Origin of the sequence: Pseudomonas sp. LTJR-52 (genome assembly GCF_003691465.1) — a bacterium.
Taxonomy (GTDB): Bacteria; Pseudomonadota; Gammaproteobacteria; order Pseudomonadales; family Pseudomonadaceae; genus Chryseomonas; species Chryseomonas luteola.
In genome coordinates this window covers 454946-512616 of the sequence record NZ_CP033105.1, presented here as the reverse complement: position 1 = coordinate 512616, position 57671 = coordinate 454946, and the positions used below count along the sequence as shown (strand labels likewise).

At 57.1% G+C, this 57671-nt stretch carries 48 protein-coding genes (2 of these 48 running past the window's edge); 27 read left to right on the top strand and 21 right to left on the bottom strand.

Annotation, left to right across the window (positions count from 1 at the left end):
* From EAW52_RS02405 to EAW52_RS02375, 7 genes are all read right to left on the bottom strand, one after another.
* Window positions 1-340, bottom strand: partial view of an aldose 1-epimerase family protein gene (locus EAW52_RS02405; protein ID WP_122041279.1) — the start only. 878 nt of this gene lie to the left of the window's left edge; 340 of the gene's 1218 nt are visible here — the first part of the coding sequence; the start codon lies at window positions 338-340; its stop codon lies beyond the left edge, outside the window.
* Window positions 341-524: 184 nt separating this feature from the next.
* Complete coding sequence (locus EAW52_RS02400) at window positions 525-1853, bottom strand: MFS transporter (protein WP_122041278.1); 1329 nt, start codon at window positions 1851-1853, stop codon at window positions 525-527.
* 81 nt (window positions 1854-1934) lie between these two features.
* A complete protein-coding gene (locus EAW52_RS02395) occupies window positions 1935-3320 on the bottom strand; it encodes a sugar porter family MFS transporter (RefSeq protein ID WP_122041277.1) in 1386 nt (461 codons plus the stop codon).
* A gap of 196 nt (window positions 3321-3516) precedes the next feature.
* Window positions 3517-4665, bottom strand: a complete 1149-nt coding sequence (dgoD, locus tag EAW52_RS02390) for a galactonate dehydratase (RefSeq protein WP_122041276.1) — start codon at window positions 4663-4665, stop codon at window positions 3517-3519.
* Window positions 4666-4720: 55 nt separating this feature from the next.
* Complete coding sequence (locus tag EAW52_RS02385) at window positions 4721-5347, bottom strand: 2-dehydro-3-deoxy-6-phosphogalactonate aldolase (RefSeq protein ID WP_122041275.1); 627 nt, start codon at window positions 5345-5347, stop codon at window positions 4721-4723.
* A complete protein-coding gene (locus EAW52_RS02380) occupies window positions 5340-6314 on the bottom strand; it encodes a 2-dehydro-3-deoxygalactonokinase (protein ID WP_122041274.1) in 975 nt (324 codons plus the stop codon). Before EAW52_RS02380 ends, EAW52_RS02385 begins: the two co-directional genes overlap by 8 nt.
* The gene (locus EAW52_RS02375) at window positions 6307-7110 is read right to left on the bottom strand and encodes an IclR family transcriptional regulator (protein WP_122041273.1); all 804 of its coding nucleotides are present in this window, start codon (window positions 7108-7110) and stop codon (window positions 6307-6309) included. The genes EAW52_RS02380 and EAW52_RS02375 overlap by 8 nt, the downstream gene beginning before the upstream one ends.
* Window positions 7111-7261: 151 nt before the next feature.
* Between EAW52_RS02375 and phoB the strand changes: the two genes are divergently transcribed.
* From phoB to EAW52_RS02360, 3 genes are all read left to right on the top strand, one after another.
* Window positions 7262-7951, top strand: a complete 690-nt coding sequence (gene phoB, locus EAW52_RS02370) for a phosphate regulon transcriptional regulator PhoB (RefSeq protein ID WP_010796254.1) — start codon at window positions 7262-7264, stop codon at window positions 7949-7951.
* Between the two features lie 17 nt (window positions 7952-7968).
* Complete coding sequence (gene phoR / locus EAW52_RS02365) at window positions 7969-9303, top strand: phosphate regulon sensor histidine kinase PhoR (RefSeq protein WP_122041272.1); 1335 nt, start codon at window positions 7969-7971, stop codon at window positions 9301-9303.
* Window positions 9304-9372: 69 nt separating this feature from the next.
* On the top strand, window positions 9373-10740 hold the full coding sequence (locus EAW52_RS02360; protein ID WP_122041271.1) for a hemolysin family protein: 1368 nt from the start codon (window positions 9373-9375) through the stop codon (window positions 10738-10740).
* 57 nt (window positions 10741-10797) lie between these two features.
* On the opposite strand, the gene EAW52_RS02355 is transcribed toward EAW52_RS02360, so the two are convergent.
* The 8 genes from EAW52_RS02355 to EAW52_RS02320 all read right to left on the bottom strand — a co-directional run bounded on the left by EAW52_RS02355 (window position 10798) and on the right by EAW52_RS02320 (window position 21931).
* Window positions 10798-12702 (bottom strand): diguanylate cyclase, encoded by a 1905-nt coding sequence (locus tag EAW52_RS02355; RefSeq protein ID WP_122041270.1) that lies wholly within the window; start codon window positions 12700-12702, stop codon window positions 10798-10800.
* Between the two features lie 208 nt (window positions 12703-12910).
* A complete protein-coding gene (locus EAW52_RS02350; protein WP_122041269.1) occupies window positions 12911-13813 on the bottom strand; it encodes a M23 family metallopeptidase in 903 nt (300 codons plus the stop codon).
* Between the two features lie 111 nt (window positions 13814-13924).
* A complete protein-coding gene (locus tag EAW52_RS02345) occupies window positions 13925-14773 on the bottom strand; it encodes a response regulator (RefSeq protein ID WP_122041268.1) in 849 nt (282 codons plus the stop codon).
* A gap of 127 nt (window positions 14774-14900) precedes the next feature.
* A complete protein-coding gene (gene phoU / locus EAW52_RS02340; protein ID WP_010796260.1) occupies window positions 14901-15626 on the bottom strand; it encodes a phosphate signaling complex protein PhoU in 726 nt (241 codons plus the stop codon).
* A 322-nt stretch (window positions 15627-15948) separates the two neighbouring features.
* Complete coding sequence (gene pstB, locus EAW52_RS02335) at window positions 15949-16770, bottom strand: phosphate ABC transporter ATP-binding protein PstB (protein WP_037030598.1); 822 nt, start codon at window positions 16768-16770, stop codon at window positions 15949-15951.
* Window positions 16771-16844: 74 nt separating this feature from the next.
* Window positions 16845-18515 carry a phosphate ABC transporter permease PstA gene (gene pstA / locus EAW52_RS02330; protein ID WP_256680808.1) on the bottom strand — a complete coding sequence of 557 codons (1671 nt, stop codon included), beginning with the start codon at window positions 18513-18515 and terminating at the stop codon, window positions 16845-16847.
* 60 nt (window positions 18516-18575) lie between these two features.
* Window positions 18576-20831, bottom strand: a complete 2256-nt coding sequence (locus EAW52_RS02325) for an ABC transporter permease subunit (RefSeq protein ID WP_122041267.1) — start codon at window positions 20829-20831, stop codon at window positions 18576-18578.
* 128 nt (window positions 20832-20959) lie between these two features.
* Window positions 20960-21931, bottom strand: coding sequence for a phosphate ABC transporter substrate-binding protein PstS (locus EAW52_RS02320; protein ID WP_122041266.1), 972 nt, complete (start codon window positions 21929-21931; stop codon window positions 20960-20962).
* Window positions 21932-22230: 299 nt separating this feature from the next.
* On the opposite strand from EAW52_RS02320, the gene EAW52_RS02315 reads away from it, so the two are divergent.
* Together EAW52_RS02315 and EAW52_RS02310 are read left to right on the top strand one after the other, a co-directional pair.
* Window positions 22231-23538 carry an MFS transporter gene (locus tag EAW52_RS02315; protein ID WP_122041265.1) on the top strand — a complete coding sequence of 436 codons (1308 nt, stop codon included), beginning with the start codon at window positions 22231-22233 and terminating at the stop codon, window positions 23536-23538.
* Window positions 23539-23568: 30 nt separating this feature from the next.
* Window positions 23569-24747: a M20 aminoacylase family protein gene (locus EAW52_RS02310; RefSeq protein ID WP_122041264.1), complete on the top strand. Its 1179-nt coding sequence runs from the start codon at window positions 23569-23571 to the stop codon at window positions 24745-24747.
* A gap of 24 nt (window positions 24748-24771) precedes the next feature.
* Here the strand turns inward: EAW52_RS02310 and EAW52_RS02305 are convergent, their stop codons facing one another.
* Window positions 24772-26082: an MFS transporter gene (locus EAW52_RS02305; RefSeq protein ID WP_122041263.1), complete on the bottom strand. Its 1311-nt coding sequence runs from the start codon at window positions 26080-26082 to the stop codon at window positions 24772-24774.
* A 539-nt stretch (window positions 26083-26621) separates the two neighbouring features.
* Here EAW52_RS02305 and EAW52_RS02300 point away from each other — a divergent pair.
* The 21 genes from EAW52_RS02300 (at window position 26622) to EAW52_RS02205 (ending at window position 53966) form a co-directional block, all read left to right on the top strand.
* The gene (locus EAW52_RS02300) at window positions 26622-27020 is read left to right on the top strand and encodes an acyl-CoA thioesterase (RefSeq protein WP_037030601.1); all 399 of its coding nucleotides are present in this window, start codon (window positions 26622-26624) and stop codon (window positions 27018-27020) included.
* Between the two features lie 356 nt (window positions 27021-27376).
* The gene (tssA, locus tag EAW52_RS02295) at window positions 27377-28939 is read left to right on the top strand and encodes a type VI secretion system protein TssA (protein WP_122044700.1); all 1563 of its coding nucleotides are present in this window, start codon (window positions 27377-27379) and stop codon (window positions 28937-28939) included.
* A gap of 35 nt (window positions 28940-28974) precedes the next feature.
* Window positions 28975-29481, top strand: coding sequence for a type VI secretion system contractile sheath small subunit (tssB, locus tag EAW52_RS02290; protein WP_122041262.1), 507 nt, complete (start codon window positions 28975-28977; stop codon window positions 29479-29481).
* Window positions 29482-29504: 23 nt separating this feature from the next.
* Window positions 29505-30980, top strand: coding sequence for a type VI secretion system contractile sheath large subunit (gene tssC, locus EAW52_RS02285; protein WP_010796272.1), 1476 nt, complete (start codon window positions 29505-29507; stop codon window positions 30978-30980).
* An 11-nt stretch (window positions 30981-30991) separates the two neighbouring features.
* Window positions 30992-31399 (top strand): type VI secretion system baseplate subunit TssE, encoded by a 408-nt coding sequence (gene tssE, locus EAW52_RS02280; RefSeq protein WP_122041261.1) that lies wholly within the window; start codon window positions 30992-30994, stop codon window positions 31397-31399.
* Between the two features lie 9 nt (window positions 31400-31408).
* Window positions 31409-33226, top strand: coding sequence for a type VI secretion system baseplate subunit TssF (tssF, locus tag EAW52_RS02275; RefSeq protein ID WP_122041260.1), 1818 nt, complete (start codon window positions 31409-31411; stop codon window positions 33224-33226).
* Window positions 33190-34197: a type VI secretion system baseplate subunit TssG gene (gene tssG / locus EAW52_RS02270; protein WP_122041259.1), complete on the top strand. Its 1008-nt coding sequence runs from the start codon at window positions 33190-33192 to the stop codon at window positions 34195-34197. Before tssF ends, tssG begins: the two co-directional genes overlap by 37 nt.
* Window positions 34198-34208: 11 nt before the next feature.
* Window positions 34209-36815, top strand: a complete 2607-nt coding sequence (gene tssH, locus EAW52_RS02265) for a type VI secretion system ATPase TssH (protein ID WP_122041258.1) — start codon at window positions 34209-34211, stop codon at window positions 36813-36815.
* A gap of 10 nt (window positions 36816-36825) precedes the next feature.
* Window positions 36826-38331: a sigma-54-dependent Fis family transcriptional regulator gene (locus EAW52_RS02260; RefSeq protein ID WP_010796277.1), complete on the top strand. Its 1506-nt coding sequence runs from the start codon at window positions 36826-36828 to the stop codon at window positions 38329-38331.
* An 8-nt stretch (window positions 38332-38339) separates the two neighbouring features.
* Complete coding sequence (locus tag EAW52_RS02255) at window positions 38340-38528, top strand: type VI secretion protein (RefSeq protein ID WP_372238880.1); 189 nt, start codon at window positions 38340-38342, stop codon at window positions 38526-38528.
* 18 nt (window positions 38529-38546) lie between these two features.
* Window positions 38547-39764 (top strand): type VI secretion system-associated FHA domain protein TagH, encoded by a 1218-nt coding sequence (gene tagH, locus EAW52_RS02250; protein WP_122041257.1) that lies wholly within the window; start codon window positions 38547-38549, stop codon window positions 39762-39764.
* A 5-nt stretch (window positions 39765-39769) separates the two neighbouring features.
* Complete coding sequence (gene tssJ / locus EAW52_RS02245; protein WP_122041256.1) at window positions 39770-40243, top strand: type VI secretion system lipoprotein TssJ; 474 nt, start codon at window positions 39770-39772, stop codon at window positions 40241-40243.
* Between the two features lie 4 nt (window positions 40244-40247).
* A complete protein-coding gene (tssK, locus tag EAW52_RS02240; RefSeq protein ID WP_122041255.1) occupies window positions 40248-41579 on the top strand; it encodes a type VI secretion system baseplate subunit TssK in 1332 nt (443 codons plus the stop codon).
* A gap of 2 nt (window positions 41580-41581) precedes the next feature.
* Window positions 41582-42457, top strand: coding sequence for a type IVB secretion system protein IcmH/DotU (icmH, locus tag EAW52_RS02235; protein WP_122041254.1), 876 nt, complete (start codon window positions 41582-41584; stop codon window positions 42455-42457).
* A gap of 19 nt (window positions 42458-42476) precedes the next feature.
* The gene (tssM, locus tag EAW52_RS02230; protein ID WP_177411888.1) at window positions 42477-46010 is read left to right on the top strand and encodes a type VI secretion system membrane subunit TssM; all 3534 of its coding nucleotides are present in this window, start codon (window positions 42477-42479) and stop codon (window positions 46008-46010) included.
* Entirely contained in the window at window positions 46011-46739 is a 729-nt protein-coding gene (locus EAW52_RS26170; protein ID WP_177411887.1) for a PP2C family serine/threonine-protein phosphatase, read from the top strand. It begins immediately after the preceding gene.
* An 11-nt stretch (window positions 46740-46750) separates the two neighbouring features.
* Window positions 46751-47737 carry a serine/threonine-protein kinase gene (locus tag EAW52_RS02225; protein ID WP_122044699.1) on the top strand — a complete coding sequence of 329 codons (987 nt, stop codon included), beginning with the start codon at window positions 46751-46753 and terminating at the stop codon, window positions 47735-47737.
* A 141-nt stretch (window positions 47738-47878) separates the two neighbouring features.
* On the top strand, window positions 47879-49909 hold the full coding sequence (locus tag EAW52_RS02220; RefSeq protein WP_122041253.1) for a type VI secretion system tip protein VgrG: 2031 nt from the start codon (window positions 47879-47881) through the stop codon (window positions 49907-49909).
* A gap of 49 nt (window positions 49910-49958) precedes the next feature.
* Complete coding sequence (locus EAW52_RS02215; protein ID WP_122041252.1) at window positions 49959-52637, top strand: hypothetical protein; 2679 nt, start codon at window positions 49959-49961, stop codon at window positions 52635-52637.
* A gap of 71 nt (window positions 52638-52708) precedes the next feature.
* Window positions 52709-53377, top strand: coding sequence for a hypothetical protein (locus tag EAW52_RS02210; protein WP_162997568.1), 669 nt, complete (start codon window positions 52709-52711; stop codon window positions 53375-53377).
* 76 nt (window positions 53378-53453) lie between these two features.
* A complete protein-coding gene (locus EAW52_RS02205; RefSeq protein ID WP_162997567.1) occupies window positions 53454-53966 on the top strand; it encodes a hypothetical protein in 513 nt (170 codons plus the stop codon).
* 11 nt (window positions 53967-53977) lie between these two features.
* On the opposite strand, the gene EAW52_RS02200 is transcribed toward EAW52_RS02205, so the two are convergent.
* Window positions 53978-54652 carry a uracil-DNA glycosylase family protein gene (locus EAW52_RS02200; RefSeq protein WP_122041249.1) on the bottom strand — a complete coding sequence of 225 codons (675 nt, stop codon included), beginning with the start codon at window positions 54650-54652 and terminating at the stop codon, window positions 53978-53980.
* A gap of 195 nt (window positions 54653-54847) precedes the next feature.
* Here EAW52_RS02200 and EAW52_RS02195 point away from each other — a divergent pair, with 195 nt between their 5' ends.
* Window positions 54848-55225 (top strand): glutaredoxin, encoded by a 378-nt coding sequence (locus EAW52_RS02195; protein WP_010796292.1) that lies wholly within the window; start codon window positions 54848-54850, stop codon window positions 55223-55225.
* A gap of 52 nt (window positions 55226-55277) precedes the next feature.
* Here the strand turns inward: EAW52_RS02195 and EAW52_RS02190 are convergent, their stop codons facing one another.
* From EAW52_RS02190 to purE, 4 genes are all read right to left on the bottom strand, one after another.
* On the bottom strand, window positions 55278-55829 hold the full coding sequence (locus EAW52_RS02190; protein WP_122041248.1) for a DUF3299 domain-containing protein: 552 nt from the start codon (window positions 55827-55829) through the stop codon (window positions 55278-55280).
* Window positions 55830-55904: 75 nt separating this feature from the next.
* Complete coding sequence (locus EAW52_RS02185) at window positions 55905-56153, bottom strand: GlsB/YeaQ/YmgE family stress response membrane protein (RefSeq protein ID WP_019367491.1); 249 nt, start codon at window positions 56151-56153, stop codon at window positions 55905-55907.
* Window positions 56154-56294: 141 nt separating this feature from the next.
* Complete coding sequence (locus EAW52_RS02180) at window positions 56295-57377, bottom strand: 5-(carboxyamino)imidazole ribonucleotide synthase (RefSeq protein ID WP_122041247.1); 1083 nt, start codon at window positions 57375-57377, stop codon at window positions 56295-56297.
* Window positions 57377-57671, bottom strand: the 3' portion of a protein-coding gene (purE, locus tag EAW52_RS02175) for a 5-(carboxyamino)imidazole ribonucleotide mutase (protein WP_122041246.1). The gene runs 197 nt beyond the window's last position; 295 of the gene's 492 nt are visible here — the last part of the coding sequence; its start codon lies off the right edge, out of view; its stop codon occupies window positions 57377-57379. Before purE ends, EAW52_RS02180 begins: the two co-directional genes overlap by 1 nt.

Genomic DNA, 57671 nt, shown 5'->3' with positions numbered 1-57671 from the left:
CGATGAAGGCCGGATTAACAACCTCGTGCACAGGCGAGTCCCACCCCAGTCGTACAGTACCGGCGGTAGCGTAAAGCACGTTCATGCCGCGGTTTGGCACAACGGTCATTTTCATTGCGCCGGTATCGATTTCGATCAGGCTTACCCCTTCCTGACGACCACCATGCAGCGTCTTGAGAGTGACTGAAAAAGGCTTGTCTGTTTTGACGCCAAGCTGCTCGCTGGTGATGCTCCAGTTTTCAGCAGGCTTGTTCGAGTCGATTAGGGTGTAATCCCAGGCAAACGCTGGAGAGGCAGCTGCCAGCAATCCGAAGCTAGCAAGCAGAGCAAATGCGTTCATGTCCGATTTCCTTTTTGTTTGTTGTTATACCTCGCTGCCCTTTGGCTGAAACGATTTAGCAGCGTGAGAAAAGTGTAGAACAACCCTGCACATTTGCATGTGCCAGATTTCGGATTTACAAGGTTGGAGACAGGAAACGAGAGGTAGGTCAAGGTGCCTGCCCGGCACCCTGACTTGAGGGTTATTACTCTTCGAGGCGCTCGACCTTGCCGACGACGAGCCCGTAACTCAGCGCGCCGACCAATGCCGTGATGCCGATATAGGTGATAGCCGGGGCAAAGTTGTTGCCATCCACCAGTAGGCCAACCACGATCGGCACACTGATGGATGCCAGGTTGCCGATGAAGTTGAACATGCCTCCCGTCAACCCCAGCAGGCGTGCAGGTGCCAGGGCCGACACCATTGACCAAGTGATCGACGCCAGACCGTTACCAAAGAAGGCGATTGCCATACAGGCAATGATCAGCGCCGGCGTATCAACAAAGTTCGCGCCGATGATGCAGGTGGAAATCAAGAGGCCGCTGATGATGGGCAGCTTGCGTGCCATGCCCAGCGAAACGCCATGGCGCACCAGCCAGTCGGATAGCAGACCCGAGCAGATCACGCCTAGAAACGCCGCCAGGAACGGCACCGAAGCCAGAAAGCCCGCCTTGATGAAATCCATGCCGCGGTATTTGACGAGGTAAGTCGGAAACCAGGTCAGGAAGAACCATAGCGTAGAGTTCAGGCAGAACTGACCGATGTAAATACCCCACAGCTTGCGCTTGTTGAGCACGGCCCACAGATCCGCCCAGCGAAACGCCGCGCGGGACTGATTCTTTTTCTCCAGATCTACAAGGCCGCCGCCCTGCTCGATCAGCGCCACTTCGGCAGCATTGGCACCTTTGAAGTCTTTTGGCTCACGATAGATCAGATACCAGATCGCCGCCCAGACGATACCGATCCCGCCTGTTACCACAAAGACCATATGCCAGCCGAACGTCTGTTGCAGGTAGATGAGTACCGGGGTCAGGAAGGCCAGCCCGACGAACTGTCCGGACGTATAAAACCCGATGGCGGTGGCGCGCTCCCCCTCCGGGAACCACGTCGTTACCACCCGGTTGTTGATGGGATACGCCGGCGCTTCCAGCGCACCGACTGCAAGACGCAGGATTACCAGGCCGATAAAACTGCCAACAAAGCCTAGGCCGATAGTTGCCAGGGACCAGAGCGCGATGGCAATCGGGTACAGCACCCGCGGGGATACCTTGTCTACCAGCCAGCCGCCCGGGATTTGCATGGCGGCATAGGTCCAGCCGAACGCCGACAGGATCAGCCCCATGTGCACGGGATCGATGTTCAAGTCCTGAGCCAGGTGGGGCGCGGCGATGGAAAGGTTGCTGCGGTCCAGGTAGTTGATCACTACCGTGACGAACAGCAAGACCATGATGAAGTAGCGCGAGCGTGACGCAGGCTGGGCTTGCACCTGGGCCTGGGTCTGGCTGTACGCCGTGCGGGTTGAAGAATGTTGCATCACCGTTACACCTGTCTTGGACTTGTTATACACAACGGGGATGACTCACCGGCGACAGCCGCCGGCGGTCTCCTGCAAACGTTACTGCCCGATATCGCGCAGTGGTTTGCCGCTCATGAGGTTACGTTCGATCTGCTCCAGCGTTGCACCCTTGGTTTCCGGAACCAGCCAGAACACCAACAGGATGAAGAAGGCGTTCAGTGCGCCATACAGCCAGAAGGTTGCAGCGTTGCCGATGACGTTGAGCAATGTCAGGAAGGTAGCGCCAACGATCATGTTGGCTATCCAGTTGGTGAACGTGGAGCAGCCGATACCGAAATCGCGGCCCTTGAGTGGCTGCACTTCGGAGCACAGTGTCCAGATCAGCGGACCGGCCGACATGGCAAAACCCACGATAAAGATCAGTAGCATGGCAACGGTGAAGATCTGCTGGCCGTGACTCAGCGTACCCATGTTCATCATGGTGCCCACGATGCCCATACCGACCGCCATGACGATGAAACCGGTATAGAGAATCGGCTTGCGGCCCCAACGGTCCACCAGGAAGATAGCAATGAAAGTTGCCAGTACGTTGGTCAGGCCCACCGCAGCGGTAAACCACATCTGCGCATGCGTGTCGTAACCCATGCCTTCGAAAATACGCGGTGCGTAGTACATCACTACGTTCATGCCGGTGAACTGCTGGACGATCTGCAGGAGTACGCCCAAACCAACGGAGCGGCGGAAGTTGGCGTTTTCCTTGAACAGCTGCCAGCCACGCTGCGGGATGCGCAGCTGCTCTTCGATATCACGCACTTCCTGCTGGATCACCTCTTCATTGCCGCGCAGCTTGTGCAGGACGTCCAGTGCCTCTTTCTTGCGGCCCTTCATGATCAACCAGCGCGGGCTGTCTGGAAGCGCCAGCACACCCAACAGGAACAACACACCGGGGATAGCGATGATGCCCAGCATCCAGCGCCAGGCGCCGCTGTAGCTGAAGGCAGTATCCGACAGGAACGCAGCCAGGATACCGACCGTGATCATCAGCTGATACAACGAGATCATTGAGCCGCGGATCTGCTCAGGCGCCACCTCAGCCAGGTACAGCGGGGCGGTGAAAGATGCGATGCCAATAGCCAGACCCAGAATGAAACGGCCTGCGATAAGCGAGTTGGGCGACCAGGCGAAACCGCACAGCACCGATCCCAACACGAACAGAATGGCACCCAGGATCAGCGAACGCTTGCGACCCAGGGCAGCGGACATCCAGCCGGCACCGAGTGCACCCAGGGCAGCGCCAAGCATCATGCTGCTGACGATCCACTCGATCACGCGGTCGGAAACCTGGAATTCTTGCTGAATGAATTGCGTGGCGCCGGAAATCACGCCGATATCCAGGCCGAACATCAGCCCGGCCAAAGCCGCCAGAATGCAGGTGAACACCGCGGTTCCCTTGGTCTTCTCGGCGGTATGAGTACTACTCGTCATAAACTGGACTCCTGCCTTTTTGGGCGTTGTTTTTGTAATGCCGGTCCCTCAGCAAATGCAGGCATGTGAATTTGCTATCAACCTGGCTTTCCAGTGACTCGTCAGGCTCTGCTCAGGTTCGTTACAAGATGTGAAAAATGCCGAGCCAGACGCATTTCTTGCGTCCGGCTCGTCTTCACGACCTGAAGGCCGGGGCTTACCACTCGGCGAAGCTGCCGTCCTTGTGGCGCCAGATCGGATTACGCCAGCGGTGGCCGATGGCTGCACGCTCGATCACGTACTCTTCATTGACTTCGATACCCAGCCCCGGGCCTTGCGGGATCTTCACGTGGCCATCGCCATAGTCGAAGACTTCCGGGTTCTTGATGTAGTCGAGCAGGTCATTGCCCTGGTTATAGTGGATGCCCAGGCTCTGCTCCTGAATGAATGCGTTGTAGCAATTGGCGTCCAGTTGCAGGTTGACCGCCAGGGCGATCGGGCCGAGCGGGCAATGCAGCGCGATGGCGACATCATAGGCCTCGGCCATGTTGGCGATCTTCCGCGTTTCGGTGATGCCACCGGCATGGGACGGGTCAGGCTGAAGGATATCCACATAGCCGTCCTGCAGGATGCGCTTGAAATCCCAACGGGAGTACAGACGCTCGCCCAGTGCAATCGGTGTATTGCTCATCAGAGCGATTTCCTTGAGCGCCTCATAGTTCTCGCTGAGCACTGGCTCCTCGATAAACATCAGACGGTAGGGCTCAAGCTCCTTGATCAGGACCTTGGCCATCGGCTTGTGCACACGACCGTGGAAATCGACACCAATGCCAAAATGCGGGCCACAGGCGTCGCGAATGGCCGCGACGTTGGCGATGACCTGATCGACCTTGTCGAAGGTATCGACGAACTGCATCTCTTCCGAGGCATTCATCTTGATAGCGGTAAAGCCCTTGTTCTTGCGCTCCAGGGCATGGGCCGCTGTCTCGGCTGGACGGTCGCCGCCGATCCAGGAGTAGACGCGGATGCTCTCGCGGACCTGGCCGCCCAGCAGATCATGCACCGGTACACCCAAGGCCTTGCCTTTGATGTCCCACAAAGCCTGATCGATACCCGCCAGGGCGCTCATGTGGATACCGCCGCCCCGGTAGAAACCACCGCGATAGAGTACGGTCCAGTGATCCTCGATATTGCGCGGGTCCTTGCCGATCAGGTAGTCGGCCAGCTCTTCCACAGCCGCCGCCACACTATGGGCGCGGCCTTCAAGGACTGGCTCGCCCCAGCCGGTGATGCCTTCATCGGTTTCAATCTTCAGAAAGCACCAGCGCGGAGGAACGATATAGGTAGTCAGTTTGGTGATTTTCATTGTTATGCCTCGATGCGTTCAGGGCCGGCCGACCGACCCAGGTCAAATCCGATGGTTACTGGCCAGTCAGCGCTTTCCAGCCAGCAGCAAACGCATGCGCGCTGCGGCTGACGTCGTCAGGGGTCATGCCGGGCTTGTAAATGGCCGAACCCAGACCAAAGCCATTGGCGCCCGCCTTGACGTATACGTCCATGTTGTCGGGCGTGATCCCACCGACCGGCAGCAGGGCCGTTTCCTTCGGGAAGACCGCACGCCATGCCTTGACCACCGCCGGGCCAAGCTGCTCAGCCGGGAACAGCTTGAGCGAGTCGGCTCCGGCCTCCAGTGCCGCGAAGCCTTCGGACGGCGTTGCCACGCCCGGTGCACTGATCAGCCCGGCTGCCTTGGTCGCACGGATCACCGCCAGGTTGGCGTTAGGCGACACGATCAGCTTACCGCCAGCAAAGGCTACGTCCGCCACCTGGCGCTCGGTCAGTACGGTTCCGGCACCAATCAGGCAGTCGCTGCCCAGTTCGGCCGAGAGCAGACGGATGCTTTCCAGAGGCTCAGGCGAGTTCAATGGAATCTCGATCAGACGAAAGCCGGCCTCGTACAGGGCCTTGCCGACCGGCACGATCTCCGCAGGCGTAATGCCGCGCAGGATGGCAATCAAGGGCAGTTGTTTCATGCAGGCGTCAAACATGGCGGGTATCCTCCTGAGAAGGGGTTGCGGCAGTTACCAGACCGGCTGCACAGGCGATGCGCCACAAGCCGGTACGGGTTGCCTGCTCAAGCAGACGTACATCGGTAATTTCGAAAAAGGCCAGGGCGTCCTGATAACGGCGACACAGCGCCGGATCGCCAATCAATACCAGCGGTGGGCAGACGGCGCCCTTCAGGCTGGCCACAACACTGCGCAGCTCTTCACCGATCAGCAGGCCCGAGAGGTAGTCCAGGCTGTGGCGCGCGGGCAGATCACCGGCCAGGAATAGGCTGCGGGTGGTGAACAGACGGCCAATAACGCCTTCCGCCCCGCTCTCACGGGCATTGGTGAGGCCACGCATAAAGGCGTCGTTGGACGGCTCGCTGCCCTCTTCCCGCGCAGGACGACCCAGAATCGAATGTTCACGCAGGACGGCAAACAGCTCGCCGGTCATATAGGTGGAAAAGTGATCGAGCCGGCTACTGCGGATCGTTGCCCACTTGCTGTGCGTGCCGGGCAGCACCAGCAAGGCATGATCGGCCAATGCAGGCTCCAGTTCGAGCGCGCCAAAGATCTGGGTCTCCTCGCCTCTCAATACGTTTGGCAATGCGCCGCGCTGCATCACGCCAGGGATCAGGCTCAGCTCACCGCAACCGCTGTCGAACGTCAGCAGGCCTTTTGCCAAGCTATCCACATCGGCCGGGCAGTCCACATAAGGAGCCTCACGCCAGCCCTGCCGGCTGCCGATCATGCCGGCGGCAATGGCGGGTACGGATGGCCATTGTGCGCGCCAATCACCGACCAGCTCACGAAAGGCCTTGGCGAAATCACCTTCAGGCGTATGCAGAATGCCCCAGGGCTGCGAGCGGGTATCCAATATCTGGCCGTTATCTCCCAGCAGATACGCGCGTAGTGATGAGGTGCCCCAATCGAGGCTGATCAGACGTGGCGTTGCCGTTTCATTCATGACTGACTCCACCCAAGGTTGTCCATCCAAGGTCAAAGGAAATGGCCCGTGCGCAAGCGATGACATCCGGGCAAAGATCCCGCAGGCGTGCTTCAGGCATATAGGGAATCGCGCTGGCGACACTCAAGGCCGCCACGATGGCACCGCTGGCATCGCGAATAGGCGCGGCCACGCAGCGAATACCCAGCTCGTTTTCTTCCAGATCAAAAGTGTAGCCACCCGCGGCATAGGCCTGCTGCTGGGCCAGATAGTCCGGCCAGGGCGTAAAGTCCTCGCGCAGGCCCGGTTGCCCGGCGCGCCGCCTGAGGCCTTCCTCGTAGAGCAGGTGCCATTCGGATTCGGGCAGATCAAGCATGAGGGCCTTGCCTACCCCGGTCAGGGCCAATGGCATGCGCAGCCCGACGCGCGAGCGCATTTCAAGGCCGCGGGCTCCGGGAAGCTTGTCCAGGTAGAGCACGTCGCCGCCCTCCCGCACGCCCAGATGAACGGTGTCCTGGGTCAACGCCGCGAGCCGTTGCAGGTGGGGCCGCGCCAGGTTGGTTAGCGGCAGCTGGTCACGGGCCTTGAAGCCCAGCTCGATAAGCTTGGCTCCCAACTGATACTGACCGGCAACGCTACGCAGATAGCCAGCCTGCACCAGTGCATTGACCAACCGATGGGTGGTGCTGCGCGTACAGCCGATCACCTCGCCGATGGTAGCCAGCGTATGGGCGCCCTGAGCGATGGCATCGATAACGGCCAGGCCTCGAAACAGTGCCTGAGCGCCAGCAGGCGCGTTGTTGTTTTGATCAGACATGGCGCTCACTCTATTCCTTTAAAACTGCAATCTCAATATGTGAATAATAATCCCATATTATGGGATAAAGAAGTGTTCGACGACTTGTCACATGACTGCAACAATTTGGTTATCTAATGCGCGAGCATCGTGCAGAACAGTGAGGAGAACCATGGCGGGCAAGTCGATTCTTATCGTCGATGACGAGGCGCCCATTCGCGAGATGATCGCGGTTGCGCTCGAAATGGCGGGTTATGAATGCCTGGAAGCAGATAATGCGCAGCAGGCTCATGCCCTAATCGTCGACCGCAAGCCCGATCTGGTCCTGCTCGACTGGATGCTGCCGGGTACGTCCGGCCTTGAGCTGGCGCGCCGCCTGAAGCGTGACGAGCTGACGGATGCGATCCCGATCATCATGCTCACCGCCAAGGACGACGAGGACAACAAGGTCCAGGGTCTGGAAGTAGGAGCCGATGACTACATCACCAAGCCCTTCTCGCCTCGCGAGCTGGTCGCCCGGTTGAAAGCGGTACTGCGCCGTACAGGCACATACGACAGCGAAACGCCGATTGAAGTGAATGGCCTGATTCTCGATCCCATCAGCCACCGCGTGACCATTGATGGCTCACCGGCTGAAATGGGACCGACCGAATACCGTCTGCTGCAGTTCTTCATGACGCACCAGGAACGTGCCTACACCCGTGGTCAGCTGCTGGATCAAGTATGGGGCGGCAACGTCTATGTCGAGGAGCGTACGGTAGACGTGCACATTCGCCGTCTGCGTAAGGCCTTGGGTGAAACCTACGAAAATCTTGTGCAGACCGTACGCGGAACGGGCTATCGTTTCTCGACCAAACTTTAAAAACGGGATGTGCTGCCTTGAACATGGATTGGCGTTCACTGCTGGCCCGCCATATCTGTCTGCTCCTGGCTATTTGCCTTCCCCTGGGCTGGCTGACAGACGCTTATGGCGCCATGCTGGCTGCCGGCCTGTTCACCTATCTGATATGGATGTCCTACCACATCGTCCGTCTTCAGAAGTGGCTGGCCACGGCCGAAGAAGGGGTGGAACCCCCGGAGGCCAATGGCTTCTGGGGCGAGATCTTTGACAGTCTCTATTATGCCCAGCGCCGCGAACGTGAAAAGCGCCACGCCCTGGAAGCTGTGATCGAACGTGCCCAGGCCTCTACTGCGGCGCTGCGGGATGCCATTATCCTCATCGACCGCAACGGCAACCTGGAATGGTGGAACCGTGCCGCCGAACAGCTCCTGGGGCTGCGTCAGCCGCAGGATTATGGTCAGCCCATCGCCAACCTGGTCCGCCATCCCAAATTTTATGAATACTTCAACAAGGGTGACTACCAGGAGCCGCTGGAACTGGCCTCGCCCGTGAATGCCAATCAGCACCTTCACATTCTGATTACGCGCTTCGGTGAAGGTGATCGTCTCCTGCTCGTCCGGGACGTGAGCCGCCTTCATCAACTGGAACAGATGCGTAAGGATTTCGTTGCGAACGTCTCCCACGAGCTGCGTACGCCTTTGACCGTGATCGCTGGCTATCTGGAGACATTGGTCGATAACGCCGCCGAAGATACCAATCCGCGCTGGCTGCGGGCCCTTGGCCAGATGCAGCAACAGGCCAGCCGCATGCAGCACCTGATCGATGACCTGCTGCTATTGGCCAAACTGGAAGCGACCGACTACCCTGCCGAAAACAAACCCGTCGCCGTGGCGCCACTTCTGCAAATCATCCAGCAGGATGCACGTGCGCTCTCAGGCCAGCGCGGCCACAAGATCACCCTGGATGCCGACGCGAGTCTGGCCCTGAAAGGCAGCGAAGCCGAGCTGCGCAGTGCCTTTTCGAATCTCGTTTTCAACGCTGTGAAGTACACGCCGGACGGTGGTCAGATCAGGATTTGCTGGTGGCAGGACGCCCATGGTGCCCAGATGTCGGTTTCCGATAGCGGGCCGGGCATCGAAGCGCGTCACCTACCCCGCCTGACAGAGCGCTTTTATCGGGTGGATGCCAGCAGAGCCTCCAGCACCGGCGGTACGGGCCTGGGGCTGGCCATCGTGAAACATGTCCTGATTCGCCATCATGGACACCTTGAAATCGAGAGCACACCCGGCAAAGGCAGTGTTTTCACCTGTGTTTTCGAACCCTCCCAGATGGCCTCCATGACGGCCTCTGCAATAGCCGTACACCAACACTGATGAGCGAGACTTGAAAGTCGCTCGTCAGACCCCCATGCTAGGGCCAACTTTTATCACTTTGAACCCCTAATGGACCCTTCCCCTAGTTTCGATACCTCAGTACTTTTCGCTGACTTCGGTCTTGTTCTTTTTGCGCTGCTGCTGGTGCTGCTCAACGGCTTTTTCGTAGCCGCCGAGTTCGCCATGGTCAAGCTGCGCGCCACACGTGTAGAAGGTCTGGCTGAAAGCCATGGCTGGCGCGGCCGTATCCTGCGTACCGTGCATAGCCAGCTCGATGCCTATCTGTCCGCCTGCCAGTTGGGTATTACCCTGGCCTCCCTGGGTCTGGGCTGGGTGGGCGAGCCTGCCTTTGCCGAGCTGCTGGAGCCTCTGCTCCGCATGGCTGGAGTAGATACGCCTGAGCTTGTACATGGCATCGCGTTCTTTACAGCCTTCTTTATCATCTCCTATTTACACATCGTGGTCGGCGAGCTGGCGCCCAAGTCCTGGGCTATCCGCAAGCCGGATCTGCTATCGCTGTGGACAGCCGTCCCGCTATACCTGTTCTACTGGCTGATGTATCCCGCCATCTGGCTGCTCAATGCCAGCGCAAACGCCATCCTGCGTATCGCTGGCCAGGGCTCGTCCAATGGCGATCACGAGCACCATTACAGCCGTGATGAGCTCAAGCTGATCCTGCACTCCAGCCGCGCGCTGGATCCTACTGACCAAGGCATGCGTGTGCTGGCGTCGGCGGTCGAGCTGGAAGAGCTGGAAGTGGTGGACTGGGCGAACTCACGTGAGGACCTCATCTACCTGGACCACACGGCCTCGCTGGAAGAGATCCTGACCATCATCCGTCGTCACAAGTACAGCCGCTACCCGGTTTATAACGAGGAAGAGAACGTATTCATCGGTGTCTTGCATATCAAGGACCTGTTGCTGGCAATCGCCGGACTGGATTCCCAGGCCGAGTCGTTCGAGTTGGACGAGTTGATCCACCCGCTTGAGCGTGTCTCCAAGCACATGCCGCTCAGCCGCCTGCTCGAGCAATTCCGCCAGGGCGGCGCGCATTTCGTGCTGGTCGAAGAGGCTGACCACAAGGTCGTAGGCTTCCTCACCATGGAAGACGTCCTGGAAGTGCTGGTCGGCGATATTCAGGACGAGCACCGCAAGGCCGAGCGTGGCGTGTTGGCCTATCAGCCCGGCAAGCTGCTCGTACGTGGCGATACCCCGCTGTTCAAGATCGAGCGCCTGTTGCACATCGACTTGGATCATGTCGAGGCGGACACCATGGCCGGCCTCGTCTATGACAGCTTGAAGCGCGTACCCGAAGAGGACGAGGTTCTGGAAGCCGAAGGCCTGCGCATCATCATCAAGAAGATGAAAGGTCCGAAGATCATTCTGGCCAAAGTCATCAAGCTGGGCGGCGAAGAAGATGCCCCACGGCATCATTGATCGATGCCTATAAAAAAAGGCCGGCATTGATGCCGGCCTTTTTCTTTTCATGCACGCTTACACTTCGCCAAAGTAGGCGCGGTTGCGGCCTTCCTGTTTAGCATGGCTCAACGCCTTGAGCGCCGTGTTGATCAGGCTCTTGTCACTGTCGTCCAGGGTCGGCACGATACTGGCGATGCCGGCGCTAACGCTGAAGCTGACGGTTGCACTGCCGTACTCCAGGCGCAGCATACTTGTTTCGGCGCAGATCCGATTGGCCAGCGCCACTGCATCAGCCTCGCCAGTGGCCGGCAGGACAAGCACGAACGTGTCATCCCGGAAGCGGGCGGCCATGTCGCCTGCGCGCTTGGTGTAGTTCTTCAGCAGACCGGCCAGCGCCCGCAGGCATTCATCGCCGAGCGGGCTGCCAAAGGCATCGTTGATTTCCTTGAAATGGTCAATGTCGATCACGACCAGCGACACAACCACCTGATTGCGCTTGGCGCGGTTGACCTCTTCGGTGAAGTGGCGATCGAAGCATGGACGGCTCAAGGCTCCGGTCAGGGTATCGATCGTACTCAGACGAATGACCTCGTCATTGGCTGCCCGTAATGCCTCATTGGCCCGCTCGAGCACATCCACCTGCGCCTCGATATGCTGTTGCAGCTCCTCGTTACGCTTGTGCTGCCGCTCCAGTGTCTGCTGCTGAGCCTGCAAAGCCTGCTTATGCCGCTGCACCTGCTGATTGCTGGCCAAAAGGGCTTCCTTCTGTATGTTCAACCGCTCGGCGCCCTCATGGTCATGGCGGATATCCAGCGCAACGGACAGCAGCATGAACTCGAAGGCAAAGCCGATGATTTGCGCATCCAGAATAAACGGTGATAGCGTGATCCAGTCCAGGATGGCCATGAGCATCAGTATCGTGCTCACCGCCAGTACGGACCAGGCAATGGCCAGGTACTTGGCCGACGGATTGCCCTTTCGCCACAACGACAGGGTCATAGCGATCCCCAGCAGGCAGCTCACAAGACCTGCCGGCTCGATCATCAGGAAGCGGACCAGCATCGGCTCGATAGCAATCAATGCTGCCGCCAAGGCCCAATAACCGATCAACCCCAGGACGACCAGCCGCCATCCCCGGTAGCGATCCACATTGAGGAAGCGCCGGGCAAACACGATGGCCGTAAGAAAGCTCAAGCAGCCAAAGCCTACATAAGTTCGGATGGAAAACGCAGGCCACTCCGGCCATAGATAGCGCTGGCCGATGCCGGTCAGGCTGAGTTCATAGCCCAGGATGCTGACCAGGTAGAGGCAATACCATAAGTGATTGGGGTCGCGCTGCCGCCAGTACCGGCTGCCGTTATAAACCAGCAGGGCCAGCATGAAGCCAAAGAAGAGCGTCAGCAGGGCGAGCGAGGTCTTTTCCTGCGCCTGGTAATGCTCCGGTGTCATCAGCCACATCGGAACCAGCATCGGCTCATAGGAGCGCAGACGCAGGTAGACGAACGCCTTGTCACCTGCCGAAAGGGTTAGAGGAAAGACAAACGCCCGCTCATTGAGGGAGCGTATGCTCATGGGCAAGCTATCCCCAGCGGTTTCGACCGGCCCCCATGACTCGCTGGACTGGGAGCGAACCCGCACATCGACCTGATTAAGAATGGGTGGCTGAATCACCAAGTAGCGCTGCTGAGCTCGATCGGTGGGGTTGTGCACTTCGAAGCGTAGCCAGGCACCGATCTGTTGCCGACCCAGATTGACCGTCTTATCCCCGAGTGACTGCCAGCGATCCTCAAGCCCTGCCGCCGCTGCCTGCTCGAAGGTCAGGGTAGCGGAAGCCTGCAGGTAGCTCACCGAGTGCAACGAGACCTTCTCCTGCGCGTCGTTCAGGATCACCGCCTGGGGCAATGGATCGAACAAGGTCTCAGCCTGCAGCGACGCGCTGAAGAACACGATCCAGAACAGCATTACCCCATACAGACGCATCAGTCATTCCTCGACCAGACCTGAGAATGCTCGGTTCATACGTTAAGAAAGCAAGGCTTTCTATGCAGCATTCCATCACTGCAAACAACCGAAAGCTTGCAATTACTGGGCGTTCCCAACAACCCGCCGCTCTCTAATGAGACAAGTATGGCGAGTCAGAACGACGCTAGAAAGAAATTTGAGAGGTAAACCGCAAAACAATCAAGCGTTACGGCCCACCCACAGCAAAATTAGGCAGGCTGTCGACCGGCTGGGCAAACCGGAATGGAATCGACTCCAACGCCAATCCCGTGTTGCGCTGTACCACAAAATGCAGGTGCGGACCGGTGCTGTGACCCGTGTTGCCAGACAGCGCCAACGGTGTACCGGTCACTACACGCTGCCCCTCCTTGACCTTGACCGAGCCCTGCATCAGGTGCAGGTACACACTCATGGTGCCGTCATCGTGCAGGACACGCACGAAATTGCCCGAAGGGTTGGCGCTACGGCCCTGCTGCTGACTATTTTCAACCTTGACCACTGTACCCGGACGCGAAGCAATGATAGGCGTACCTTCCGGCATCGCAATATCGATGGCGTAACGTCCTCTGGGCGTGTTGTGGCTAAATGCACCGTTTGCCCCCTGACTGATCCGGAACGGCCCTCCCACCCATGGCAGCGGATAGGCATAATCTCGCGCGCCCTGCCCTGGGTCGCCCATCGCATAGTTGAAGGTCGGCTTGTAATGAATCGCCACACCCTGCACCTCTTTTTTCAAGCGCATCAGGGTAGTGGTGCTGTTGGGGGGTAGAACGCGGCGGACCGAAGCCGACTCGTTGATACCAGCCACGTTCTTGAGCTGATCCAGACGAAGCTCGACCTGAACCGGCACCAGCAGGTCGTTACGGGCCTCGAAAACAGTCTCGTTGCCCAATTTTTTTGTATTCAGTCGAACCTGACGCTCGATACGCTCGTTGGTATCGTCCTCGAAGACAAGTACCTTGGCGCCCTTGGTAACCTTGTCCGTATAGGTCACCACACCGTTGGCATCCGTGTATTTGTAGATGGGCGATGCCCACGTCGCTGCCGCCAGCGTGAACGAGCCACATAGCAAAAAGAGACGTTTCAACATGCAGGTGCAGAACCAAGCGCTTTTCAGGGGGCGCAAGCCTATCAGTGGAACACGCTCCCGACGAGGCTTCACTCGTCGGGATGTGATGATCGGCACCGGCATGCTGGAAACTTACGCGCCGGGAACGTAGTGCTTTTGCGCCGTACCGCGGGCGATCAGGCGGGACAAATATTCCAGCTTGGCCGGGTCCTTATCCACAAAGCGGAAGAACAGCTGCAGCCATTCGCTGGAAGGCTTGGGCTCCAGGGCTGCAACGGAGTGCAGATAGCCGTTGAGGCGGGCAATCTCCTGCACCTCCTCACCCTGCTCCAGATCCAGTACAGCGTTATCCAGCACCTGAGGCAGGATATCGCCCCGCTTAACGATCAGAACGGCTTCCTTGAGGCTCAGGGCCTTGATTACACAAGCCATGCCAGCATTGGCCAAGCGCAGCTGACCTTGACCGAAATTGACTTTTCCGCCACCAGAAGAGCGCGCCGCGGCTTGGCCCGGCTGGCTACCTCTCAATGCATTGAGCGAGTCGTTGGCAAAAGCCGATGCTGCACGCTGGGGGCCACGAGCCACGAGCGCTTCCAGCTTGCCGACGCGACTCAAAGCCTTTTTGACCTTAGTGATCAGTTGCTCATTGGTGAACGGCTTGCCGATAAAGTCGGAAACGCCCGCCTGAATGGCCTGCATGACGTTGTCCTTGTCGCCACGGCTAGTCACCATGATGAAAGGCGTTTTCTGATGAGCCGGCTCGCTTCTGCACCATGTCAGCAGCTCAAGACCCGACATTTCCGGCATCTCCCAATCGCACAGGATCAGATCGAAGGATTGCTTGCTCAACATTGTCTGAGCCTTGCGTCCGTCTGCTGCATCCTCCATTTCGATACCCGGAAGTTGGCTACGTAGCCCTTTCTTGATCAAGTCGCGGATAAATGGTGCGTCATCCACAATCAGTACAGATACCTTACCCATCGATTACTCCATGAAGCCCCGAACGCAGCTTCATGGATCGCTGAACGCCACGTCGGGAAAGCAAGCTTACTCGCAGCCCAAAAGCGTAGCTGAGAACATGGCCGCCTTCCTGCCGGGGGCCATGGCATCAGTCACGCGGTTTGTTGACTTCCTCTGCCATCCGGGTCAGTCCCAGGTGGCGTACATCCGTTCCACGGACCAGGTAGATCACCAGCTCCGCAATATTGCGGGCGTGATCGCCAATGCGCTCCAGCGAACGCAGCGCCCAAATGACGCTGAGTACGCGGGAAATTGCCCGCGGGTCTTCCATCATGTAGGTCGCCAGCTCACGGATCGCCGTCTTGTATTCACGATCGACGATCTTGTCGTGCTGGGCGACGGAGAGGGCCAATTCGGCATCGAAGCGCGCGAACGCATCCAGTGCCTCCTGAACCATCTTGCGTACCTGTTCGCCAATATGGCGCACTTCCACGTAGCCGCGCGGGGCTTCACCGTCCTCACAGAGTTCGATGGCACGACGTGCAATCTTCGAGGACTCATCGCCGATCCGCTCAAGGTCGATCACCGACTTGGAAATGCTGATGATCAGACGCAGGTCCGACGCTGCCGGCTGGCGGCGCGCCAGAATGCGCAGGCATTCTTCGTCGATGTTGCGCTCCATCATGTCGATCTGATCATCGATTTCCCGCACCTGCTGCGCCAGACCAGAGTCGGCGTTAATCAGGGCACTTACGGCATCACTGACCTGCTTCTCGACCAACCCACCCATCGCCAGCAGATGGCTACGGACTTCTTCGAGTTCGGTGTTGAACTGCTGCGATATGTGGTGGTTGAGGCTTTCTTTGCTGATCATGGCGTTGTCGTCCTGTAAAGAATGGAGCCAACCCCCTCGGGCGGCGCTCCCTGGAACAGACCGCATCAACTACGTGGCACTGCTTCCTATAAAGCTGTGATTGCCACTGTATCGTCAGACTGCCCGGTTTATTTAGATTCCTTTCTGAAAAGATGCTGAGCGGTAACACCACCTGAAGCCATGCGCAGCGCCCGATTGGGTTATCGGCAAAAACGCGCTTGAGTATAGGGGCAGTGATTGACTTCCTGGTCAGCAACACCTTTCAGTGGGAAACCCGATAGTTAAATAGACATAAGGTAGGCTATAGAGTGTGAAGGTTTCATTACCCGTAACGCCCTGTAATGTAATCTTCGGTCTGTTTCTTGGTCGGGTTGGTGAACACGGTGTCGGTATCGCCATACTCAATCAGCTTGCCCATGTACATGAAAGCCGTGTAATCGGATACACGAGCGGCCTGTTGCATGTTGTGCGTCACGATGACAATGGTGTATCGCGTCTTCAGCTCATAGATCAGCTCCTCGATCTTGAGCGAGGAAATCGGATCCAGGGCGGAGCTGGGTTCGTCGAGTAGCAGCACTTCCGGCTGCACAGCGATGGTTCGGGCAATCACCAGACGCTGCTGCTGACCGCCGGAGAGGCCCAGTGCCGACTCATGCAGGCGATCCTTGACCTCCTCCCAGAGTGCAGCCCCCTTGAGCGCCCACTCAACGGCCTCGTCAAGCATGCGCTTTTTCTTGATGCCCTGAATGCGCAGGCCATAAACCACATTTTCATAGATGCTTTTGGGAAACGGGTTGGGCTTCTGGAATACCATGCCGACCCGGCGCCGCAGCTCGGCCACGTCGGTCCCCTTGGCAAAGATATTCTGTCCGTCCAGTCGAATCTCGCCATTGATCCGGCAGCCATCGACCAGATCGTTCATCCGGTTGAAGCAACGCAGCAGCGTGGACTTGCCGCAGCCCGAAGGCCCGATAAAAGATGTGACACGTTGTTTGGGAATGTTCAGGTTGATGTCGAACAGCGCCTGCTTCTGTCCATAGAACAGGTTCAGACCGGGTACTTCCAGGGCCACGGGCTCGGCCGCCGGGTCAAGCCCTTGCCGCTCACGCCTGCCAACATTGAGCCCGAACCTCGGCCGTTGCATTTCACGCATGGATGACTCCATTGGGCCTCTCGGCCGCGTTGGGGCGCCACGTTATACGGGACGCCCGGATTCGTTTAGTTGTCCATCGCCCGATACTTCTCCCGCAGGCGATTACGGATCGCCACCGCCGAGAGATTGAGCGCAGCAATCACCAGGACCAACAGCAACGCCGTGGCATAAACCAGCGGCCGGGCAGCTTCAACGTTCGGGCTCTGAAAGCCGACATCGAAGATATGAAAGCCCAGGTGCATGATCTTTTGATCCAGGTGCAGATAGGGGTAATTCAGATTTACGGGCAGTGTCGGCGCAAGCTTTACCACGCCCACCAGCATCAGCGGCGCCACTTCGCCCGCTGCGCGCGCAATCGCCAGGATGAGCCCTGTCATCATGGCCGGGCTGGCCATCGGCAGCACGACGCGCCACAGGGTTTCAGCCTGAGTCGCACCCAGCGCCAACGACCCCTCGCGTACGCTTCTTGGAATTCGGGCCAGTCCTTCTTCGGTCGCTACGATCACCACCGGTACAGCCAGAATAGCCAGGGTCAGGGAGGCCCACAGCAGGCCGGGTGTCCCAAAGGTCGGAGCCGGCAGCGACGCGCGAAAGAACAGTTGATCAATCGAACCGCCCAGCACGTAGACGAAAAAACCCAACCCAAATACGCCATAGACGATGGCCGGAACACCGGCGAGGTTGTTGACGGCGATACGGATCAGGCGCGTCATCAGCCCCTGTTTGGCGTATTCACGTAGATACACAGCGGCAATCACACCAAAGGGTGTCACGATCACAGCCATGATCAGGGTCATCATCACCGTTCCGAAAATAGCCGGGAACACACCACCTTCGGTATTGGCCTCACGCGGATCGGAAGACAGAAACTCCCATAATTTGGCGAAATAGAAGCCCAGCTTCTGAAAGCTGCTCATGGCGTTGGGCTGGTAGGCGTGGACGACGTTACCCAGGCGAATCTCGGTTTCCTGCCCGGAGGCATCCCGCACCGTGAGGCTGTCGCGTTCGAATTCCTGGCGCAATGCGTTCAGCTGTGTCTCGAGGTCATGGTAGCGGGCATCCAGCTCGCTGCGCTCGGCAGCCAGATCCGCCTGGGCAGCTGCGTCAAGCCGGTCGTCCAGCTCAAGGCTACGCATCTGTAGCCGGAGACGCTCGATATCGTGGTTGACACCACCAATCTCGACCTTCTCGATACGGCTGATCCGACTGGCCAACGAATCGATGCGCTTGAGACGTTCACGCATCGCCGGCAGAGCCGCATCCCCTTCCGCAACGACCTTGCCCGCCTCCTTGACGTTGACCAGATAGCCGTAGAAGTTGCCCCATTCGCGGCGCTCCAGCGCAATAGCATCCTTAGGGGATTTCTGTTCCTGAAGCCAATCTCCTACGACCCAGACGAAATCACTGCCGTACAGCTCCCGGTTGCCCAGTTTGACGAGTTGCCGGGTCATGAGGGTTGATCCTTCCGCCTCGACAGGCAGTCCGGCGCTCTTGAGTCGCTCCCGAGGTACCTCTTCGGTCTGGACAACCTCACCCATGATCATGCGGGGCGTCTCGCCGGGTACGGCATAACGCGCCTCAATCACATCAGAAGGCCAGAAATGGGCCAGACCGCGCACAGCGATGATGGCGATCAAACCAATGGTCATGATCACAGCAATGGCCACGGCGCCCCCGCTCAACCAGATGCCCGGCGCACCGCTTTTGAACCACTGCTTCAGGGAGTCCTGCTTCACGGAGTTCTTCACTTATCAGTTCCAGCCCCTTCCAGGGTGCTACAGCCGCCACGGCAGCGCTTACAACGAGGCATATTTCTTACGCAGTCGATGACGGATCATTTCTGCCAGCGTGTTCATCACGAAGGTGAAGGAAAGCAGCACCAGTGCCGCCAGGAACAGCACGCGGTAATGCGTGCCGCCAACCTCCGACTCCGGCATTTCCACCGCCACGTTGGCCGCCAGGGTCCGCATACCTTCAAAGATATTGGCATCCATGATGGGGGTGTTACCGGTAGCCATCAGTACGATCATGGTCTCGCCCACGGCACGCCCCAGACCGATCATCAAGGCTGAGAAAATGCCTGGGCTGGCCGTCAGGATCACGACCCGGGTCAGGGTCTGCCACGGCGTTGCGCCCAGCGCCAGCGAACCGTAGGTCAAGCTGCGCGGCACGCTGAAAATGGCGTCTTCGGCAATGGAAAAGATATTCGGGATGATGGCAAACCCCATCGCCAGGCCTACGATCAAGGCGTTGCGCTGGTCATAGGTAATGTGGTGCTCATGCAGCCACAAACGCATATCACCATTGAACCACCAGGTTTCCAGATGAGGGCTCATGCTCAGCGCAAACCAGCCTGTAAGCAGCACCACAGGAATAAGCAGCAGGCTTTCCCAGCCGTCGGGCAGGCGGAAGCGAATGGATTCAGGCAGCCGCGACCACACAAGCCCTGCCAGGACAATACCGATCGGTACCAGCAGGATCAGGCTGAAAATGCCTGGCAGATGACCCTCTACATAAGGAGCCAGGAACAGACCGGCGAAAAAGCCCAGAATTACGGTAGGCAGCGCTTCCATCAGTTCAATGACCGGCTTGACCTTGCGGCGCATGCGCGGCGCCATGAAATACGCGGTGTAGACCGCGGCAGCAATAGCCAGCGGGGCCGCCAGCAGCATGGCATAGAACGCGGCCTTGAGCGTACCAAAGGTCAGTGGTGCCAAGCTCAGCTTGGGCTCGAAGTCATTGCTTGCCGAGGTGGATTGCCAGACATAGGACGGCTTTTCGTAGTTTTCGTACCAGACCTTGCCCCACAGGGCTGACCAGGAAATTTCCGGGTGTGGATTGTCCAGTGCGAAATTCATGAGCTGTCTGTCACGCTCAAGCAGGACATGGTTGGCCCGCGGCGAGAGCGCCAGCCGGCCGTTGCCGTCGGCGATCTTTTCGGCCAGCACTGTACGCCCTGCGGTGCTGTGGAAAACGCCCAGGTTGCCCTTTTCATCCAGTACGATGAATCCCTTGCGTCGCTGCTCGGCCACGATCTGCGTGATCGGCGCGTCCCTGAGATGGAAAGTGCGAATATGCTGAAGCTGGGGTTCACCATCCTTGCCACGTGCCATGAACCATTGGCTGATACCTCCCTTGGCATCGCCTACGAGCAGCGAAATCCCGCCAAGCAACTGCGCCGTCACGGTAACCTGGTTATGCGCATCATCGATCAGCCTGTAATGACCATTAAGGGTGCGGTCGCGCAGATCAAAAACATCTGCTGCCGAGCGCCCATTAATCACATACAGCCATTGACCCCGAGGGTCCAGATGCAACGCCTGCACCGTTTGTGAGAGGCGAGGCAAGTCGATTCGCTGCTGCTCAAGGGTGGTTTCGCCCGTCAGCATGTCTTCCGTACGGGTCAGCTTGAACACCAATAGTTCGGATGCATTGGACGCGGCCAGGGTCAACTCGCCTTCGCCTGCCGTCAGGCTCAGATGCTCCAGGGCGCGCCCCTCAGGATCGACCACGACCGGTGCCGGCCCGTAGGGATAATCGACCTGAGGCACGATGACCCGCTTGTTTTCAGGATAAGTCGACTTATAGATGTGTCGGACCAGCAGTGCCCGCCCATTGGAGAGCCCTAGTGCCAGCACCGGCTTAACCAAGTCCTGGGCAACCGAAACCACCTGGGTACCCGAGGGAATTGGCAAAGCCTGCCGACTCAGCTCCGTACCATCCTTGACCCTGAAAAAGACCAGATCGCCCGCCGGGGTGACCTGCATGCCGACTTCGTTCTGTTCCTCCACGCTAAGTACAAGTGGCGCTCCGGCCTGTTGTAGCCAGGCAGGTGTCTGTACGGCCTCGGCTGTCAGCGTAGCCCCTTTGAAGAGCGGCAGGACCACATAGGCCAGGTAGAAGAAGATCAGAGTGATCGCCGCCAGCACGGCCAACCCACCGACCAGCACGTACCACCGCGTGAAACGATCCATGCTGGCTCGCCAGCGGCGCTTGCGACGCATCGCAGGCGTATCGAAATCGATGCGTGCAGGGGATCGGGTTTGGTTCATGAATAGGAAGCCTGGTCCTTCGTCGCGCAGAGCCTAAAGACGAGATATGACAATCAGATGACAGTAATAAGACATGCCAATGCCCACCCGTGCAGAACACGGGCGGGCAACTGTAAAAGAAGCCGGGCTCAGAAGCCCAGATCTTTCCTGGCTTTTTCGGCAACCTTGGCTGGAATCGGAATATAACCGTCCTTCACGACTGCCTCTTGCCCTGTCTTGGACAGCACCATCTTCAGGAACTCGCTCTCCATCGGACTTAGGGGCTTGTTGGGTGCCTTGTTCACATAGATATAAAGAAAGCGGGACAGTGGATAACTACCGTTCAGGGCATTCTGCTCAGTGTCTTCCACATACTTATCCGATCCTCTTTTAGCCAACGGTACGGTTCGCACGCTGGATGTCTTGTACCCGATACCGGAATAACCGACGCCGTTGAGCGACTGGCTAATGGATTGCACGACCGAAGCGGAGCCCGGCTGCTCATTCACGTTTGGCTTGAAGTCACCCTTGCACAGCGCTTCTTCCTTGAAATATCCGTACGTGCCGGATACCGAATTTCGGCCAAACAACTGAATAGGCCGGTTGGCCCACTCGCCCGTCATGCCCAGGTCACCCCAGGTTCTGATGTCCTGTTTGCCACCGCAGAGCAGTGTGGATGAAAAGATGGCATCCACCTGTTCGATGGTCAGTCCCTTGATGGGGTTGTCTTTGTGGACAAACAGCGCCAGCGCATCCACTGCCACCGGGACCGCAGTCGGTCGGTAGCCATATTTCTGCTCGAACGCCTGAACCTCAGAATCCTTCATCCTGCGACTCATAGGTCCCAGGTTGGAAGTACCCTCGGTCAGGGCTGGGGGGGCCGTCGAGGAACCGGCCGCCTGCACTTGAATGTTTACACTGGGATAATTGCGCTTGTAGGTCTCGGCCCACAGAGTCATGAGGTTCGCGAGAGTATCCGAACCGACACTGGACAGGTTGCCCGATACCCCACTGGCCTTCCGGTAATCCGGAAGCGCCGGGTCGATGGCCGCTACAGCAGTCGTTGCGCTGAGTCCCACAGCGGCAAACGTCATGGCGGCCATCAGCCTTTTGAATCTCATACCACATTCCTTGCAAGAATGATTGGGTGGCGCCCATTAGCGATAAGTGGGCATTGAGCCACTATATGACCAAAATATGAACATATTGTGACGCCACCCAAGCCCATGGGCCGCCGCGCCCATCCTATTAGGTGCACAGCGCACCATCGTAGCGCCTGCCTGCTGTGCTCAGGCGCCTGTACAGCACAGATTCTTTCCTTAGTTTCTAGCCGATCAGGCCATTTTCAGCGTGTTGACACCCTCCGGCGCGAACCTTGCTTGCCTAGCTATCGACCTCTGGCCGTCCAAGGAGATACCCCATGGCTTATGCGCTTCCTTCGCACGCCGCCTCCGTTACGCCATCGGCAGTCGCCGCCCCACTCCCCCGCGCCAAACTGATCGCCGCTGCCAGCCTGGGTAACGGGCTGGAGATGTTCGATTTTACCGTCTTCAGTTTTTTCGCCAGTCTCATCGGCCAGTTGTACTTTCCCTCGGATACACCCTACGGCTCGCTGCTCATGGCCGTTGCTGTCTTTGGCGTTGGCTTTGTAATGCGCCCCCTGGGCAGCATGGTCCTGGGTGCCTATGCCGACCGTGCCGGACGCAAGGCGGCCATGCTGCTGACCATTCTGCTCATGGGATTGGGCAGCCTGTTTATCGCCTTGACGCCTACCCATGCCCAGATCGGGATCTTCGCCCCCCTGCTCCTGCTGGTTGGACGACTGTTACAAGGCTTCTCAGCCGGTGGCGAGATTGGGGCAGCCACCGCGTTACTATTGGAATCAGCCAGCCGGGGTCGGCGCGGCTTTTATGTCAGTTGGCAGGTCATCAGCCAGGGCGGCAGCTCCCTATTGGGCGCCATGCTGGCTGCGATCCTGCACGGCTCGCTCAGCGAAGAGGCGCTGCATAGCTGGGGTTGGCGCGTACCCTTTCTGATCGGTCTACTGATTATTCCGGTTGGCCTCTACATCCGAGCCCACGTTGATGAAACCTACAAGCCACAAAGCGCTGACAAGCCAGAAGCCGCCCCGGTCATGGCTTTTCTGCGTAGCCATACCCGAGGGTTCCTGCTGGGTCTTTTGATCATCATGTCGGCCACGCTGATGACCTACATCATCCTGTTCTACATGCCGACGTACACCACCCGGGTCTCGCACCTTTCAGCCACAACGGCCTACTGGATGGGTACCGCCAGCAGTACTGTCCTGATGATATCCGCCCTATTCGCAGGGCTGGCGGCCGACCGCTTCGGCCACCACAAACGTTTGGCCGCTGTTGCCCTGGTGGTTGCCATTCTGGCTATCTACCCTGCCTTTGCTTGGCTGGACTCACCCGATACACAGGGGCTGGCTCTGCTGTGCCGCCTGATCGTCGTTGCCGCTCTTGGCATGAACATGACGGCCGGTCTACTGCTTATCAGCGAGTCCCTGCCCCGCCCGGTCCGGGCGACCGGTCTTGCCATGACCTATGCCATCGGCGTCACTTTGTTCGGTGGCACGGCACAGTTCATCGTGACCTGGCTGCTGCAAGTCACACAGGCTCCACTGGCACCTGCCTGGTACCTGATCGTCATGCTGAGCATCGGTCTGGCCGGCCTACTGGCCTTCCAGGAGCGCCACCTCGACTGATCTCGCCACGCGCAAACAAGAGGAATCCAAATGCCTATCGATACACTTCTTCGTGACGACGCCGCCTTGAGAATCGAAGACTTTCTGCCCGACATGGTTAATCTCCGGCGGGATATCCACCAGCATCCTGAGCTGGGCTATGAGGAGCATCGCACCAGCGACCTGGTAGCCGCCTCGCTAAGCGCCTGGGGGTATGAAGTCCACCGGGGGCTGGGCGGCACCGGCGTGGTTGGCACGCTCAGGGTCGGCTCGGGCAGCAAGCGACTTGGCATCCGCGCAGACATGGACGCCCTGCCCATTGTAGAAGCCACCGGTCTGCCCTATGCCAGTGCCAATGCCGGCCGGATGCACGCCTGCGGGCATGACGGTCACACCACAACCCTGCTGACAGCGGCCCGCTATCTGGCTGAGACACGTGCTTTTGACGGCACCCTTCATTTGATTTTTCAACCGGCCGAGGAAGGACTTGGCGGCGCATTGCGGATGATCGAAGACGGCTTATTCGACCTCTTTCCCTGCGATGCCGTGTTTGGCTTCCATAACATGCCGGGTGTACCGGCCGGCCACTTCTGCTTTGTAGAAGGACCGGCCATGGCCTCCGCCGATACTGCCGACCTGCGTATTGTCGGCCAGGGTGGTCATGGCGCCGTACCGCACAAGGCCGTCGACCCTGTTGTCGCCAGTGCATCGACAATCATGGCGTTGCAAAGCATCGTGTCGCGCAATATCGATCCGCTGGAAACAGCAGTCATCAGCATAGGAAGTATTCATGGCGGCCATGCCAATAACGTCATTCCCGATGCGGTAGACATGAAGCTGACGATTCGCGCCTTCAGCAACAGCGTGCGCGATCAGCTGGAGCAGCGTATCCGCGCGGTTACCCAGGCCCAGGCGGAAAGCTTTGGCGCGACTGCCCAGCTGGATTACCGTCGCGGCTATCCGGTACTGGTCAACCATACCCAGGAAACTGCGTTTGCACGGTCAGTGGCAGAAGATTGTTTTGGCAGCCAGTCTATTGTGCCGAATTTTGCGCCTATCAGCGCCAGCGAGGATTTCGCCTATATGCTTGAGCGGTGTCCGGGGTGTTATCTGTTCATTGGCAATGGCAACAGCGCCAGCCTGCACAACCCCGCCTACGACTTCAATGACGCCCTACTGCCCATTGGAGCACGCTACTGGGCCAAGCTTGCCGAACGCTACCTCGTCTGAGGCAGCGTTCGAGTACGTGAAGGATCAGGCCGCAACCGGTACGACACGGCGCTCCTGGCTAAGCAGCCAGGCGCCCACCAGTATGCCCAGAATGGCTAGGCCGACCACGTAATAGGCCGGCCCCAACGGGTGCTGCTTGAGCATCAGCGTCACGATCATCGGCGTCAGGCCGCCAAAGATGGCATAAGCCAGGTTATAGGAGAACGACAGGCCCGAGAAACGTACCTCGGCCGGGAACGCCAGTACCATGACACGCGGTACGCTCCCGATCACTCCAACCGACAAGCCTGCCAGCGCATACAGCGGAAACAGCCATTCCGGATGCGTCTTGAGGCTGGCGTACATCGTCCAGGATATGATTCCCAGGAGCGCACCGCCGATCAAAAAGATCCGTCCGCTGCCAAAGCGGTCGGACAGCGAGCCCGATATGATGCAACCCACGGTCAAGAACACGATTGCCAGGCTATTGGCTCTGAGCGCTACCGCGGCAGAGAAGCCATATTGAGTCTGCAACAGCGTGGGCGTCATGAGAATAACGACCACGATACCGGCGGTCAGCATCCAGGTCAGCAGCATGGATACGACAACGGCTCCCCGGTGATCACGCAGGACCGCCTTGAGCGGCACTTCACTGGCCAGCGACTTGCGTAGCTGAAGCTCGGCGAAGACCGGGGTCTCATGCAGCCAACGGCGTAAATACACCGAGAATAATCCGAATACGCCACCGATCAAGAAAGGAAAACGCCACGCATAATCGTGCACTTCAACGGGCGTAAATACGGTATTGATCAGCGTCGCCATCAGCGAGCCGAGCAGGATGCCAAAGGTCAACCCGGCCGTCAGCGTACCGCAGGCATAGCCCACATGACGATTCGGGACATGCTCGGCCACGAATACCCACGCACCCGGCACCTCACCGCCAATGGCAGCCCCCTGGATGATGCGCAACAGCAACAGCAGCAGCGGTGCAGCAATGCCGATCTGGGCGTATGTTGGCATCAGGCCCATACCCAGCGTGGGCAGTGCCATCATGAAGATGCTGAGCGTAAACATCTTCTTGCGTCCTAAGAGATCGCCAAAGTGGGCCATGATCACGCCCCCCAGTGGACGTGCCAGATAGCCCGCGGCAAAGATGCCGAAGGTCTGGATCTGGCGCAGCCACTCGGGCATCTCGGCAGGAAAGAACAACTTGCTTACTACGGCGGCGAAAAACACGAAGATCACGAAGTCGTAAAATTCGAGCGCGCCACCCAAGGCAGACAGGGAAAGGGTCTTATAGTCACTGCGCCCTAACGGGCGTGATTCGGGCAAGGCGGAATGGGATTGCGGTCTCATGGCTCAAGTCTCGTTAGAATTATATGCACACGTTCGCGCTAGACCGTGGAACCTGGACAAGCAGGGTTTTCCCGCACACAGGTTCGAGCTACACCGGTGAACGTCTCCCCTAGTTAAGCAGGGAGGCCGTAAATCCGCACGGGGCGGAGACGAGACATTAATACAAGAGCGAGAACCAGGGAAATGAAAAGCCGTGTGAGCACTGGGCCGTGATACGTTCGCTCCGTCATCTTGTGGACAACATTGCGAACCTGGCCCGAACCGGTTGAACGCAAACCATCACCTGTGTAGCCATGACACGGCCCGGTCGGGTCTGTCATGTGCAAACCTGCACGATATCAAATTCAAATACCGACGCCCAAGCCGTTCGGCGAATTTATTTAAACTGTCAACACCCTGTCGTACCTGACCGGCACAGTCTATATACTGCCCAGGATCAGACGACATTCGACACGCCCGGTCAGGTTGGCCATATTCTTGCTTTAAAAGGTCTCCCAGCCATCAAAATTGAAAAGGGCTCCAGGGGCGCCCCGCGCATGATTGAAGAACTCGAACAAGAAGATCCAATACCTCAAGGCGATCTGGCTATGCAGATCACCGCACTCCCACGCGAAACGAACGGGTTTGGCGATATCTATGGCGGCTGGCTCGTCGCCCAGATGGACCTGGCCGGCACGTCCATGGCCAGTCGAATCGCTCAGGGTCGCGTCGCCACGGTTGCCATCGACCGCATGGCATTTCTCGTCCCGGTTCCGGTGGGTGCACAGCTTTCCTTCTATACCCAGGCGCTGGAAGTCGGCCGCAGTTCGATTCGCATGATGGTTGAAGTCTGGAGCGATGACCCTCTCTCCAACGAATGGAGCAAGGTGACCGAAGCCGCTTTCGTTTTTGTCGCCATCGACGGCAGCGGCCGTACCCGCTCCGTTCCTCGCCGCTAGATTCTGCGAAAAATGCGGTCAGCCATGGGTGGTTCATGTACAGCGCCCTACGCAAAGCACGTCACGCTTGGTAGCAGATTGCCCCACTCTAGACGCAACGGTTGCTACAGGTAACCGTTCGTCTCGGTAACAAATACCGCTGGGTCATCAATTCTTCTAAATGTTCAAACGGTCACATTTGCCGCCTTGTTCTAGAGGGCTTCGCTCTTTAGGATGCGCACCATTACTCATGTGCGCAATTTGCTGCACATCGAGCTGTGCAATGAATTGCACAGAATTTCGTGGGGACGATTGGCCTGGATGGCCGCTCACTATCGCTCCCCCTAAAGCAATGGATGCTTCAGCAAGGTCACGGAATGACGTTCTCCAGTTCACTCGCTACGCATTATCTGGCCCTGGCCGAACAGCCCATCGAAGCGGGCAACTTCGGCGGCGAGGACGCGCGATATTCCAGCGAGTATGAACAGCTCGAAGCCGAGCTAGCCAAAGCCTCTTCCCTTCATCAAAGCGGCCAGATCGATTGGCAGATGATTTGTGACGGCAGCGAAGCACTGCTGCGTACCCAATCCAAAGACCTGCGTGTAGCCGCCTGGCTGGTCTGGGCCTTGTATCAGCGCGAGCGCTTCACTGGCTTGCAGGCAGGTATCGCCTTGCTTCATGCCCTGTGCACCCAGCATTGGGATGCGCTACATCCACGCAAGGTACGTACGCGCGGTGCGGCCCTGGGCTGGCTGCTGACGCGTCTGGAGCCTGTACTGTCGGACTGCGCGCCAACCTCCGAACAGCTCCCGCTGTTCCAGCAACTGATAGAGCACCTGAAGGCACTGGATGCCTGCCTGTCCACACATCTAGGCGAAGAGGCTCCCTTGTTACTGCCGCTGTGCCGGCGGGTAGACGATCAGGTAAAGCGTGCCGGTCAGACGGCGACCCCAACGACAGCATCCAACGCCCCTTCGGTTGCACCCACGCTGGCTTCGTCTTCATCCAACGTGCCAACCGGGCCGATCGAAAACGACAAGGATGCTCATAAGGCCCTTCGCGCCCAGCAGGACAGCGCTCGTCACCTGTGCACCTGGTGGACCCGGCAAAAGGCGACGGACATTCGTCCGCTACGTCTGAATCGTGCCCTGCTGTGGCTGGGCATCGACAGCGTACCCGAGCACAACGCCGAACAGATCACGGCGCTTCGTGGACTTCCCACCGACAAGATCGCCTCCTATAAGGAGCGTTTCGAGCAAGGTCAGTATGCTGAATTGCTGGTGGATCTGGAGGCCAGCCTGGCACGTGCACCCTTCTGGTTCGATGGGCAACGCCTGGCCTGGGAATGCCTACAGGCACTAGGCGCTGAAGCCTCCCTGAGGGAAGTCGAAATGCCCTTCGCCCTCTTTCTGGCCCGCGTACCTGGCATTGTGGAGCTGCGCTTCCATGACGGCCAACCCTTTGCCGATGCCGAAACACGCGCCTGGATCAGCGCCCATGTCATCCCACATACCCAGGCTCCCAGCGCGCCACGCGAGGCGGCTTCGAATAGTGGCAATAATCGTCCCGCCTGGGACGAAGCACTGGCTGCACTGCTGCCTACCCTGCGAAAGGATGGCCTCAAGCAGGCGGTTCAGACACTCAAGCAGGGCATGACCACCGCACAAGGCGGCCGTGAGCGATTTTTCTGGCAGCTCACCCTCGCCCGCCTCTGCTTCCAGGCCAAGAAATACGACCTGGCCAAGACCCAATTGCAAACACTCGACGAGACCCTGCAACGCAGCGGTCTGGCCGACTGGGAACCCGAACTCGCCCTGGAGGTTTTGCAGCTGCTCTATCAGTGCTGCGAACTGCTGCCTCAGAACCCTGGAGTACGAGACTACAAGGACGAGCTTTACCGCAGGTTGTGCCACATCGATCTCGAAGTGGTACTTGATTGAGGCCGCACGGCCTTCACACAGAAAGGAGAAATGCCATGGCCAAAGAAGGCTCGGTAGCCCCCAAGGAACGCATCAACGTCACCTTCAAACCCGCCACTGGCAATGTTCAGGAAGAACAAGAACTGCCTCTGAAGCTAATGGTTCTGGGCGACTTTACCCAGCGCGCAGACGATCGCAAGGTCGAGGATCGCAAGCCGATCAGCATCGACAAGAACAACTTCGATGAAGTCTTGGGCAAACAGGAACTGACGCTGAACCTGAGCGTACCGAACCGCCTGCAGGATGATGCGCAAGGTGAAGAGCTGGGCGTCAGCCTGAACATCAATACGATGAAGGACTTCAACCCTGCCAACATCGTGGATCAGGTGCCGGAGCTGAAGAAACTGATGGAACTGCGTGATGCCCTCGTCGCGCTGAAAGGCCCGCTGGGTAACGCCCCTGCTTTCCGCAAGGCCATCGAAAGCGTACTGGCGGACGATGACTCCCGCGAACGCGTACTGGGCGAACTCGGTTTGGCCGCCAAAGCCGACCAGGACGCTTGAACCAAGGACAAGGAAGAGTTCAGATGAGTACCAATACCGCTCTCGAAGCGACTCAAGTAACAGGCGAAGCCGGCATTCTTGACCGCATCATCGCCGAGACTAAGCTCACGCCAGATGACGAAGCCTATGGCATCGCCAAGCGTGGCGTATCTGCCTTCATCGAAGAGCTGCTCAAGCCGCAGAACGAAAAAGAGCCGGTCAAGAAGGCCCTGGTCGACCGCATGATCGCCGAGATCGATGCCAAGCTCAGCCGCCAGATGGACGAAATCCTTCACCACGCCGAGTTCCAATCGCTGGAGTCCTCCTGGCGTGGTCTGCAGATGCTGGTCGACCGCACCGATTTCCGTGAGAACAACAAGGTCGAGATCCTGAACGTATCCAAGCAGGACCTGCTAGAAGACTTCGAGGACTCGCCGGAAATTGTTCAGTCCGGCCTGTACAAGCACATCTATACAGCCGAATACGGTCAGTTCGGTGGCGAGCCGGTTGGCGCGATCATTGCCAACTACTTCTTCGACCCGAGCTCTCCGGACGTGAAGACCATGCAGCATGTGGCCAGCGTTGCGGCCATGGCGCATGCGCCCTTCGTTGCGGCAGCCGGTCCGAAGTTCTTTGGTCTAGAGGCGTTTACAGGTCTGCCCGACCTGAAAGACATGAAAGATCACTTCGAAGGTCCTCAGTTCACCAAGTGGCAGAGCTTCCGCGAGCAGGAAGACTCCCGTTATGTAGGCCTGACCCTGCCCCGCTTCCTGCTGCGTACGCCCTATGACCCGGAAGAAAACCCGGTCAAGAGCTTTGTCTACAAGGAAAACGTCTCCAGCAGCCACGAGCATTACCTGTGGGGCAACACCGCTTATGCCTTCGCGACTCGCTTGACTAGCAGCTTCGCCAAATTCCGCTGGTGCCCGAACATCATTGGCCCCCAGAGCGGTGGCGCGGTAGAAGACCTGCCCCTGCACCATTTCGAAAGCATGGGTGAAATCGAGACCAAGATTCCGACCGAAGTACTGGTTTCCGATCGCCGCGAGTACGAGCTGGCCGAGGAAGGCTTCATCGCGCTGACCATGCGCAAGGGTAGCGATAACGCGGCATTCTTCTCTGCCAACTCCGTACAGAAGCCGAAGTTCTTTGGTAACAGCGAAGAAGGCAAGAACGCCGAGATGAACTACAAGCTGGGCACCCAACTGCCCTACCTGTTCATCGTCAGCCGTCTGGCGCACTACCTGAAAGTCCTGCAGCGCGAGCAGCTGGGCAGCACCAAGGAACGTACCGATCTTGAGCTTGAGCTGAACAAGTGGATTCGTCAGTACGTAGCCGACCAGGAAAACCCCAGTGCTGAAGTTCGCGGTCGCCGTCCTCTGCGCGCTGCCAGCATCAAGGTCACCGAGGTGGATGGCGAGCCGGGCTGGTACCGTGTCGGCCTGAGCGTGCGTCCGCACTTCAAGTACATGGGCGCGGATTTCACGCTGTCCCTGGTTGGCAAGCTGGATAAAGAGTGAGCAGGAGCCAGGTGATGAGCTACGGCAGTCTGTTCGAGCGTCTTTCCGGGGAAGCGGATCAACGTGCCCGCCTGACTCGGGAGCAAGCCGTTACGGCCTCGGTCGCCTCTCATCTGGCCAAAATGCTCAGCACCCGTGCGGGCAGCGTGCAAACGCAGCCCGACTACGGGTTGCCCGATCTGAACGACATGCGCCTGTCCCTGCATGATTCGCTGAATCAGGCGCGTGTCGCTATCGAACGCTTTATCGACGCCTACGAGCCCCGTTTATCCAGCGTTCGAGTGTTATCCCTGCCCCGCAGTCATGATCCGCTGACCCTGAGCTTTATTCTCGAAGGCTGGCTGGACGTGGACGGGATCAAGAAGCAGGTCAGTTTTACCGCACGCCTGGATGGCAGCGGACAAGTGAAGGTCAGCTAAGGAAAGCACATGTCGTTCAACCACTATTACCAGAGCGAGCTGTCCGCGCTACGGCAGCTGGGCAAGCGCTTCTCCGAGCGCAGCCCGGCCCTGGCACCGTTCCTGGGTCAGAGCGGTCGGGATCCGGATGTCGAGCGCCTGATGGAAGGTTTTGCCTTTCTGACTGGACGCCTGCGCCAGAAGCTCGACGACGAGCTGCCAGAGCTGACCCACTCCCTGATGCATCTGCTGTGGCCAAACTACATGCGTCCGCTACCGGCGTTCAGCATGCTTCAGTTCGACCCACTCAAGCGTCCCGGTGGAGCCATTACCGTTGCACGCAACACGCCAGTGGAAGCGCGTCCGGTACAGGACGTAAGCTGCCGCTTCCGGACCTGTTTTGCTACGGACGTGCTGCCGCTGGACCTGTCCGCATTGGAGTACTCTGCCAAAGGCGAAGGCGCCCTGCTCAACCTGCGCCTGACCCTGAGCGCCGAAGGCCACCTGGGCGATGTCGGCCTCAAACGCCTGCGCCTGCATCTGGCCGGAGAGCGTTACATCAGTCAGACCTTATACCTGGCACTGCTGCGTCATCTGGAAGGTGTCCAGCTGATACCGCTGGATGCCGACGACAAGCCGGTCAAGTCTCCTGACGATACGCCGATCCAGTTCAAGCTGGGTGCTGACCGACTGCGTGCGGTAGGTGTCGATGAGGAAGAAGCGCTGATCCCTTACCCATACAATACCTTTCGGGGTTATCGCTTCCTGCAGGAATATTTTGCCTTCCAGGATAAGTTCCTGTTCGTCGAGCTTGATGGGCTGAGCATCGTCAATGCGCTGCCTCAAGAGATCATCAAGAAGACGCGCGGCCTGGAGCTACGCTTCGATCTGCGCAAGGTGGGCAGCCAGCGTCTTCGCCCCACCCGTGACAACGTACGCCTGTACTGCACGCCCATCGTAAACCTGTTCAACCATGACGCCCTCCCCATCCGCCTGGATGGCAAGCAGGACGAGTACCTGTTGCTGCCAGCCGAGTACGACACCGAGCACTGTGGCGTCTATTCCGTTGAGCGCGTGACCGGCTGGCGACCCGGCGGCATGGGCTATGAAGACTATGTGCCGTTCGAATCTTTCGAGCACGACGCAAGCTTCGATGTGCCCAAGGCGCGCCCGCATTACAGCGTGCGCCAGCGCACCTCGATCCTGCATGACGGCGTCGACACGTATCTATCGTTCGGCATTCAGGAGTCAGGTAGTCGCTTTGGTGATGCCGTAGCCCAGGAGCGTCACGAGACGCTGTCTATCGAGCTTGTCTGCACCAACCAGAACTTGCCGTTGCAGCTCAAGCTGGGCGACATCTGCCTGCCTAGTGAAGACACGCCGGAGTTCTTGAGCTTTCGCAATATCACTACCGCGACACCGTGCTATGCGCCGCCACTGTCGCGCGACTTCTTGTGGAAGCTCATTTCCAATATGTCGCTGAATTACTTGTCGCTCTCCGATGTAGAAGCGCTCAAGGTGATTCTCGAAACCTATGACCTGCCGCGTTACTACGATCAGCACGCAGAAAAGATCAGCCGTCGCCAGTTAGGTGCCCTGAAAAGCATCAGCCACAAGCCGGTTGACCGACTCCACCGTGGACTACCCGTTCGCGGTATCAGCACCGAGCTGACCATGGACCCGGAAGGCTTCCTGGGTGAAGGCGACCTGTTTGTCTTCGCCTCGGTCCTCAATGAATTTTTCGCGTTGTACGCCAGCCTCAATTCCTACCATGAGCTGCGCGTGAAAAGCACACAAGGAGAGGTGTACCAATGGACGCCGCGCATGGGGCAACAGCCCTTGCTTTAAGCTCGTTGAGCTGTGGTATCCGTGAGTACACCCTTTTTCAGGGCATACAGCGGGTACTGGAAAAACTCAGGCAACATGCTCCTCAGCTGGATGACGAAGCGCTCTACGACCGCCTCGAATTTCAGGCCAACCCAAGCCTGGGTTTTCCAGGTAGCGATATAGATCGTATCGAGTTCTTCGAAGAAGACGGTGAGATGCGCGCGCGGATGCGCCTGAACCTGGTCAGCCTGGCGGGTGCCGGCTCGCCCTTGCCTGCTTTTTATAGCGAGCAGGCATTGGGGGATGGCCCCTCCGGTAATCCGACCCGCGAGTTTCTGGATCTTTTCAATCATCGCTTCCAGCGCCTGTTGCTGCCGATCTGGCGTAAATATCGATACAACGCCAGCTTCCAGCGTGGCGCTGTGGATAACTTTTCCGCACAGCTGTTCGCCCTGATCGGCCTGCGTGGCGAGACGATTCGCCAGTCGCAGGAACTCAACTGGAAGCGCCTGCTGCCCTATCTGGGCCTGCTGAGCCTGCGCGCCCACTCGGCGGCACTGATCGAAGCGGTGCTGCGCTACTACTTCAAGCATGCCGCCATGCATATCGAGCAGTGCATCGAGCGTCAGGTGCAGATCTCTACCGATCAACAGAACCGCCTGGGCCTGGGCAACAGCACCCTAGGTGAGAACCTGGTGCTGGGGCAGCAGGTGCGTGATCGCAGCGGCAAGTTTCGTATTCATATCCGCGAGCTGGACTGGAACCGCTTCCACGAATTTCTTCCCATTGGCGCAGGTTATGCGCCGCTATGCGCCTTGGTGCGCTTTACGTTGCGCGATCCGCTGGACTACGACCTGCGTCTGGAATTGCGCACCGATGCCATCCGCGAGCTGCGGCTTGGCGCCGATAACCCTTGCCGCCTGGGTTGGACCAGCTGGCTTGGCCATGAACATGCGGACGGCGTCGTAACGCTGGCCGGCAAGACTCATTAAGGACTGATGACATGATCAACGTTGACCTGCAACAGTTGGTACAGGCACTGGATGCCGACACCCGCCGCGACCTGGAACAGGCCGCTCAACGCTGCCTGACCCGTGGGGGCAGCAAGATCCTGGTCGAAGACCTGATGCTAAATCTGTTGGAGCGTACCGACAGCTTGCTGGCTCGCGCCCTACAGGACGCAGGCGTCGAATCGGGTGAGCTGGCGCGTACCCTGCAACCTCGCGGAGAAGCCAGCGAGTCCCGCAATCCGGTCTTTTCAGCGGAGCTGGTGCAGTGGCTTCAGGATGCCCTGCTGGTGGCCAGCCTGGAGCTGGGTCAGAGCCACATCGATCCCGCCGCGCTTATCCTGGCTCTGCTGCGCAATCCGATGCGCTATGCGGGTACGCAGTACCAGCCCTTAATCGCCAAGCTTGATGCCGAGCGTCTACGCGACTATGCCCAGTCCCAGAAGCCGCAGGCTGCCTCGGCACAAACGGCTTCCGGTGAGTCCTTCCTGGCACGCTTTACCCATAACTTCACGCAGCAGGCCCGTGATGGGAAGCTCGATCCAGTCCTGTGCCGCGATGAATCCATTCGCCAGATGATCGATATCCTGGCCCGTCGCCGCAAGAACAACCCCATCGTGGTGGGCGAAGCGGGCGTGGGCAAGACTGCTATCGTCGAAGGTCTGGCGCTGCGTATCGTCGCCAGTGAAGTGCCGGAAGCTCTTAAAGGTGTCGAGCTGCTATCCCTGGACCTGGGCCTGCTACAGGCTGGCGCCAGTGTCAAAGGTGAATTCGAACGTCGCTTGCAGGGTGTGATTGATGAGGTCAAGGCCTCGCCCAAACCGATCATTCTTTTCATTGACGAAGCCCATACCCTGATTGGTGCCGGTGGCCAGGCAGGCGGCTCCGATGCAGCCAACCTGCTCAAGCCGGCGCTGGCTCGTGGCGAATTACGCACCGTGGCCGCCACGACCTGGAGCGAGTACAAGAAGTATTTCGAAAAGGACCCGGCTCTGGCGCGCCGTTTCCAGCCGGTCAAGCTCTTGGAGCCGACCGTTACAGAAGCCGTTACCATCCTGCGCGGCCTAGCTTCCGTTTATGAGAAAAGTCATGGCATCTACCTGCGTGACGATGCCGTCGTGGCTGCTGCGGAGCTGTCCGCACGCTATCTGGCCGGACGTCAGCTACCCGACAAAGCGGTCGATGTGCTCGACACGGCCTGCGCCCGAGTCCGTATCAGCTTGGCCGCTGCGCCAGAAGCCGTCGAGTGCCTACGCAGCGAAATCGCCCAGGGCGAGCGCCAGTTTGCTGCGCTGAGCCGTGATCAGGAGTCCGGCCTTGCCATTGACGGAGAAGCGTTGAACCGTCTGCAAGACCGTCTGGCGGAAGCCCAGGACGAATTGGCGCAACTGGATACGCGCTGGAGCACCCAGCGTGATCTGGCCACTCGCCTTTTGACGCTTCGCCAGCAATGCGCTGAAGCACGCATGAAGCAAGGCAGCATAGCTGCCAAAAGCGATACAGCCGAAGAAGTTGACCTGCCCGCACTGGAGCAGGAGCTGGCAGCCGTTCAGGCTGAGCTTTCAACCGCCCAGGCGGAAGAGCGCCTGGTCAGCTTTGAGGTCTGCCCGCGCCTGGTAGCTGAAGTAATCAGCCATTGGACAGGCGTACCCCTGTCCCAGCTGGCCCGCGAGCACAATACCAAGGTTGCCCGCTTCGCCGATGATCTGGGCGCACGCGTTCGCGGCCAGAGTCAGGCCATTGAGGTGCTCAATCGGGCCATGCGCGCAGCCGCCGCGGGTTTGAATAACCCCGATGCACCTGTCGGCGTATTTCTGCTGGTAGGGCCCAGCGGCGTAGGCAAGACCGAAACGGCATTGGGTCTCGCGGACCTGCTGTATGGTGGCGAGCGCTTCCTGACTGTGATCAACATGTCCGAATTTCAGGAGAAGCACACGGTTTCTCGCCTGATCGGTGCACCGCCCGGCTATGTTGGCTATGGCGAGGGTGGCATGCTGACCGAGGCCGTACGCCAGAAGCCCTATTCCGTCGTCTTGCTGGATGAGGTCGAGAAAGCCGATCCGGATGTCCTGAATCTGTTCTATCAGATCTTCGATAAAGGCGTTGCCAATGACGGCGAAGGCCGCGAGATCGATTTCCGCAATGTTCTCTTCCTGCTGACCTCCAACCTGGCCAGCGACCGTATCGCCAGCCTGTGCGAAGAGGGCCAGCGTCCACCCGTCGATGAGCTGGAACAGGCCATTCGCCCTGCACTGACCCGCCATTTCAAGCCGGCCTTGCTGGCCCGTATGCGCGTTGTCCCCTACTACCCCGTAGGTGGCGACGTGCTGCGTGAGCTAGTAGGCGTGAAGCTGGAGCGCCTTGGCCAGCGTCTGGCCCGCCGTCAATTGACGGTGAGCCACAGTGAAGCACTGGTCGATCATCTGACCGAACGCTGCACCCAGAGCGACAGTGGTGCCCGCCTGATCGATCACCTGCTTGATCAGCACCTGCTGCCCCGCATTGCCGACCGTTTGCTGGAAGCCATGGCGGCAGGGGAAACATTGACCCGCGTACACGCCACGCTGGATGGCGATGGTGCGGTCATGTGTGAGTTTGCCTGAGGTGGTCGCAATGCTTCCCGAAGCCATTCAGCCCCTGCGCCCGACCGAAGTGTTGCTTCAGCGCTTCGCGCGTCTGGCACAGGAGGCCAGTCGCGACAGCTTACTGGGAGAGCTGATCGAAGCGGCTGCCCAGCTCTCTCAGGCTGATCTCTGTCAGCTGTACCTTCTGGACGCCACGCATACGTCGCTGAACCTGTCAGCAGCCTGGCTGGATGAGCAGCGTCAGTCCTGCCATGACGATAGCCTGCCCGCCGATTACGACGGCCAGCTGTTGCAATACTGCCTGTTCCAGAATCGCCCGCTGGCTCTGACCGAGCTTCACCCCAGCCTGCATGCTGTCGATTTTCTACCAGCAGGTTATACCTGGAAAAGCCTGCTGTGCCTGCCGCTGGCCGATGCACAAGGCAGCGTACAAGGTGTCATGGTGTGCGCGACACACCGTACCCGCGACCTGGAGACCCTGAGTGGCCTGCTCTCGCCGCTGGGCACCTTTGCCATCGCTCAGCTCAACCTGTTGCAGCGCCTGCAGACATCCGAGCCGGAAACCGCTCCGGTAGTCGAGTCGGTCAAGCCGTGCGCCAGTGGATACGGCATGATCGGTGACAGTGTCGCGATGCGTGGCGTGTATCAGCTGATCGGTAAGGTACTGCATAACCCGGTCACCGTATTGCTGACCGGCGAAACCGGTACAGGCAAGGAACTGGTTGCCCGCGCGATTCATGACTGTGGTGCTCGCCGTACTCAGGCATTCGTGGTTCAGAACTGCGCGGCATTACCGGAAAACCTGCTCGAAAGCGAGCTGTTCGGCTACCGCAAAGGGGCCTTTACCGGCGCAGACCGGGATCGCCAGGGCCTGTTTGACGCTGCCAATGGCGGCACCCTGTTCCTGGACGAGATCGGCGATATGCCGTTGACGCTCCAGGCCAAGCTTCTGCGCGTCTTACAGGAAGGCGAAGTACGCCCGCTCGGCTCTACCGAGACACACAAGGTCGATGTTCGCATCATTGCCGCGACCCATCGTGATCTCTACAACCAAGTGCTACAGGGCAATTTCCGCGAGGATCTGTATTACCGCCTCACGCACTTTCCCATCGAGCTGCCAGCGCTGCGTGAGCGTGGCGACGATATTCCCCGGCTGGCCCGCCATTTTGCCGAGAACGCCTGCTCCTTTTTGCAGCGCGAGCCCTGCCGCTGGACAGAAGCCGCCCTGGATCGTCTGGCAGGCTATGCCTTTCCAGGCAATGTTCGGGAACTCAAAGGCCTCGTCGAGCGCGCGGTTCTTCTGTGCGATGGCAACGAGCTGCGGCCCGAGCATTTTCCGCTGCGCCAGGAGACGACCCCGGAAGTCGGCCTGACCCTGCGCGAGCGGATGGACCAGCTGGAGCGCGGACTCGTCATTGACTGCCTGCGCAAGAACAACGGCAACCAGACCCACGCCGCCCGTGAGCTCGGCCTGCCACGCCGCACGCTGCTGTACCGCATGGAGCGGCTGAATATCAGCCCGACTGACCTATGAGCCGGTCCATGCCCGTTTTGCCCATTTCACCCCCCTACAACGCATCACTTGAGGTAGCCAACATGCCCACTCGACTCTGGATCGCCGCTCTACTGACCCTGACGCTGGGCGTGGCTGGCTGCTCCAGCAACCCCAAGAGCACCGATAAGGACTATCGCCCGCTTGGCGACCCGAAAGCACTCAACCGCGGCAATTGACGCAAGGAGTACATCACCATGGAACTGGTTTTTGATCTGGTCAGCGCCCAGCAATTCGTACCCGGCATGTTGTCGACGCGAACCTTCAAACAGGTCGGCGGCATCATTGGCCGCGCCGAGGACAGCGACTGGGTGATCCCGGATCGTAATCGCGTCCTGTCCGGCCACCATGCACTGGTCAGCTACCGTGACGACGCTTTCTATCTCACGGATACCAGCAGCAACGGCATCACGCTCAAGGATAACGGCGCCCGCCTGGTCAAAGGCCAGCCCCATCGTATCGAACATGGCAACACGTTCTGCCTGGGTGATTTCGAAATCCGCGCCCGCCTCCTGCAAGATCCTTCACGCTTCGACCTGGACCTGGGCCGCCCCATGCCGGCAAACAGCGCCAATGGCCTGATCCCGGATGATGCCTTTCTCGAACTGGACCCGCTTACGGCTCTCGACCGTCAGGATCAGGGCTATACGGAGCCCGACGAGCTATCCAGCCTGGTAAGTCCGCGTGTCGATGAATCCCGTGCCGACTATGCCCGTGTCGATATGGAAAGCCTGACCGTACCCAAGCTGATTACCATACCTGAGCCGGAAGTAGCACCACAGCCGGAACCGGTACGGGCGGCGCCACCCAAGCGGCAATCACAGGAGTTCTGGGACCGCTACGGTCAGGCGCTTGGCCTGGACCTGTCCAGCCTGGACGACGAAGCACGCGAGGCCTTGGCCCTCAATGCGGCGCGTCTGCTGCGTCAGAGCATGAATGGGTTGCAACAAACCCTGCGCACCCGTAGCGAGGTGAAGAACGAGCTGCGCCTGCCCCTCACGACCGTTCAGAGTGCCGGGAATAACCCGCTCAAGCACGCCGCTGACAGCACCGAAACGTTGGGACACATGCTCAAGGGCGACAAGCCCGGCCAGCTACCGGCAGATCAGGCCATCACCCGTGCCTACCGGGACCTTCAGGCTCATCAGGTTGCCCTGCTTGCTGCCAGTCGCGCGGTAGTCAAGGCGACGCTGGATCAACTGGACCCTGAGCAGCTGACCCTGCGGTTCGAGCGCGAGGGCCGCAAATCTCTATTTGCTACCGCCGGCAGCCGCTGGCGTGCATATCGTCGTCATCACCACAGCCTGCGTCAGGATGGAGACTGGAGCGAGCGCCTGTTCGCCCGCGATTTCGCTACTGCCTATGAAGAGCAGGTCCGTCTGATCGCAACGCTCAACACCGATTTTCAAGGATGAAACCCATGATCCGCTTCGCTCCCCTGGCCCTGCTGGCCGCCATGACCCTGACAGGCTGCTCGTCCCTGAGCTCCGATATGTCCAAGCTCGACCTGAGCCTGTCGGGTAGCGATACCCTGAACCCGGACCTCAATGGTCGCCCCTCGCCCATCGTGATCCGCCTGATTGAACTCAAGCATCCGGTTGCCTTCCAGAACGCGGATTTCTTCTCGCTATACGAGCGCCCGCGCGAAGCGCTGTCGCCAGATCTGGTCGCCTCCGAAGAGATCGAGCTGCGCCCGGGCGAGAAACGTGACCTGAAGCTGTCCGTCCAGGACGGCAGCCGCTATGTTGGTGTGCTGGCGGCGTACCGTGATCTACCGGAAACCCAATGGCGCTACGTGATTGAAGTTCCGGCCAAGCAGATCACCCGTGCGGATCTATCCCTGGATGCCGAAGGTATTCACTCCGCCGCGCCTGAAAAAAAGGCCAAGGACTGATCCCATGACTGCACATAAAGTGATCTGGCAGGAAGGTATGCTGCTGCGCCCACAGCACTTCCAGCAAAGCGATCGGTATCACGATGATCAATTGAAGGCACGTACACGCCAACTGGGCAGCTATGCTTGGGGTTTCTTCAATCTGGTCATTGATCGCCAGTTTCTGAGCATGGGCAAACTTGTGATCAGCCAGGCCTCCGGCGTTCTGCCGGATGGCACGCTGTTTGAGCTGACCAGCGAGGGCGAGCCCCTGGCACTGGACATTCCCGCCAATACTAGTAGCACCTCCGCGTATCTAGCCCTGCCGCTGGTCACGGGCAACCATGTCGAGACACGCCGTCCCGAGCAGAAGGATGTGTTGGCTCGCTACCGTGCCTATGAGGCGGAAGTGGCTGACTCGAACGCTGGCGAGAGCATTATCAGTCAGGTCAGCTGTGGCCGCCCGGACTTCAAGCTACTGCTCGGCGAGCGATCCAATGACGAAGCCTTCGTCAAGCTCAAGGTCTGCGAAGTGCTGGACACAACGCCGGATGGCGTCATCAGCCTGGATGGCGACTTCACCCCCACCTATCTTCATGTTCATGCTTCGGACTACCTGTTGTCCTGCCTGAAGGAAGTCATCAGCATGCTGGCCCACCGGGGCGATATCCTGGCCGAGCGTATCCGCGCCACCGGCAAGGTAGGCACCGCGGAAGTAGGCGACTTCATGATGCTTCAGCTGATCAATCGCTACGAGCCAACCCTGCGCCACTACCTCACGCTTGAGCAGCTGCATCCCGAACTGATCTTCCGCGAACTGCTCGGTCTTCTAGGCGAACTGGCCACCTTCTCCAACGAAACCAAGCGCCCGCGTCTGGATAACCGCTATCAGCACAGCGATCAGGCCCAGAGCTTTCGCAAGCTAATGGATTCGCTGCGCCATGTCCTGTCGATGGTGCTGGAGCAGCATGCGGTCGAACTGATCCTGCAACAACGTCAGTACGGCATTCAGGTATCGCCACTGCACGACCACAGTCTCATCACCTCCGCCTCCTTCGTGCTGGCGGCCAGTGCGCAGTGCGACTCGGAAGAGCTACGCCAGCGCCTGCCGGCTCATCTGAAGATCGGCCCGGTCGAGCGTATCCGCCAGCTGGTCAACCTGCACCTGCCCGGCATCCGGATCAAGCCCATGCCCGTTGCGCCGCGGCAGATTCCGTTCCATTCCGGCAAAACCTACTTCGCCCTCGAACTCAGCGCCGACGAACAGGCGCAGCTGGAGCAGTCGGGCGGCTTCGCCATTCACGTGTCCGGTGATTTCCCCGGGCTCGAACTCAAATTCTGGGCAGTCAGGAGCTGACGATGATCAAGGATCACGATTACGGTCAGGATGATAAAACCGTTGTGCTGAGCCGCCAGGGTACGGCGAGCTCGGCCCACAATCCGTTAACCGATTTTGCCGACTCGCCTCGCGTCGAGCAGCTGGAAGAGCGAATGATCTATGCGGCCCGCCTGCGTCCGGCGGAAAGCTTCAACTTGAGCGTGAACCCGCTGATTGCTGCCGCCTCCGGCCTGCTGTCCGAAGTAGTTCAGTTAAAGCACAGCTATCACGCCGAAGACCTGTACGCCCTGAAAGAGCGCCTTACGACTGCCATCAAACTGTTCGAGCATCGAGCCTTTGGCGAAGGCGCTGAAAGCGGCCAGGTCATGGCAGCGCGTTATGTGCTGTGCACCGTCATCGACGAAGCCGTGGTCACAACACCGTGGGGCAATGAAAGCGAATGGTCTCAAATGAGCCTTCTGAGCACCTTTCACAACGAGACCTTTGGTGGCGAGAAGTTTTTCCAGTTGCTGGAGCGTCTGACGCGCAACCCCGTCAAACACCTCCAGATGCTTGAACTCATGTTCCTGTGTCTTGCATTGGGTTTTGAGGGCAAGTATCGGGTCCTGCCCCGCGGCATGCTGGAACTTGAAGCGATCCGCGACAGCGTTTACCGGCAGATTCGTCAGCTGCGTGGTGATATTCCCCGTGAGCTGTCGCCCCACTGGCAAGGTTTGCAGGATGGTCGCCGCAGCCTTGTACGCATTGTTCCGTGGTGGTTGGTCGCCTTGTTCACCCTAATGTGCCTGGGTGTGTTATACGGTGGCTTCGCCTGGGTATTGGGCGAACAACGCGAAAGCGTGCTGCAGCCATACGAGCAGCTGACTACGGCCAAGATGGCCGAGCCAAATACGTGACGACAGGGATGTTTGCGCAATGAAACAGTTCTTCCGCAATCTGGCGGTTATTTTCCGTAAGACTTGGGTCTGGAGTCTGACCCTGGTTTTGGTTCTGGCTTTATTGGTCTGGTTTGTCGGGCCATTGCTGGCCGTTGCCGATCATAAATTCTGGGCACCGGCTACCACGCGGCTTGTCACACTCAGCGCCTTGTTCCTCTGCTGGGGCCTCTTCATTGTATTCGTCAGCTGGCGTAGTGGCGTGCGTAAAAAGCGCGCCCTCGAGACCGAAGACGGCCAGGAGCGCCTGCGTCGCCACGAGCAGATCACCGAGGAACAGCAGGAGCTGCGCAGTCGTTTCAAGGATGCACTTCAAACGTTGAAAAGCTCCAGCCTGTACCGCGCCCGTAGCGAGCGCTGGAAACAGGAATTGCCTTGGTATCTGGTGATTGGCCCTCAAGGCAGTGGCAAGACCTCCCTTCTGGATTTCTCCGGCCTTGAGTTTCCGCTTAACCGTGACGCCAACCGCCTGACCAAGGATGTCGGCGGCACCCGCCACTGCGACTGGTACTTTGCCGATCACGGTGTCCTGGTCGATACCGCAGGCCGCTACCTCAGCCAGCCGGATGCCGCTGTAGATGCCAGCACCTGGCAAATGCTGCTGACCTTGCTGCGTCGCCGTCGCCGCGCACGTCCGCTGAATGGTGTGTTGGTTACCGTACCGGTCGATCAGCTATTGAATGGTACTGAGATCGAACTGGAAACTCTGGCCCGCCAGATTCGTGCTCGTCTGCACGATATCCATCAGCAGCTGAAGGTCGACGTTCCGGTATACCTTGTCCTGAGCAAAGCAGACCAAGTGCTGGGCTTTGAAGAGTTTTTCGACCAGCTTTCCCGCGAGGAAAGCGAGCAGGTCTTTGGTACCAGCTTCCGCAAGGAACAAAATGCTACAGACGCGGCAGTGGTTCGCCAGGAGTTCGAAGAACTGCTGCGCCGTCTGAATACGCAGGTCATTCAGCGTATCCACCAGGAGCGCGATACCCTGCGCCGTGGTCGTATCCTCGATTTTCCTCACCAACTGGCATTGATCGGTGAGCGTCTGTGCCTGTTCGTCGAACTGGCGTTTTCCGGCAACCGTTACCAGCGTGCCAGCCAGCTACGTGGCTTCTACCTCACCAGTGCGCCACAGCTGGTCAACAGCCTTGACCCCAGCACAATGAACATCGGCCGTAACCTGGGCCTGCCCAGCAATGCCCTGCCTACCTATCGCACCGGCCACTCTCGCTTTATCCACCAGCTGCTCAGTCGCGTCATCTTTCCTGAGGCCGACCTGGCAGGTCTGGATCAGCGTGAAACGTCGCGTATCAGTTGGGGCCAGCGCTGTCTCTATGCAGGCGCTGCCGCCTGCCTGGGTATGTTCGGTGTACTGTGGGCCACAGGATTCAGTGCAAACCATGACCGTCTCGAACAGTTGCGTACCCTTGGTCAGCAGCTGACTGATCAGCACAAGACGCTGGCACCCTCCGATGATGCCATGGCAGCGTTGAAATCCCTGGATAGCGCCTATGCCGCAGCCAATGTCTTTCCAGCCGCCAGCGATGTAGCACTGCATGAACGCAGCGGTCTGTATCAGGGCAATAAGGCTCGTCCAACCCTGCAACAGGCCTATCATCAGGAACTGGTAGATCAGCTGCTACCCCGTGTGGCGCGCCAGCTGGAAGAGCAGATCCATGCCAACCTCAACGACCGGGAACGCCTGCTAGGCAGTCTGCGTGCCTACCTGATGCTGAACCTGGAAGAACGGCGCGACAATGGATTCCTGAAAGATTGGGTAGCAGCTGACTGGTCGACCCGCTACAGCGGTGACACCGTGGTCCAGAATGGGCTCAACTCCCACTTTGCCCGCCTCCTGGAGCAATCCTTTACCCGCTATCCGCTAAACGATGCACTCGTTGCCCAGGCCCGTCAGATCCTGCGTAGCGAATCACTGGCCAACGTGGTGTACCGCATGCTGCGTGATCAGGCGAGCAGCCTGCCGGCATACCGCTTCAGCCAACACTTGGGTCCGCAGGGTGCCGTGTACGGCGGTGCAGACTATGCTATTCCCGGCTTCTACACGCAGAAGGGTTACGAGCAGACATTTACGACCCAAGGCATCAACCTGGTCCGCAATATCATTGAAGACAACTGGGTACTGGGCGAAAGCGACGGTCTCTCCGGTATGGACCTTAAGCGCCTGATGGTTGAGCTGGAACAGCTGTACTTCAACGACTACGCCAACTATTGGAGCGAAGCAGTCACTCAGCTGGTACTGGCTCCGATTGGCGATGCGAATCAGGGTGCCATGCAGCTCTCAGCGCTGACAGCCTCCAACTCACCGCTGTTGCAAGTACTCAATGAGATTCGCGACAACACCCGCTTCCAGTCTGGCGGCAACGATGCAGCGGCTGCCCTTGCAGAGGCCGCACCAAAGGGTAATGCGAAGCTGGCCAAAGCCGCTGCACTGGCCAGCGCGGCTGCCGATAAGGCAGGCGACGCGCTAGCCAAGAACCTGCCGGATACGGCCAAGAAAGCGCTACAGAAACGCTTCGAGCCACTGCATCGCCTGCTGGACGATAACGGCGGCCCAGCGGCCGATATGGTTCCGGTCATGGCTGCACTGAACGACCTTCAGCTGCAAATGGCAGGGCTTGCCCATGCCAGCGCGCCCGAGCAGGCCGCTTTTGAAATGGCACGTGATCGCATGGCGGGTCAACGGGATGCCATCAATAGCCTGCGCAACGCGGCCAATCGCTTGCCGCAGCCGGTAAACAACTGGCTGAGCCTGCTGGCGGACGACAGCTGGATGATGGTGCTTAACGATGCCTATGACTACCTGAACCAGCGCTACCAGAGCGAGATGTATTCGTTCTACAACAATGCTTTGAACAAGCGGTATCCCTTTAAAGCTGACAGCGAGAGCGATGTCGCCATTGCGGACTTCCGTGAGTTCTTCAAGATGCAGGGCGTTGCGGACAAATTCTTTGACAGCTACCTGAAGCCTTTCGTCAGTGGTGATTCTGGTAACTACCGTCTGCGTAGCATCGACGGGCACAGCCTGCCGCTGTCCCGCGAGTTCCTGGCTCAGATGGGTCGGGTCCAGACGATTCGCCGCAGCTTCTTTGCCGAGAACCCGGCGGAGCCGCAGGTCATGTTCAAGCTTGAGCCCTACTCACTGGATTCCAGTCTGACCCGTGCCAACCTGCGCATCGGTAACAACCAGATGGAATACCGTCATGGCCCGATCGTGCAGACAGCGTTCCGTTGGCCCGCCGAGAATGACGAGAGCCGCGTCAGCCTCGTGCTGGAGGAGCTCAATGGTCGCCGTGTGGGTGTCGAGCAGAACAGCGGTCCCTGGTCCCTGTTCCGTATGCTGGATGCCATGAAGATCGAGCAGAACGGCAGCCGGGACGCCCTCATGGTCAAGGCAGATCTGGAAGGTCTACATGCCAGCTATCTGCTGCTCAGCCAGCGTTCGCCGAATCCGTTCGACGTGGGCAACCTGCGCGGCTTCAAACTGCCGGCGTCACTCTAAATGAGTGACGGTTGGCGCAGCGCAGCCCGTACCGATGCCGGCAAGGTACGAGCGCGTAACGAAGATGCCTTTCTAGACAGCCCTGAGCAAGGTCTCTGGGCTGTTGCAGATGGCATGGGCGGTCATAGCCAAGGTGATCTGGCCAGCCGCCTCATTATCGAAAGCTTGGCAGAGCTCCCCGTAGGCGCAGGCTTCGATGAACGCCTGCAACAGATCCGCCAGTGCCTTCATTGGCTCAACCGGCGGCTGAACCAGGAACTTACGGTCATGGCCGACCAGACGGACACCATTATTGGAAGCACGGTAGTCGTCTTGCTGTGCGACGAAGAGCGTGCGGCCTGCGTCTGGGCGGGTGATAGCCGGTGTTATCTCTGGCGTAGCGGTAGGCTCTATCAACTTACCAAGGATCATTCGGTACGACAGCGGATGATCGATGAAGAAAGACTGACGCCAGAACAGGCTGCTCGCCATCCTGCAGCCCACGCCCTTACCCAGGCGATAGGTGCCAATGAAACGCTGGCGCTCGACATTCTTGAATTCAACTTGATGCCGGGCGACAGTGTGCTTCTCTGTAGTGATGGCCTGTACAAAGGAATCAGTCAGAACGCGATCGGTGCGGCGCTGTCCCTGCCGTCTGCCCAGGTTGCCCTGGAGCGGCTTTTCGATACTGCCTTGCTAGGCCCCGCACGCGACAACCTGACCGCCATCGTCATCCGTCGACAGGAATAAGGATGTACCTCATGGACGAACTCAACGCGGCAGCTGCCGAAGACGAGCTGACCTATTTCGCCTTCGCCAACAAAACCCCTTCCGCATCGGAAACCCTGCCCAAGGCTCACGGCATAAAGCCGTTACCCGATGTGCTCAGCGGACGCTACAAACTGGAGCGCCTATTAGGTGTAGGCGGTATGGGCGCGGTTTACCGCGCACGCGACCTGATGCGCGAACAGTATGGTGACCCCGAACCCTTTGTAGCCATCAAAACGTTGAGCGAGGACTTTGCGGAATATCCCGATGCCAGTGCATTGCTCTACAGCGAGTTCGCCCTGACAACCCGCCTCCGACACCCCCATATTGTTCGTCTGCACGGCTTCGATATTGATCGGGAAAGCGAGCGTGCCTACATAACTCTGGAAATGCTCCGGGGTCTGACCCTGGACAAATTGCTGTGTGACCATCCACAAGGCCTGGGCTGGGAAGCGCTACGAGACATTGCCATTCCACTATTGGAGGCCTTGGCCTTTGCCCATAGTCAGGGAGTTCTGCATGGTGATATCAAGCCAAGCAATGTCATCCTGGCCGAAGACGGCCTTCGCCTATTCGACTTCGGTCTTGGTCAGCCGGTAGAAGGCGTGCTGCCCGGCCTGCCCCGCCTCTCGCGAAGCCGCTTTACCGCCTGGACACCACGTTATGCCTCCCTTGAACTGTTGGATGGAGCACCGTTGACGCCCTCGGCTGATGTATATGCCGTTTCCTGTGTCCTGTATGAATTGGCCACTGGTCAACATCCCTATCGGCGCCTCAGTGCGAAACAGGCACGTGCCATGCAAATAGAACTCACAACTCCTGCCCAACTACCAAAGTCGTGCTGGCAAGCGTTGCGAACGGGGCTGCAGTTCACAGAGCCCGATCGTCAGATCGATGCTAATGGTCTGCTGGAGGGTTTTCGCCATGTTAAACAGGCCTCTACCTTGGGTCGCTGGCTGGGTCTTCGCCAGTCCGCCTAGACCGTTCGTAGCCACAACGCTGACTTATGTCGGCTGCTGCTCAAGAAACGTGAAGCAATCACTGTTTCGTTGAGCGGCGGGCTTGAGTAAAAGCCGACTAGATCACATGATTCGCTCCCTCTCAGACGCAAGGAGGCGCCTGTGTTTTTCGCAGCCAACGAAACGCATTTTTCTTTGGTTCTGGATGGCGTTGATACCGACTTCCAAGTCCTGAGTTTTACAGGACAGGAGTCGATCAGCCAGCCCTTTCGCTTTGACCTCGAACTGGTCAGCGAACGCCCCGACCTCGACCTTGAGGCCCTGCTGCATCAGCGCGCCTTTCTGGCCTTCTCGCCCAGCGGTAACGGCGTGCATGGTCAGCTCTACCAGATCGGCCAAGGCGATGCCGGCAAGCGTCTGACTCGCTATCACGTCGTGTTGGTGCCGCGTCTGGCCTATCTTGCGCACCGTACCAACCAGCGCATCTTCCAGAAGCTCACCGTTCCGCAGATCATTGCCCAAGTGCTGGAAGACCACGGCATCCTGGCGGACGCCTACCGTTTCCAGCTGGGGCCAACGGTCTATCCGCCTCGCGAGTATTGCGTCCAGTACGATGAGACCGACCTGCACTTCATTCAGCGGCTCTGCGAAGAGGAAGGCCTGCACTATCACTTCGAGCATACCCAGGATAACCACGTCTTGGTGTTTGGCGATGACCAGACCGGCTTTCCCAGGCTGACCCCACCCACTGCCTATGTGCAGGGCTCCGGTCTGGTGGCAGACGAGCCGGTGGTCAAGCGCTTTGGCGTACGCCTGGAAACCCGTACCGCCCGTGTCTCGCGCCGCAACTATGACTTTGAGCAGCCGCGACTGCGCATGGAGGCCGCCTACAAGAGCGAGGCCAAGCCCGACCTGGAAGACTATGACTACCCGGGTCGCTTTACCGATCGCACCCGCGGTAAGCATCTCGCCCAGCGCGCCCTTGAACGTCACCGCAGCGACTATCAGCTGGCCGAAGGTGAAAGCGATCAACCCCAGCTGGTGACCGGCCACTTTTTGGAACTGTCCGAGCATCCCCGCCGTGACTGGAACCAGCTCTGGCTACTCACCGGCCTCTGGCATGAAGGCAAGCAGCCCCAGGTGCTGGAAGAGTCGGTTACCAGCGATGTGGACAAGCACGACGGCTTTACCCAGGGCTACCGCAACCGCTTCACAGCGACGCCCTGGGACGTACCCTTCCGTCCTGCGCTTGAGCATCCCAAGCCCAAGATCCTGGGCAGCCAGACCGCTGTGGTCACTGGACCCAAGGGCGAAGAGATCCATTGCGATGAGTACGGTCGGGTCAAGGTGCAGTTTCATTGGGACCGTGCAGGCCAGGCCAACGAGCAGACCAGCTGTTGGCTGCGCGTCTCGTCCAGCTGGGCGGGCGATCGCTACGGCGGCATCGCCATTCCTCGCATCGGCATGGAAGTACTGGTCACGTTTTTAGAGGGCGACCCGGACCAGCCCCTGGTCACGGGCTGCCTGTTCCACATGGAACATCAGGTGCCGTATGACCTGCCCGCCAACAAGACCCGCAGCGTTTTCAAGACCCTGAGCACACCGGGCGGCGGTGGCTATAACGAGCTGCGCATTGAGGATAAGAAAGGCCAGGAGCAGATCTATGTTCATGCTCAGCGGGATTGGGACGAGAACATCGAGCACGACCAGAAGATCCGCGTAGGGCATGAGCGACACGACATTGTCGAGGCCAACAGCTACACGGAATACAAGGCGGAGGAGCACCGCACCACGGATGCGGACCGCAAGGTTGAGGTCAAGACCAACGACCACCTCACCGTAGGGCAAAACCAGCATATCCAACTGGGAACAGCCCAGCTCACCCAAGCTGGCCGGGAAATCCACCTGAAAGCCGGTCAAAAAATGGTCATCGAAGCAGGGATCGAACTTACCCTAAAGGCAGGCGGTAGCTTCATCAAGCTAGACCCCAGCGGCGTCACGATCATTGGTCCCATGGCCAAAATCAACGCGGGTGGCTCAGCCAGTAACGGCTCAGGTATTGCGATTGAGCTTCCCCGCTTACCGGGCGAGGCGGATGTGGATAAGGCTGGGGCATTACTCACTCAAACCTTAGTAAACGAATCCGAAAAGATTAAACGCAAGCCCAAACGAATGTTGAATTTCTCTAGCTGATAGAAACAAGCAAACCTATCAGATAGTACATGGATTGTAGGTAATACAAGTGACAGAATTAAGTAGCGTTCAAAAGTGGAGCTATCCCTTTAACTTAAAGGGAGAAGAAGGCCAATCCAGTAAGCCCGTAACTGACCCACTACAGTACTTTGATGCTCTGGCGAAAGCTAAGGGCGGCTATTATCCGATTGGTAAAAATGGTTTATGGCATGGTGGTGTCCATTTCGACAGTGGTACTGCCGCCTCTCTAGATCAATCTGCCATCCGCTGCATTGCAGATGGTGAAGTGGTTGCTTATCGAATCGACGACACATACAAAAAGTCAAATTTCAGCAGTGGTGAAAAATTATTTTCTACCGGATTCGTTCTGGTCAGACATAAATTAGAGCTGCCTAAATTAAATGAACAAGCAAACGCTACCAATACCCCAACAGAACAACCCTCTTTAATCTTTTACAGCCTGTACATGCATCTATTGGATTGGGCAGGTTATACAAAAGAAAACGCACCTACACCGCCTAACTTTCTTAACAAAGCCGTATATAGCGTAAAGGCGGATAAAGCGACTGACGTGGTTAAGGGGCTACGAGTACGCACAGCACCTAGAAACGGCCAGATTAAGGCTGTCCTACCTAAGGGCACTAGAGTTAAGCTAGGTGAGCAAAGCGCGACCAATAATAAATGGTACCGCTTGATTAGTATCTTGGAAGGACAAGCGTTACCCGCCATTAATCTGGATGAGGAGTGCTGGGTATTTGAGGGCCAGCTTGACCATACCGATGTTTCAGATGAGCGTTTGGTTGGCGTCAAGGCTAATGATACTGAGCCGACACTGGCACCACAAAAAGGACTAAATATACGTAAGGCTGCTACAGGTGCAGATAAAAGTCTGCTTACAGGGCTAATACCTGCAGATGTAACCTTTACTTTGGAATCAGATACTGGTCGTTATTGCAAGATCAAGGAATTTGTTTCAGGTCAAAACATCGCCCCCCTTAAAGAAGACTGTATAAAGAATATTAGCGGCTATGTATATAAAGAATGTCTACAGGCTAGTAGAACCCCACCTACGCTAAATGATATTCATGTTCTGGATTCGCCCCACTCTATAAGGGCCGGAGAAATCATAGGACATTTAGGTATCTATCAAAACCACGACGATACTGCTGCTGAACCCATGCTCCATTTGGAAGTGTTCAGCTGCGAAGACGTCCCTGCGTTCATAGAAAAAACCAAAGCTGCAGCAGCGAGCCTTCCTGATGATAAAAAGAATTTACTTAAGATTCATAAGGGGGCTAGTAAATTAATAAGTCATCGCTCTGATATTAGCGCGTCTAATCCTCCCAAGCTTTCGGATACAGGGACGGTAATTGGAGTAGACATGATTTTTAATCTTGAGGCACTCAATAATTACCCTCAAGATCGAAAGATCACTGTAACCGAGACATCGCCGGGTAGTACAACTAGCAAAACTAGAACTTGGTGGCGCCTAGATAATATCTTAGCGGACCAGCAGGGAAACAGAATTAGTGGATGGCTTACAGAACAGTCCGAACTTACTACGCGTCACAGTCCTTGGGAATGGGAAGGATTTGACTTTATTAGCGAGACGCCGTGCAACCTGGACCATCTAGCCTGCCACTTTGATAATTCGGGCCAGCTAGATGAGAGCGAGCAGGCAGATTATGCGGCACGTATCGATCTTTCAGATAATGGCCCAATCAAAAAGCGCCTATATGACATTATAGACACTAACAATGATAAAAGGCTTTCTTCTGAAGAGATCAAGGCTGCTTTAGCTCTCCCTTGGAATGCTCAGTCAATTTATAAAATAATAGCTTGCTATGAAAGCGAATGGCTTTGGAACAGTCTTAAGTGGAATGAAATAGATACTTTAATGAATTTCTCTGAAGAAGCCAAACAAAACTGGACAACAGAAAAAGATAGAATTAAAAACTTGAGTTGGTGGAACGCAATAAACACATTACACTCTGATGGACAGGCATGGCATATACACCCGATCGGATTAATTAAAAACTTTAATAATAAGAAAACCCTAATAAATGTTGAAAGTTTTATAGAAGCTTACGCTTCTGAACATAGCGCTTTTGCTATCGGAACCCCATTATTCAGTGAAAGCTCAAGAGAAAACTTAAAGGAACTTATAAATAATATAAACTTATACTACGAAGATCATACTGAAAAACCAAACTTATTCGAAATATCTTATATGTTGGCTACGGCTAGACATGAATCTTGGAACTGGATAGATCAAGAATTTTTCAGTAAAAAACCTGAAATAGGAAATTATGCATATTTTAACCAATATGACCCTGTACTTGCAGAGTCAGAAAGACTTAAAAATCGAGCTTTAGCAAATGAAAATACTAGCGAAGGTGACGGTTATAAATACAGAGGAAGAGGATGCGTTCATTTAACTTGGAAGAAAAACTACAGAAAAGCAACGGAGCAATTTTCTGTTGATTTTGTATCCAACCCTGATTTGGCAGCGGAGTTCAAATACTCTGTTCCTATTATGATATGGGGCATGAAAGAAGGAGTTTTTTCAGGGGCAAAAATAAATAATTACTTAAACTCCGCAGGCATAGATTACTTAGGCGCAAGACATGTTATAAACGGCACAGATCAAAATCAAAAAATTGCATCTTATGCCGCTAGATTCGAAAAAATACTTAGATTATCATCTAATATTCCAGAGACTTTTTAATGAAAACAATCTTTAATTCTGTATTAATATTCCTCCAGTTCTTTATATATACAACATGTCAATGCAGCGAAATGACAAAGCATACAGACCCTGAACCCTTAGGACTAAACAGCACCACCAAAGCTAGTATATATAAAGATTTTTTAGGCGAAAAAGATGGCATCTATCGAGATTTAATAAATATCAATGGAAAACCAGCATTATATGCAAGCAGCAGCTCTGACATGTACTTCACTTTAAATAAAAATAAAACTGAATTATTAATTGATTGCATTTACGTTGAAGCAAGAAGTAATACAAACGGCGTAAGCATAAAAAAAGGGATATGTGGACTCGACAAGAAGCTCTCAAAGGATTATTTAGATCTAGGGTTTTCATACTCAAATCAATGGCAAGAAGAAACTTCCAAAATTGACATAAATCAAATTTTAAAAGAAAACAAACCTTTAACCATTAACGTAGGTCATATAGAAAACATTGGGCTATATCTTAAATACAATAAAATTGATGACTTAGAAAATAACTTACCGATCTTTCAAATAAGGAACACTCAAAACAATAAATGCCATAGATTTTTAAAAGGAAAAATTTTTGTTTTATATGAAAAAAGCAAATCAAATCAACCTCAATATGTAGAGGTCTGGGAAGAAAACAACATAATAAAAACTAAAAAATTTGATAAATCTGAGTTAAGCATACTGGCTCAAGAAGAATGTGATAAAGACATTAAAGCCACTTAAGTACAAAGCTTCTATCAGAAATCAAAATGATATTTATTGAAGCGCTTAAGGGTACTTATAAGGTCATATGGCTACCATGAGATTCACGATATTAATCTTATCAATTCTGTCACCATTAGCTTATTCTGCCGATCAAAATATTTGCAAAATTTACACAGGACCCAAAAGCTTTATATCTCATTGGATTAATGATGACATCAGCGTTGATACATTAACAACAATAGATTCAAATGATCTTTTGAAAGGGGATGGAAAGACTCACGAGGTGGGCGATCTTAATGGCGATGGAAATAAGGACTATATTTTTGAATCTTACTCTAGCGAGGGCTCAAGCCGCGATAGAACTTATAATGTACTTATACAATGCCATGGTTTTCTGGCTAACGCTGGCGGTGACTACTTTTCTGGATTCAAACTAGATGAAAATGAAAAAACCCTCACAAAAGGAGAATACAAACGTATAGTATTCTTAGCCTATAAGAGGGCCGGGGATGGAAGCATAATATATAACGGAAAAAACCCTAAAACCGAACCTCAAGTATGGGAGTACGACAAAGAGCGAAAAAAGTACAGGCCATCTAAAAATTAAACTAAATAAAATTATTTGTTAAATAAAAGTCTTAGTCTTTTATTTAACAAATCCGGAAACTTATCAAACCATGCCTGATTCAAGGGCGAGGGATGTGGAAGTGGGTATAGCGTAAACACGTGCCCTTTCCCTTCCTCTGCCGTCAGCGTGACCTCGGTATGGTTTGTAAAACGATCTTCGCTTTTCCAGAAGGCTTCTAGGCGTTGTTTCTCTTCCTTGGGTTGATCGATGGCAAACCAGAGAAAGGCCTCGCGGCCGAAAGTGATGATGGTGCGGCCATGCCACTGCTCGATTAATAACTGTCGCATGAGTGGGAGAAAGCGTTTCTTGATCTTTTCGGACCAGGCTTTATTGCCGATGGGCTTATACGGCACGGTGTTGGCCCAGAAAAATTTCTGGCTCAAGGAGCGACCTGCGTTGAAGTCTGGCATGGGTTGACCGTGCAAATGCTCATAAATAACCTTGCGAGCGATCTGCCCGCCTGCGCCGATAAAGGGCTCACCGTATTTAACTTCGTCCCGCCCGGGGTCTCGGCCAAAGAAGCCAATAGGCGCATCCTTACGCCCCAAGCCAATAATGGGTTCTAGCGGATCCTTTTGGTACTTCTCATAGACCTCTGTATCGATGCCTTCAATGGTGCTAGCGATCTCACGAAAGGCTTGCTGCATCTTCGGGTCGAGGGGCATAGGATTTCCTTCGTAATCGGCTTCTTGTTTATGTGACCGATCAGAAAGGCAAAGAATTCATGGATTCGGGTAGCGCTCCGCCCCATACCCATTTTCTCAATCGCATCGATAGCAGCTTCACGCCGACCAATTGCCGTTCCGTTACGGTGCAATGGAGTAAACTCCCCCGCCTCACATCTATAGGGATAGCCATACATGTTGATCAAGGCGCTGCGAATTGGCCTGGGCCAAACCATTGTTGGGCTGGATCTGCTGACACGCCCGCGTAAGCTCAAGCGAAGCGCCGAGGCGCAGAAGCAGGTAGAAGAGCAAACAGCCGGACTTGCGCTGTATCAGTTTCAGGCATGTCCATTCTGCGTAAAGACGCGCCGAGCCATGCACAAGCTGAACCTGCCCATTGCTCTGCGTGACGTCAAGAAGGATCCGGAGCACCGTGAGGCCTTGTTGGCAGGTGGCGGACGTATCAAGGTGCCTTGCCTCCGGATCGAGGAAGAAGGCCGTACCGCCTGGATGTATGAGTCCAACGATATCATTGCGTATCTGAACAAACGTTTCGCGCCAGCGAGCCGCTAAATGAAAAGCCCGATCACGTCGGGCTTTTTTATAGCTTTATCACTTGCTCTGATTACAGATCGGCTTCTTCTACTTTACGGACTGTGGTGGCGTCGATGGCATATGAGGCTTCGGCCAGGTCGTTATCCACTTTTTCGATCTTCATCGCCCCAATAACCCAATAAGGCTCGTAGATATCCGGTAAAGGAACGCCCTTTGGAAAGCGCACCAGTACGATCTGGTTAGGCGGTGGCGGTGGAACGTGGATACAGGCACCTGGATAGGGCACCAGGAAAAATTCAGTGAAATTGCCTTTGCTGTTGCTTTCCAGCGGAACCGGATAACCGCCCAGGCGAATTGTCTTCCCATTCATGGCAGCCACTGTGCGCGTGGAGTGCATGACGGCCGGCAGGTTGCTGTCTTTTTGCTTGAGTCCGCCCTTGCTCTCAAAACCGCCTGGTAATTCGGGCGTGTCATGGGTGATCTCGGGCATGTCCTCCAGTGCCTTGCGATCCGATTCTGGCATGAGGGCCAGCCAATCAGTCTCAGGCGGCTCGCCTTCTCGGGCTACGGCAGTTGTAATCTGGGAAAAAAGAAGCAGTACGGCGAGGATGAGATAGCGCATGGTAGAAGTGTCGGACAGTTGGGTTGCACTAGTGTGAAGCTTCTTGGCGTTGAACCCAACTGCCCGGACGGGAAATCAGCGACGCTTGGTCACCATACCCCAGATAAACAGGACGATAACGGCACCGACGACTGCTCCAATGAAACCGGCGCCCTCACCTGCACGGTAGATACCGATAGCCTGACCACCATAGGTGGCAACCAGCGAGCCGACGATACCTAGGATGATCGTCATGATCCAACCCATGCTGTCGTCGCCAGGCTTGAGGAAACGTGCGATCAAGCCAACGATGAGGCCGATGATGATGGTTCCAATAATACCCATGAATCTTTCCCCTTCTGTGGTTTGCTCGATACGGCATGTGCCGCTTGCTTAATCCGACAGCAAGAAAAACGCAGGGGTTCAGCGAATTTTTTATGAAGCGAAGCGGAACTTGGACCCTTTTGAAGAAAGGGTCCGTTTCGGTCACGCTTTAATCAGGGTTTCGACGTCAGCAATACGTGCCCTCAATGTAGCCGCATCGCTGCAGCGCAATGTGGCGTGGCCAACCTTGCGGCCCGCCTTGAACGCCTTGCCATAGTGATGCAGATGGCAATCATCGATCTGCAGAACCTGCTCCACGGCCGGGACCTTGCCGATGAAGTTGAGCATGGCGCTCTCACCAACCTTCGCGGTTGAACCCAGCGGCAGACCTGCTACAGCGCGCAAATGGTTCTCGAATTGGCTGCTCTCGCTACCCTCGATGGTCCAATGACCAGAGTTATGCACACGGGGAGCAATTTCATTGGCCTTCAGCCCACCATCGACCTCAAAGAACTCGAACGCCAGCACGCCGACATAATCGAGCTTGTCGAGTACACGGCCTACGTAGTCCTCCGCCAGCGCCTGCAAGGGATGGTCTGTACTGGCAATAGACAGCCGCAGGATTCCGCTTTCGTGGGTGTTGTGTACCAGTGGATAGAAACGTGTCTCGCCGTTACGAGCACGTACGGCAATCAATGAGACCTCGCCAGTAAACGGCACAAAGCCTTCAAGAATGCACGGTACACTACCCAGCTCGGCAAAGGCGCCTTCGACATCCGCCTGGCTGCGCAGGACCTTCTGACCCTTGCCGTCATACCCTAGGGTACGTGTCTTCATCACAGCCGGCAGACCGATGCGTGCGGCGGCAGCGTCAAGGTCAGCCTGGGATTGGATGTCGGCAAACTCAGGCGTTGGGATGCCCAGATCCTTGAACATGGTTTTTTCGAACCAGCGATCACGGGCGATACGCAAGGCTTGCGCCGAGGGAAAAACCGGAACGAACTGGGATAGGAACGCGACGGTTTCAGCGGGCACACTCTCGAATTCGAATGTGACCAGATCGACCTCATCCGCCAGCTGACGCAGGTGGTCCTGGTCGCTGTAGTCGGCTCGAATGTGCTCGCCCAATGCGGCAGCACAGGCATCCGGAGCAGGGTCCAGAAACGCAAAATCCATACCCAGCGGAGTACCCGCCAGCGCTAGCATGCGGCCCAGTTGGCCACCACCGATGACTCCGATTTTCATCAGGCTTCCCTCGGATCCGGATTGTCCAGAACGGTACGCGTCTGCTCCTCACGGAAGCGATTCAGCGCCTCGTGATACTCGGGGTACTTGCCGCCCAGAATACTGGCCGACAACAGCGCCGCGTTGATAGCGCCCGCCTTGCCGATGGCCAGGGTGGCGACAGGAATGCCCGCGGGCATCTGTACGATCGACAGGAGTGAGTCGACGCCTGACAGCATGGAAGACTGCACCGGCACGCCCAGTACAGGCAAATGCGTCTTGGCTGCACACATACCTGGCAGATGTGCAGCACCG

What these genes read in the sequence shown, in the direction of transcription:
- EAW52_RS02355 (WP_122041270.1), bottom strand. Translation starts at nt 12,702, where the DNA reads ATGCGTCTGTATGGGGTAATGCTGTTCTGGATCGTGTTCTTCAGCGCG.
- EAW52_RS02210 (WP_162997568.1), top strand. Translation starts at nt 52,709, where the DNA reads ATGACAAAGCATACAGACCCTGAACCCTTAGGACTAAACAGCACCACC.
- EAW52_RS02380 (WP_122041274.1), bottom strand. Translation starts at nt 6,314, where the DNA reads ATGAATGAAACGGCAACGCCACGTCTGATCAGCCTCGATTGGGGCACC.
- tssG (WP_122041259.1), top strand. Translation starts at nt 33,190, where the DNA reads ATGGACGCCGCGCATGGGGCAACAGCCCTTGCTTTAAGCTCGTTGAGC.
- tssH (WP_122041258.1), top strand. Translation starts at nt 34,209, where the DNA reads ATGATCAACGTTGACCTGCAACAGTTGGTACAGGCACTGGATGCCGAC.
- EAW52_RS02195 (WP_010796292.1), top strand. Translation starts at nt 54,848, where the DNA reads ATGTTGATCAAGGCGCTGCGAATTGGCCTGGGCCAAACCATTGTTGGG.
- EAW52_RS02310 (WP_122041264.1), top strand. Translation starts at nt 23,569, where the DNA reads ATGCCTATCGATACACTTCTTCGTGACGACGCCGCCTTGAGAATCGAA.
- tssK (WP_122041255.1), top strand. Translation starts at nt 40,248, where the DNA reads ATGACTGCACATAAAGTGATCTGGCAGGAAGGTATGCTGCTGCGCCCA.
- tssF (WP_122041260.1), top strand. Translation starts at nt 31,409, where the DNA reads ATGTCGTTCAACCACTATTACCAGAGCGAGCTGTCCGCGCTACGGCAG.
- EAW52_RS02315 (WP_122041265.1), top strand. Translation starts at nt 22,231, where the DNA reads ATGGCTTATGCGCTTCCTTCGCACGCCGCCTCCGTTACGCCATCGGCA.
- EAW52_RS02185 (WP_019367491.1), bottom strand. Translation starts at nt 56,153, where the DNA reads ATGGGTATTATTGGAACCATCATCATCGGCCTCATCGTTGGCTTGATC.
- EAW52_RS02375 (WP_122041273.1), bottom strand. Translation starts at nt 7,110, where the DNA reads ATGTCTGATCAAAACAACAACGCGCCTGCTGGCGCTCAGGCACTGTTT.
- tssM (WP_177411888.1), top strand. Translation starts at nt 42,477, where the DNA reads ATGAAACAGTTCTTCCGCAATCTGGCGGTTATTTTCCGTAAGACTTGG.
- EAW52_RS02225 (WP_122044699.1), top strand. Translation starts at nt 46,751, where the DNA reads ATGGACGAACTCAACGCGGCAGCTGCCGAAGACGAGCTGACCTATTTC.
- EAW52_RS26170 (WP_177411887.1), top strand. Translation starts at nt 46,011, where the DNA reads ATGAGTGACGGTTGGCGCAGCGCAGCCCGTACCGATGCCGGCAAGGTA.
- phoU (WP_010796260.1), bottom strand. Translation starts at nt 15,626, where the DNA reads ATGATCAGCAAAGAAAGCCTCAACCACCACATATCGCAGCAGTTCAAC.
- EAW52_RS02255 (WP_372238880.1), top strand. Translation starts at nt 38,340, where the DNA reads ATGCCCGTTTTGCCCATTTCACCCCCCTACAACGCATCACTTGAGGTA.
- EAW52_RS02320 (WP_122041266.1), bottom strand. Translation starts at nt 21,931, where the DNA reads ATGAGATTCAAAAGGCTGATGGCCGCCATGACGTTTGCCGCTGTGGGA.
- tssA (WP_122044700.1), top strand. Translation starts at nt 27,377, where the DNA reads ATGACGTTCTCCAGTTCACTCGCTACGCATTATCTGGCCCTGGCCGAA.
- EAW52_RS02360 (WP_122041271.1), top strand. Translation starts at nt 9,373, where the DNA reads ATGGACCCTTCCCCTAGTTTCGATACCTCAGTACTTTTCGCTGACTTC.
- EAW52_RS02190 (WP_122041248.1), bottom strand. Translation starts at nt 55,829, where the DNA reads ATGCGCTATCTCATCCTCGCCGTACTGCTTCTTTTTTCCCAGATTACA.
- EAW52_RS02180 (WP_122041247.1), bottom strand. Translation starts at nt 57,377, where the DNA reads ATGAAAATCGGAGTCATCGGTGGTGGCCAACTGGGCCGCATGCTAGCG.
- phoB (WP_010796254.1), top strand. Translation starts at nt 7,262, where the DNA reads ATGGCGGGCAAGTCGATTCTTATCGTCGATGACGAGGCGCCCATTCGC.
- EAW52_RS02400 (WP_122041278.1), bottom strand. Translation starts at nt 1,853, where the DNA reads ATGCAACATTCTTCAACCCGCACGGCGTACAGCCAGACCCAGGCCCAG.
- EAW52_RS02325 (WP_122041267.1), bottom strand. Translation starts at nt 20,831, where the DNA reads ATGAACCAAACCCGATCCCCTGCACGCATCGATTTCGATACGCCTGCG.
- EAW52_RS02395 (WP_122041277.1), bottom strand. Translation starts at nt 3,320, where the DNA reads ATGACGAGTAGTACTCATACCGCCGAGAAGACCAAGGGAACCGCGGTG.
- pstB (WP_037030598.1), bottom strand. Translation starts at nt 16,770, where the DNA reads ATGCAACGGCCGAGGTTCGGGCTCAATGTTGGCAGGCGTGAGCGGCAA.
- EAW52_RS02385 (WP_122041275.1), bottom strand. Translation starts at nt 5,347, where the DNA reads ATGTTTGACGCCTGCATGAAACAACTGCCCTTGATTGCCATCCTGCGC.
- tagH (WP_122041257.1), top strand. Translation starts at nt 38,547, where the DNA reads ATGGAACTGGTTTTTGATCTGGTCAGCGCCCAGCAATTCGTACCCGGC.
- tssJ (WP_122041256.1), top strand. Translation starts at nt 39,770, where the DNA reads ATGATCCGCTTCGCTCCCCTGGCCCTGCTGGCCGCCATGACCCTGACA.
- EAW52_RS02205 (WP_162997567.1), top strand. Translation starts at nt 53,454, where the DNA reads ATGAGATTCACGATATTAATCTTATCAATTCTGTCACCATTAGCTTAT.
- EAW52_RS02200 (WP_122041249.1), bottom strand. Translation starts at nt 54,652, where the DNA reads ATGCCCCTCGACCCGAAGATGCAGCAAGCCTTTCGTGAGATCGCTAGC.
- tssC (WP_010796272.1), top strand. Translation starts at nt 29,505, where the DNA reads ATGAGTACCAATACCGCTCTCGAAGCGACTCAAGTAACAGGCGAAGCC.
- tssB (WP_122041262.1), top strand. Translation starts at nt 28,975, where the DNA reads ATGGCCAAAGAAGGCTCGGTAGCCCCCAAGGAACGCATCAACGTCACC.
- dgoD (WP_122041276.1), bottom strand. Translation starts at nt 4,665, where the DNA reads ATGAAAATCACCAAACTGACTACCTATATCGTTCCTCCGCGCTGGTGC.
- EAW52_RS02260 (WP_010796277.1), top strand. Translation starts at nt 36,826, where the DNA reads ATGCTTCCCGAAGCCATTCAGCCCCTGCGCCCGACCGAAGTGTTGCTT.
- EAW52_RS02305 (WP_122041263.1), bottom strand. Translation starts at nt 26,082, where the DNA reads ATGAGACCGCAATCCCATTCCGCCTTGCCCGAATCACGCCCGTTAGGG.
- icmH (WP_122041254.1), top strand. Translation starts at nt 41,582, where the DNA reads ATGATCAAGGATCACGATTACGGTCAGGATGATAAAACCGTTGTGCTG.
- EAW52_RS02345 (WP_122041268.1), bottom strand. Translation starts at nt 14,773, where the DNA reads ATGGGTAAGGTATCTGTACTGATTGTGGATGACGCACCATTTATCCGC.
- EAW52_RS02350 (WP_122041269.1), bottom strand. Translation starts at nt 13,813, where the DNA reads ATGTTGAAACGTCTCTTTTTGCTATGTGGCTCGTTCACGCTGGCGGCA.